The 50788-nt window shown below is 69.2% G+C and carries 51 protein-coding genes and 1 other RNA gene; 24 read left to right on the top strand and 28 right to left on the bottom strand.

Annotated elements, in window-relative coordinates:
* Positions 1–206: 206 nt before the first annotated feature.
* The 8 genes from MZTS_RS07015 to gap all read right to left on the bottom strand — a co-directional run bounded on the left by MZTS_RS07015 (position 207) and on the right by gap (position 8022).
* Positions 207–434 carry a hypothetical protein gene (locus MZTS_RS07015; protein WP_192282815.1) on the bottom strand — a complete coding sequence of 76 codons (228 nt, stop codon included), beginning with the start codon at positions 432–434 and terminating at the stop codon, positions 207–209.
* Positions 435–619: 185 nt separating this feature from the next.
* Complete coding sequence (locus MZTS_RS07010; protein ID WP_192282812.1) at positions 620–2023, bottom strand: amino acid permease; 1404 nt, start codon at positions 2021–2023, stop codon at positions 620–622.
* A gap of 76 nt (positions 2024–2099) precedes the next feature.
* Positions 2100–3146, bottom strand: a complete 1047-nt coding sequence (locus MZTS_RS07005) for a tetratricopeptide repeat protein (RefSeq protein WP_378738823.1) — start codon at positions 3144–3146, stop codon at positions 2100–2102.
* Between the two features lie 38 nt (positions 3147–3184).
* Positions 3185–3853, bottom strand: a complete 669-nt coding sequence (locus MZTS_RS07000; protein WP_192282808.1) for a thiamine phosphate synthase — start codon at positions 3851–3853, stop codon at positions 3185–3187.
* A gap of 14 nt (positions 3854–3867) precedes the next feature.
* Positions 3868–4935, bottom strand: a complete 1068-nt coding sequence (fba, locus tag MZTS_RS06995; RefSeq protein WP_192282806.1) for a class II fructose-bisphosphate aldolase — start codon at positions 4933–4935, stop codon at positions 3868–3870.
* 157 nt (positions 4936–5092) lie between these two features.
* Complete coding sequence (locus MZTS_RS06990; RefSeq protein ID WP_192282804.1) at positions 5093–6295, bottom strand: phosphoglycerate kinase; 1203 nt, start codon at positions 6293–6295, stop codon at positions 5093–5095.
* A gap of 18 nt (positions 6296–6313) precedes the next feature.
* The gene (locus MZTS_RS06985; protein ID WP_192282802.1) at positions 6314–6823 is read right to left on the bottom strand and encodes a hypothetical protein; all 510 of its coding nucleotides are present in this window, start codon (positions 6821–6823) and stop codon (positions 6314–6316) included.
* Positions 6824–7014: 191 nt separating this feature from the next.
* Positions 7015–8022 (bottom strand): type I glyceraldehyde-3-phosphate dehydrogenase, encoded by a 1008-nt coding sequence (gap, locus tag MZTS_RS06980; protein ID WP_192282800.1) that lies wholly within the window; start codon positions 8020–8022, stop codon positions 7015–7017.
* A gap of 458 nt (positions 8023–8480) precedes the next feature.
* On the opposite strand from gap, the gene MZTS_RS06975 reads away from it, so the two are divergent.
* The 5 genes from MZTS_RS06975 to MZTS_RS06955 all read left to right on the top strand — a co-directional run bounded on the left by MZTS_RS06975 (position 8481) and on the right by MZTS_RS06955 (position 10853).
* Positions 8481–8789, top strand: a complete 309-nt coding sequence (locus MZTS_RS06975; RefSeq protein WP_192282798.1) for a DUF4164 domain-containing protein — start codon at positions 8481–8483, stop codon at positions 8787–8789.
* Between the two features lie 54 nt (positions 8790–8843).
* The gene (locus MZTS_RS06970; protein WP_009862616.1) at positions 8844–9191 is read left to right on the top strand and encodes a cell division protein ZapA; all 348 of its coding nucleotides are present in this window, start codon (positions 8844–8846) and stop codon (positions 9189–9191) included.
* A 94-nt stretch (positions 9192–9285) separates the two neighbouring features.
* Positions 9286–9442: non-coding RNA, 6S RNA (ssrS, locus tag MZTS_RS06965), on the top strand.
* Positions 9432–10022, top strand: a complete 591-nt coding sequence (locus tag MZTS_RS06960; protein ID WP_192282797.1) for a 5-formyltetrahydrofolate cyclo-ligase — start codon at positions 9432–9434, stop codon at positions 10020–10022. The genes ssrS and MZTS_RS06960 overlap by 11 nt, the downstream gene beginning before the upstream one ends.
* A gap of 9 nt (positions 10023–10031) precedes the next feature.
* Positions 10032–10853, top strand: coding sequence for a TIGR00282 family metallophosphoesterase (locus MZTS_RS06955; RefSeq protein WP_192282796.1), 822 nt, complete (start codon positions 10032–10034; stop codon positions 10851–10853).
* 113 nt (positions 10854–10966) lie between these two features.
* Here the strand turns inward: MZTS_RS06955 and MZTS_RS06950 are convergent, their stop codons facing one another.
* Positions 10967–11503: a hypothetical protein gene (locus MZTS_RS06950; protein WP_192282795.1), complete on the bottom strand. Its 537-nt coding sequence runs from the start codon at positions 11501–11503 to the stop codon at positions 10967–10969.
* A 376-nt stretch (positions 11504–11879) separates the two neighbouring features.
* On the opposite strand from MZTS_RS06950, the gene MZTS_RS06945 reads away from it, so the two are divergent.
* Positions 11880–12863, top strand: coding sequence for a MotA/TolQ/ExbB proton channel family protein (locus tag MZTS_RS06945; protein WP_192282794.1), 984 nt, complete (start codon positions 11880–11882; stop codon positions 12861–12863).
* Between the two features lie 4 nt (positions 12864–12867).
* On the top strand, positions 12868–13881 hold the full coding sequence (locus MZTS_RS06940) for a peptidoglycan -binding protein (RefSeq protein ID WP_192282793.1): 1014 nt from the start codon (positions 12868–12870) through the stop codon (positions 13879–13881).
* 25 nt (positions 13882–13906) lie between these two features.
* Here MZTS_RS06940 and MZTS_RS06935 read toward each other — a convergent pair whose 3' ends face one another.
* From MZTS_RS06935 to MZTS_RS06925, 3 genes are all read right to left on the bottom strand, one after another.
* Positions 13907–14188 carry a hypothetical protein gene (locus MZTS_RS06935; RefSeq protein ID WP_192282792.1) on the bottom strand — a complete coding sequence of 94 codons (282 nt, stop codon included), beginning with the start codon at positions 14186–14188 and terminating at the stop codon, positions 13907–13909.
* 138 nt (positions 14189–14326) lie between these two features.
* A complete protein-coding gene (locus MZTS_RS06930; protein WP_192282791.1) occupies positions 14327–15343 on the bottom strand; it encodes a D-cysteine desulfhydrase family protein in 1017 nt (338 codons plus the stop codon).
* Between the two features lie 7 nt (positions 15344–15350).
* A complete protein-coding gene (locus MZTS_RS06925; RefSeq protein WP_192282819.1) occupies positions 15351–17195 on the bottom strand; it encodes an ABC transporter transmembrane domain-containing protein in 1845 nt (614 codons plus the stop codon).
* 283 nt (positions 17196–17478) lie between these two features.
* Here MZTS_RS06925 and rpmE point away from each other — a divergent pair, with 283 nt between their 5' ends.
* From rpmE to bioD, 4 genes are all read left to right on the top strand, one after another.
* On the top strand, positions 17479–17733 hold the full coding sequence (rpmE, locus tag MZTS_RS06920; protein WP_108940255.1) for a 50S ribosomal protein L31: 255 nt from the start codon (positions 17479–17481) through the stop codon (positions 17731–17733).
* Between the two features lie 159 nt (positions 17734–17892).
* On the top strand, positions 17893–18825 hold the full coding sequence (locus MZTS_RS06915; protein ID WP_192282817.1) for a ring-cleaving dioxygenase: 933 nt from the start codon (positions 17893–17895) through the stop codon (positions 18823–18825).
* Positions 18826–18994: 169 nt separating this feature from the next.
* Positions 18995–19768 (top strand): ferredoxin--NADP reductase, encoded by a 774-nt coding sequence (locus MZTS_RS06910; RefSeq protein ID WP_192282789.1) that lies wholly within the window; start codon positions 18995–18997, stop codon positions 19766–19768.
* Between the two features lie 261 nt (positions 19769–20029).
* Positions 20030–20707 carry a dethiobiotin synthase gene (gene bioD, locus MZTS_RS06905; protein ID WP_192282787.1) on the top strand — a complete coding sequence of 226 codons (678 nt, stop codon included), beginning with the start codon at positions 20030–20032 and terminating at the stop codon, positions 20705–20707.
* A gap of 6 nt (positions 20708–20713) precedes the next feature.
* Here the strand turns inward: bioD and MZTS_RS06900 are convergent, their stop codons facing one another.
* Entirely contained in the window at positions 20714–21076 is a 363-nt protein-coding gene (locus MZTS_RS06900) for a hypothetical protein (RefSeq protein WP_009864655.1), read from the bottom strand.
* A gap of 37 nt (positions 21077–21113) precedes the next feature.
* Positions 21114–21533 carry a response regulator gene (locus MZTS_RS06895; protein WP_192282785.1) on the bottom strand — a complete coding sequence of 140 codons (420 nt, stop codon included), beginning with the start codon at positions 21531–21533 and terminating at the stop codon, positions 21114–21116.
* Positions 21534–21698: 165 nt separating this feature from the next.
* Between MZTS_RS06895 and MZTS_RS06890 the strand changes: the two genes are divergently transcribed.
* From MZTS_RS06890 to MZTS_RS06870, 5 genes are all read left to right on the top strand, one after another.
* On the top strand, positions 21699–22373 hold the full coding sequence (locus MZTS_RS06890; protein ID WP_192282783.1) for a DUF1275 family protein: 675 nt from the start codon (positions 21699–21701) through the stop codon (positions 22371–22373).
* A gap of 17 nt (positions 22374–22390) precedes the next feature.
* On the top strand, positions 22391–23398 hold the full coding sequence (locus tag MZTS_RS06885) for a WD40 repeat domain-containing protein (protein WP_192282781.1): 1008 nt from the start codon (positions 22391–22393) through the stop codon (positions 23396–23398).
* Between the two features lie 15 nt (positions 23399–23413).
* Positions 23414–23674, top strand: a complete 261-nt coding sequence (locus tag MZTS_RS06880) for a hypothetical protein (protein WP_192282779.1) — start codon at positions 23414–23416, stop codon at positions 23672–23674.
* 90 nt (positions 23675–23764) lie between these two features.
* Positions 23765–24292 (top strand): DUF2937 family protein, encoded by a 528-nt coding sequence (locus tag MZTS_RS06875; protein ID WP_192282777.1) that lies wholly within the window; start codon positions 23765–23767, stop codon positions 24290–24292.
* Positions 24293–24422: 130 nt separating this feature from the next.
* A complete protein-coding gene (locus tag MZTS_RS06870) occupies positions 24423–25655 on the top strand; it encodes a peptide ABC transporter permease (protein ID WP_192282775.1) in 1233 nt (410 codons plus the stop codon).
* A gap of 35 nt (positions 25656–25690) precedes the next feature.
* On the opposite strand, the gene MZTS_RS06865 is transcribed toward MZTS_RS06870, so the two are convergent.
* The 3 genes from MZTS_RS06865 to argB form a co-directional block, all read right to left on the bottom strand.
* Entirely contained in the window at positions 25691–26116 is a 426-nt protein-coding gene (locus MZTS_RS06865; RefSeq protein WP_009865951.1) for a metallopeptidase family protein, read from the bottom strand.
* Positions 26113–26859: a pyrimidine 5'-nucleotidase gene (locus tag MZTS_RS06860; RefSeq protein WP_009865950.1), complete on the bottom strand. Its 747-nt coding sequence runs from the start codon at positions 26857–26859 to the stop codon at positions 26113–26115. Before MZTS_RS06860 ends, MZTS_RS06865 begins: the two co-directional genes overlap by 4 nt.
* Positions 26860–26946: 87 nt before the next feature.
* A complete protein-coding gene (argB, locus tag MZTS_RS06855; protein WP_192282773.1) occupies positions 26947–27843 on the bottom strand; it encodes an acetylglutamate kinase in 897 nt (298 codons plus the stop codon).
* Between the two features lie 322 nt (positions 27844–28165).
* Between argB and MZTS_RS06850 the strand changes: the two genes are divergently transcribed.
* A complete protein-coding gene (locus MZTS_RS06850; RefSeq protein ID WP_192282771.1) occupies positions 28166–28390 on the top strand; it encodes a hypothetical protein in 225 nt (74 codons plus the stop codon).
* Positions 28391–28412: 22 nt separating this feature from the next.
* Here MZTS_RS06850 and MZTS_RS06845 read toward each other — a convergent pair whose 3' ends face one another.
* On the bottom strand, positions 28413–29192 hold the full coding sequence (locus MZTS_RS06845) for an MOSC domain-containing protein (RefSeq protein ID WP_192282769.1): 780 nt from the start codon (positions 29190–29192) through the stop codon (positions 28413–28415).
* Positions 29193–29539: 347 nt separating this feature from the next.
* On the opposite strand from MZTS_RS06845, the gene clpB reads away from it, so the two are divergent.
* From clpB to MZTS_RS06825, 4 genes are all read left to right on the top strand, one after another.
* On the top strand, positions 29540–32164 hold the full coding sequence (gene clpB, locus MZTS_RS06840; protein ID WP_192282766.1) for an ATP-dependent chaperone ClpB: 2625 nt from the start codon (positions 29540–29542) through the stop codon (positions 32162–32164).
* Between the two features lie 110 nt (positions 32165–32274).
* Positions 32275–32952 carry a metallophosphoesterase family protein gene (locus MZTS_RS06835; protein WP_009865252.1) on the top strand — a complete coding sequence of 226 codons (678 nt, stop codon included), beginning with the start codon at positions 32275–32277 and terminating at the stop codon, positions 32950–32952.
* 169 nt (positions 32953–33121) lie between these two features.
* Positions 33122–33841: a glyoxalase superfamily protein gene (locus tag MZTS_RS06830; RefSeq protein WP_281397012.1), complete on the top strand. Its 720-nt coding sequence runs from the start codon at positions 33122–33124 to the stop codon at positions 33839–33841.
* Positions 33842–33936: 95 nt separating this feature from the next.
* On the top strand, positions 33937–35376 hold the full coding sequence (locus MZTS_RS06825) for a short-chain fatty acid transporter (protein WP_192282762.1): 1440 nt from the start codon (positions 33937–33939) through the stop codon (positions 35374–35376).
* Positions 35377–35550: 174 nt separating this feature from the next.
* Here MZTS_RS06825 and MZTS_RS06820 read toward each other — a convergent pair whose 3' ends face one another.
* The 5 genes from MZTS_RS06820 to rpmH form a co-directional block, all read right to left on the bottom strand.
* Positions 35551–35922: a DUF423 domain-containing protein gene (locus tag MZTS_RS06820; RefSeq protein WP_192282760.1), complete on the bottom strand. Its 372-nt coding sequence runs from the start codon at positions 35920–35922 to the stop codon at positions 35551–35553.
* A complete protein-coding gene (gene yihA, locus MZTS_RS06815; RefSeq protein ID WP_192282758.1) occupies positions 35919–36581 on the bottom strand; it encodes a ribosome biogenesis GTP-binding protein YihA/YsxC in 663 nt (220 codons plus the stop codon). Before yihA ends, MZTS_RS06820 begins: the two co-directional genes overlap by 4 nt.
* 200 nt (positions 36582–36781) lie before the next feature.
* Positions 36782–38629: a membrane protein insertase YidC gene (gene yidC / locus MZTS_RS06810; protein WP_192282756.1), complete on the bottom strand. Its 1848-nt coding sequence runs from the start codon at positions 38627–38629 to the stop codon at positions 36782–36784.
* Positions 38622–39128, bottom strand: a complete 507-nt coding sequence (rnpA, locus tag MZTS_RS06805; RefSeq protein ID WP_192282754.1) for a ribonuclease P protein component — start codon at positions 39126–39128, stop codon at positions 38622–38624. The genes yidC and rnpA overlap by 8 nt, the downstream gene beginning before the upstream one ends.
* Positions 39129–39201: 73 nt before the next feature.
* Positions 39202–39336 (bottom strand): 50S ribosomal protein L34, encoded by a 135-nt coding sequence (gene rpmH / locus MZTS_RS06800; protein WP_012253788.1) that lies wholly within the window; start codon positions 39334–39336, stop codon positions 39202–39204.
* A gap of 601 nt (positions 39337–39937) precedes the next feature.
* Here rpmH and rcdA point away from each other — a divergent pair.
* Positions 39938–40471 (top strand): protease adaptor protein RcdA, encoded by a 534-nt coding sequence (gene rcdA, locus MZTS_RS06795; protein WP_192282752.1) that lies wholly within the window; start codon positions 39938–39940, stop codon positions 40469–40471.
* 245 nt (positions 40472–40716) lie between these two features.
* Here the strand turns inward: rcdA and MZTS_RS06790 are convergent, their stop codons facing one another.
* From MZTS_RS06790 to ileS, 5 genes are all read right to left on the bottom strand, one after another.
* Positions 40717–42000, bottom strand: a complete 1284-nt coding sequence (locus tag MZTS_RS06790) for a M16 family metallopeptidase (RefSeq protein WP_192282750.1) — start codon at positions 41998–42000, stop codon at positions 40717–40719.
* Between the two features lie 73 nt (positions 42001–42073).
* Positions 42074–43456, bottom strand: coding sequence for a M16 family metallopeptidase (locus MZTS_RS06785; protein ID WP_192282748.1), 1383 nt, complete (start codon positions 43454–43456; stop codon positions 42074–42076).
* A 209-nt stretch (positions 43457–43665) separates the two neighbouring features.
* Positions 43666–44355 carry a hypothetical protein gene (locus tag MZTS_RS06780; RefSeq protein WP_192282746.1) on the bottom strand — a complete coding sequence of 230 codons (690 nt, stop codon included), beginning with the start codon at positions 44353–44355 and terminating at the stop codon, positions 43666–43668.
* A 177-nt stretch (positions 44356–44532) separates the two neighbouring features.
* A complete protein-coding gene (gene lspA, locus MZTS_RS06775) occupies positions 44533–45048 on the bottom strand; it encodes a signal peptidase II (RefSeq protein WP_192282744.1) in 516 nt (171 codons plus the stop codon).
* A gap of 193 nt (positions 45049–45241) precedes the next feature.
* Entirely contained in the window at positions 45242–48217 is a 2976-nt protein-coding gene (gene ileS / locus MZTS_RS06770) for an isoleucine--tRNA ligase (RefSeq protein ID WP_192282742.1), read from the bottom strand.
* A 491-nt stretch (positions 48218–48708) separates the two neighbouring features.
* On the opposite strand from ileS, the gene MZTS_RS06765 reads away from it, so the two are divergent.
* On the top strand, positions 48709–50094 hold the full coding sequence (locus MZTS_RS06765) for a dicarboxylate/amino acid:cation symporter (RefSeq protein ID WP_192282740.1): 1386 nt from the start codon (positions 48709–48711) through the stop codon (positions 50092–50094).
* A 13-nt stretch (positions 50095–50107) separates the two neighbouring features.
* Positions 50108–50788: ROK family protein (locus MZTS_RS06760; protein WP_192282739.1), on the top strand; the 681-nt coding region annotated here is incomplete at its 3' end.

Genomic DNA, 50788 nt, shown 5'->3' with positions numbered 1-50788 from the left:
GCGATGCCGGGCTGCGCTTCGGGCCCGGGCTGATCGCCGAGGACATCCCGGAACTGATCCCGGCGGTGCTGCGGGATCTGGAAGGCGGGACCTGATCCACCGACATCGGCCGCGCCCGATTGCCTTTCCGAGGGGCGGCCGCCGCCCTCCCTCGCATGCGCGTTCGGCTCGGTTCCGGGCCGGAAATCGGGGCAAATGCGAAAGCGCTACTTCGCCGGACGCTGGCCGGTTTCGCGCGCCCGCACCGATATCGAGTCCGTGACGATGAGGTCGCGGGTGTTCTGGACGGGCGGTGATGTGAGGAAACCCCAGGCCTTCTGCCCCTGAAGGGTCGGAGCCGGTGCCCGCGCTTGCGGCCCCGCATCGAAACCCTGTGCCAGGGCAGGGCTCGCGGCCGTTACGGCGAGGATGGCCAAGGCAATCCGTATGCTCATGGTTGAAATCTTTCGAGTAGCCGACACTCGAAAGAAGATTGTCATCGCCCTCACCGCATTCAATAGCAGAGGCTTGCAATAGAAGGGGCTTGCCTCATCGCTTCATCGCCAAGGGCTGCCGCGAAGCGCCCGCAGCGGCGCGCGATGGGCGCGACCGGACTCCGCCTCATGCCGCGGAGCGCGCTTCAAACGTCGGCGATGCCGGCGCGCCTCCGGCCATAGAGGAGGTAGAACGCCACCCCGAGGGCGTTCCAGATGACGAACCAGAACTGGGTCTGCGACGGCAGGCTGAAGAACAGGTAGCCGCAGCCCAGGATCGTGACCGGGCCGATCACCCACGGGGCCGGGGCGCGGAACGTGCGGGGGGCGTCCGGGGCGCGGGCCCGCATCACCAGCATGCAGGCCGCGACGGCGATGAAGGCGGCCAGCGTCCCCGCATTCGCCAGGGCGGCGAGCTGGCTCAAGGGAATGAACCCGGCGAGCACGACGACGATGGCCGCGGTGAACAGCGTGATCCGGACCGGCGTGCCCCGAGACGACACCCTGGCCAGCCGCTCCGGCAACATGCCGTCGCGGGCCATGGTGAAGAAGATGCGGCTCTGTCCATAGAAGAAGGCGAGGATCACCGTGGGCAGGGCGATCACGGCCGAAGCCGCGAGATAGTGCGCGACGCGCGGCCGGCCGAGTTCGCGCAGGATCAGCGCCAGGGGCTCGGGGCTGTCCGCGAACCGGGTATAGGCCACGGCGCCCACCGCGGCGACCGCCACCGCGACATAGATCAGGACGCAGGCGAGCATCGATCCGACGATGCCAATGGTCAGGTCGCGCCCGGGATTGCGCGTCTCCTCGGCGGCGGTGGCGATGGCGTCGAACCCGTAGAAGGCGAAGAAGATGATGGCCGCCGCCGCCATGATGCCGCGCTCGACCCCATCGGCCTGCACGCTCTTGGAGAAGCCGAACGGGCTGAACGGTTCGAGATGGGCCGCCTCGAAGGCCGGCAGGGCACAGGCCACGAACACGATCAGCGCCGCGATCTTCACCAGCACCAGGACGGCGTTGAGCGTGGCGCTCTCCCGCGTGCCGCGCAGCAGCAGCCCGGCCACCACGACGATGATGCCGATCGCCGGAAGGTTGACGATTCCGCCCGCCTCCGGCCCCTGCATCAGCGCCATCGGCACACCGAGCCAACGCGCCAGCAGAGGCGCCGCGTAGCCGGACCAGCCGACCGCCACCGCGCTCACCACCAGGGAATATTCGAGGATCAGGCTCCAGCCGACGATCCAGGCCGGAAGCTCGCCGAGCACGACGTAGCTGTAGGTATAGGCGCTGCCCGAAACCGGGATCGCGGTCGCCATCTCCGCATAGGCCAGCGCCGCGCAGGCGCAGATCGTGCCGGCGATGGCGAAGGACAGGATGACGGCCGGTCCGGCCTTGCCGGCTCCGACACCGATGAGCGTCAGGATGCCGGTGCCGACGATGGCGCCGACGCCCAAGGCGACGAGATGCGGCCAGCCGAGGGTCCGGGCCAGCCGCCGCTCTCCGCCGCTCTCCACGTGCAGGGGTTTGCGGCGAAGAAGGCTGGCGGTCATCCGGGCTCCTGGCACACCGTTGTACGAAAGCCTGCCGCGCGGCGACAGTCACGTCCTGGAGTGATGGGGAGGGCCGCTACTGGGATAGGCTCGCCCGCTCCGCCGCGAGGGCCTCGGCGCGCTTGCGCTCCTCCGGCTTGAGCCCGGCCGTGGCCTGATCGAGCGATTCGTCCGAGCGGCCCTGCGCCGCAGCGGCGAGATTCCAGCCCGCCGCCTCGACGAGGTTCTTGGGCACGCCCCGGCCGGCGACGTAGAGCTTGGCGATGCGGTTCTGGGCGATGGCGTTGCCGCGCTGGGCCGCGTGCAGGAAGTAGCGGGCGGCGCGGGCTTCGTCCTTGGGTACGCCGTCGCCGTTGAACAGCCGGATCGCGAACTCGACCTCGGCGCCGAGATCGCCGTTATCGGCGGCGCGGCGGAACCATTGCGCGGCCTGGGTCGTGTCCCGCGCGACGCCCTTGCCCTGGAGATAGAGCACGCCGAGCGCGTATTGCGCGGCGGGAATCTCGGCCTCCGCCCCCTTCCGGAAATTCGCGACCGCCGCCGTCAGATCCTCCGGCTTGCCGGTGGCGAGCTGCATCAGACCGAGATTGTAGCTGGCGGTCGGCTCGCCCTTGCGCGCCGCCTGTTCGAGCCAGGACCGACCGGCCTTCTCGTCCTTGGGCTGGCCGCGCCCATCCATCGCCATCAGCCCAAGGGAGGCCATGGCATGGGCATCGTTCTGCGCCGCCGCGAGCCGATACCATTCGAGGGCGCGCTTCGGATCCTGCTTGACGCCGAGGCCCTGGTTGTAGAGCTCCCCGAGCAGCGTCATCGCCGCGGCGTCCTTCGGATTCGCCTCGATGCGCTTGGTCGCCTCGCGGAAGGCGGTGACGTAACGCCCGCGCTGATAGGCCCCATAGGCCGCGTCGGCGTTCGGACCGTCGACCGCAGGCCGGCCCGCATCGGCCTTGGCCGAATAGGGCGAGGGCAGTTCGCGCGTGAGGTCGAGGCGCTCCGGCTTGGATGATGCGGGCGCGGCGGGAGCGGTGAGCGCGGGAGCCTTCGGGGCGGCGCGCAGCGACGCGGTGCTCGCGACGAGAAGGACCAGGACGCTCAACGCGCCGAGGGATGCGCGCTCCGCCAAGGAGCACGGCTTCGCCCACGCGCCACCAACAGGCGCCGTCATCGGATCGTATCGAGCTGCGCCTGGGCCGCCCGCACCCCATCGGGGCCGGAGAGCCATAGGCCGCTTTCGAGCCCGATGAATTCGGCGCCCGTCGCGGCGAGGGGCCCGACCTCGTCAGCCGATGCCGCCACGGCGATGCAGGGCGTCTCGAAGATGTCCGCCCACCACGCCGCGCGCTCGCGCACGTCTCCGGCGTCCGGCGCGGCGCCGTCGGGGAAGAGACCGCCGAACATCAGGTAATCGACGCCGGTCTCCCCCGCGACCATCGCCGCATCCCGCGAGCCGAGCACACCGCCTGCCCCGAGGATGCGCCCGTCGCGCAGGCGCCCGCGCAGATCGCGCAAGGTGGCCTCGTCCGCCCGGTCGAGATGGACTCCGTCCGCCCCGCCCCGGGCGGCGACGGAGACGAGGTCTCCGGTAAAGCCCGGTACGGAGACGAGGACCGCCGCGCCGCGCTCCTGGGCCGGAGGGGCCAGCCGCTTGACCAAGCCGACGAGGCTGCGCTCGTCGGCCGTGGCGAGCCGCAGGATCACCGCCGCCACGTCGCCCGCAGCGCAGGCCGCATCGAGCGCCTGCGCCACCGCGTCGGCCTCGTCTCCGCCGACACCGTAGGGAGAAAGAAGGGCGAGGCGGGGCCGTGGCGCCGCCGATTCTGTCTCGGCCATGGCTGCGCGTCGCCTCAGGCGTCGATCTTCGGGTCGAGCGCGCCGCTGGCATAGCGCTTGGCCATCTCCGCCACCGAGATCGGGCGGATCTTGGAACCGTTGCCGGCGGTGCCGAACTCCTCGAAGCGCTGCTTGCACAGCTTGGTCATCGCCTCCATGGCGGGCTTGAGATACTTGCGCGGGTCGAACTCGGCCGGGCTCTCGCTGAGCACCTTCCGGATCTGGCCGGTCATCGCCATGCGGTTGTCGGTGTCGATGTTGATCTTGCGCACGCCGTGCTTGATGCCGCGCTGGATCTCCTCGACCGGCACGCCCCAGGTCGGCTTCATCTGGCCGCCATACCGGTTGATGATGTCCTGAAGGTCCTGCGGCACCGAGGAGGAGCCGTGCATGACGAGGTGGGTCGTCGGCAGGCGGCGGTGGATCTCCTCGATCACGTTCATGGCGAGCACCTCGCCATCGGGCTTCTTGGTGAACTTGTAGGCGCCGTGGCTGGTGCCCATGGCCACCGCCAGCGCGTCGACCTTGGTCTCGCGCACGAACTTCACCGCCTCGTCCGGGTCGGTCAGGAGTTGGTCGTGGGAGAGGACACCCTCGGCGCCATGGCCGTCCTCGGCCTCGCCCTGGCCGCTCTCGAGCGAACCGAGCACGCCAAGCTCACCCTCCACCGAGACACCGGCCCAATGGGCCATCTTGGTGACGTTGCGGGTGATCTCGACGTTGTAGCTGTAATCGGCCGGGGTCTTGCCGTCGGCCTTCAGCGAACCGTCCATCATCACCGAGGTGAAGCCGTACTGGATCGCCGTGGCGCAGGTGGCTTCGTTGTTGCCGTGGTCGAGATGCATGCACACCGGGATATGCGGGTAGATCTCGACGAGGCCGTCGATCAGCTTGGCCAGCACCACGTCGTTGGCATAGGCGCGGGCACCGCGGCTCGCCTGGAGGATGACCGGCGAATCGGTAGCATCGGCCGCCGCCATGATGGCGAGGCCCTGCTCCATGTTGTTCAGGTTGAACGCGGGCACGCCGTAGCCGTACTCGGCGGCGTGGTCGAGGAGCTGCCGGAGGGTGATGCGTGCCATGGGTTCCTGTCCTCGTCCGATGCGGCCTGAGCCGGGCCCGTCCCGCGCTGAGGCCAATATAGGTGCCGCTGCGGCGCGAGACCGTGCCGCGGCTTGAAAAACTCAGGCGTGAGCCACGCCGTTCGCCCTCCCCCGCAGGGGAAGGGTCGATCATGCGTCAGCCCTTGGCGCGCAGCGCCTCGACGCCGGGCAGCTCCTTGCCCTCGAGCCATTCGAGGAAGGCGCCGCCGGCGGTGGAAACGTAGGAGAAGTCGTCGGCCACGCCCGCATGGTTGAGGGCCGCCACCGTGTCGCCGCCACCGGCCACGCTGACGAGCTGGCCGGCCTTGGTGCGCCGGGCCGCGTGCTGCGCCACCGCCACCGTGCCGGTGTCGAAGGGGGTCAGCTCGAAGGCGCCGAGCGGTCCGTTCCACACCAGGGTACGGGCCTCGTCGATGGCCCCGTCGATCGTCGCGATCGAGGCGGCGCCGACATCGAGGATCATGGCGTCGGAGGGCACCGCCTCGACGGTCACGGTCTCGTTCTCGGCATTCGCCTTGAACTCGCGGGCGACCAGGGCATCGACCGGCAGGATGATGGTGCAGTTCTTCTCCTTGGCCGCGGCCAGGATCCGGGTCGCGGTCTCGGCCAGATCCTTCTCGCACAGCGACTTGCCGACATCCTTGCCTTGCGCGTGCAGGAAGGTGTTGGCCATGCCGCCGCCGATCACCAGCATGTCGACCTTGGCGACGAGGTTTTCGAGGAGGTCGATCTTGGTCGAGACCTTGGCGCCGCCGACGATGGCGATCACCGGCCGGGCCGGGTTCTCGAGCCCCTTGGTCAGGGCATCGAGTTCCGCCTGCATCAGGCGTCCGGCAAAGGCCGGCAGCAGGCGGGCGAGGCCCTCGGTCGAGGCGTGCGCCCGGTGGGCGGCGGAGAAGGCTTCGTTGACGTAGAGGTCGCCGTTGGCGGCGAGCGCTTGCGCGAACTCGGAAGAATTCTTCTCCTCGCCCGCGTGGTAGCGGGTGTTTTCGAGGAGCAGCACCTCGCCGTCCTTCAGCGCCGCGACGGCGGAGGCGGCGGCCTCGCCGACGCAATCCTCACCGAAGGCGACGGGCCGCCCCAGCTTCTCCGACAGCGTCGGCAGGATCGGCTTCAGCGAATCCTTCGGGTCGGGCTTGCCCTTCGGCCGGCCGAAATGCGCCAGCAGGATCACCCGGCCGCCCTGATCGGCGATCTCGCGGATCGTCGGCACCACGCGCTCGATGCGGGTCGCATCGGTGACACGCCCCCCCTCCATCGGCACGTTGAGATCGACGCGCAGCAATACGCGCTTGCCCGCGAGCGGGCCGGCATCGTCGAGGGTGCGGAAATCCGTCATGGGCGCTTCTGGTTCTTCTTAGGGGTTGGAGGCCGGAGGCGTCGAAGGCGTGGTCTGGGTCTGGCCGCCGACGCTGTGCGGCAGCATCCGGTCGAGGTTCAGCCGCTGCACCGCGACCATCAGGGCGACCGTGAGCACGGCGGTGATCAGGGCGGTGAGCACCAGGGCTCCCGTGCCGGGCAGGCGGCTGACCCGGTCGGACAGGCCGCGCACCTCGCTGCGCAGGGAGGAGAGATCGGCTTGGCGGGCGGCCTCGTTCATGCGGGTGGAGGCGGCCTCGACCTTCTCCTCGACCCGCGAGAGCAGGGCCTCGGAGCGGGCGTATTTGTCCTCGATGCGCGCCGTCTTGTCCTCGATGCGGGCGAGCTGGTCGGCGTGGTTCACCGGACCGGAGGGCGGCAACTCGGCACGGCCGACGCTCGGCTGCGGCGGGGCGACGGCCGGCTTCGCGGCGGAAGGCGGCGTGGGAGCCGGAGTGGCGGGAATGAACTCGGTCCCGGAAGGCTTGGTCGGCGAGGCTTCGGTCATCGCGTATCGCACCTTGGCTTCGGCGAGGAGGCCTCGCCTGGGATCTCGAAGGCTTTTCGGAGACTGTCACGAAATGCCCGCCGCACGGTCGCCGCCAGGGAAAAGGCGGTCGGGCGCCGGGAGTTTTGCGAGGCACCTCGCAAGGCGGCCGGCCTGTCGCCGGCCGCCTCTTGGAGGCGGAAGCTAGGGCGTCAGATCAGCTTGGCCATGGCCACGGCGGTGTCCGCCATGCGGTTCGAGAAGCCCCACTCGTTGTCGTACCAGGACAGGATGCGCACGAAGGTGCCGTCCATGACCTTGGTCTGGTCGAGGTGGAAGGTGGACGAGTGCGGATCGTGGTTGAAGTCGATCGACACGTTCGGCTGGTCGGTCACGCCGAGCACGCCCTTGAGCGGGCCGGCGGCGGCGGCCTTGATCGCCTCGTTGATCTCCTGCACCGAGGTCTCGCGCTTGGCGGTGAAGACGAGGTCGACGGCCGAGACGTTCGGGGTCGGCACGCGGATCGAGGTGCCGTCGAGCTTGCCCTTCAACTCCGGCAGCACGAGGCCCACCGCCTTGGCGGCGCCGGTCGAGGTCGGGATCATCGACATCGCCGCGGCGCGGGCGCGGTAGAGATCCTTGTGCATCTGGTCCAGCGAGGGCTGGTCGTTGGTGTAGGAATGGATCGTGGTCATGAAGCCACGCTCGATCCCGACCGCCTCGTTCAGCACCTTCGCCACCGGGGCGAGGCAATTCGTGGTGCAGGAGGCGTTGGAGACGACGAGGTGCTCGGACGAGAGCAGCTGGTGGTTCACGCCGTAGACCACGGTGAGGTCGGCGCCGTCGGCCGGGGCCGAGACGAGGACGCGCTTGGCGCCGGCCTCGAGATGAGCCTTCGCCTTGTCCTTCGAGGTGAAGATGCCGGTGCATTCCAGGGCGATGTCGACGCCGAGGTCGCGGTGCGGCAGCTCGGCCGGGTTGCGCACGGCGGTGACCTTGATGCGCTTGCCGTTGATGACGATGAAATCGCCGTCCACAGCGACGTCGGCCGGGAAGCGGCCATGCACCGAATCGAACCGCAGCAGGTGAGCGTTGGTCTCGACCGGGCCGAGATCGTTGATGGCGACGACCTCGATATCGGTGCGGCCGGCCTCGACGATGGCGCGCAGCACGTTGCGGCCGATGCGCCCGAACCCGTTGATGGCAACCTTGACGGTCACGGCGTGACTCCTTCGTGATAGGGCGCGCCCGCGCGCCGATGAAAAACAGGCCGGGCCGGCAGGCGGCGCTGGCGCGCGCCGCGCGACGACGATGGGACCGCTCCAAGCGGGGCGGCACTGAACCTGGGATGAACCGTGAGGCGGCCCGCACCCGTCCGGTCGGCGGACGGTCTGAGCGGGGAGCCGGAAAGGGTCACGGTCTGGAGAATCCGTTGGGCGGCCCCGCGCCGGGGGATCGGAGCCGGGCGCGGGCTCTCTAACATGGCGTCGGGGGCTGTCAAAGATCGTGGGCAGCCCTGTGAATTGGCTGGAATTTCGAATGCTCTTGGCTGAAACTTTTCGGGATGCGGGCGCGGAGTACTGCGAAAGATCTCGCGCCACCGGCCGTTCGCGTTCTGGCCGCGGCGGGGCGGGGCGCGTTTCGTGGACCGCGATGAAACGGTGACTGACGAGCGGATATGGCAAAGGCAAAGCAGGCGACGTCCCCGGACGGCCCGACCCTGGAGGAGGCCCTGAACCGGCTCGACACCGCTCTGGCGCTGCTCGAATCGGCGGTGGCGCGCAAGCTGGAGCTGGAGCGCAGCCGCGGCGACCGGGAAACGGAGTTCGCCCTGCTGGAGGAGGATCGGGTGCGGCTCGCCGCCGAACTCGACGCAGCGGGGGCGCGGCTCGCCCGGATGACGGCGACGACCGGAGAGGTGAACCGCCGCCTCGATCGCGCCATCGAAACGGTGGAAGACGTGCTGTCCGGCCCCGCCGGCCACTGAGGGCTCGGCGGGGCCGGTACGAGAAGAAACGAGTTCGGGTCGAGTGGGTCGCGGATGCCGCACGTCAACGTCACCATCGCCGGCAAGAGCTACCGGATGGCCTGCGGCGCGGGCGAAGAGGATCATCTCGCCGCCCTCGCCCGGGATCTCGACGAGCGGGTCGCCGAGATGCGCAGCACCTTCGGCGAGATCGGCGACATGCGCCTGCAGGTGATGGCGGCCCTCACCCTGGCCGACGAGCTGCACGAAGCCCGCCGCCGCATCGCCGGCCTGGAGCGGGATGCGGCGGAAGGCGCGGCCGAGCAGGCGCGACTCGCCGGCAGCGTCGGCCTCGCCGCCGAACGCATCGACCGCCTCGCCCGGGCTCTTTCGGGCCAGCCCACGGGGCAGAGCGGAAGCTGACCCGCCACACGAACCCTCACGCCGGCGTCGAAAAGTGAGCCTGCGACGCGGAGGGCCCCTGGCGCCGGGCCCCTGAGCCGTCTATCTCTGGCGGGCGGGGCTGCAGAGTTCGTCAGGAGAACTTTCCCCGGGGCCTTATCGACTCCCTCGGGAGCTGTCACTGGCCTCGTCCGTGGACTTGGCCAACACGGCGCCCACCTACTCTGTAGGTTTCCCGGGATCGACACTCCAACGGCTCACGTGGCTCCGCACTCTTCCCCCGAACGCTCGCTCAAGGCGAAGCTCCGCGCCGAGGCCCTGGCGCGCCGCGATGCGCTCCCGCCCGAGGCCCGCGCCGACGGCGCGCTGCGTGCCGCCGAGGCCATCCTGGCCATCCCGGAACTCGGGGACGCGCCGCTCGTCGGCGTGTTCTGGCCGATCCGCAGCGAGATCGACCCGCGTCCGCTGATGCAGCGCCTGTTCGCCCGCGGCCAGCGGGTGGCGTTGCCCAAGGTGACGAAGCAGGGCCTCGTCTTCCGCGAATGGCGGGCGGGCGAGGAACTGGTGAGGGGCGGCTTCGGCCTCAGCGAACCCCGCGACGACCTTCCCCCCCTCGATCCGACCGCCCTGATCGTGCCGCTGGCCGCCTTCGACCGCGCCGGCCAGCGCATCGGCTACGGGGCGGGCTATTACGATCAGGCGATCGAGCGCCTGTCGAAGAACGGCCCGGTTCTGACGATCGGCATCGCCTTCTCCGTGCAGGAAATCGACCGCGTCCCGGCCGAGCCGCATGATCGCCCCCTCGACCATCTCGTGACCGAGACCGGGCCCGTCCCCCTCCGTCAGGGTTAGGCGACTACGATGCGCATCCTCTTCCTCGGCGACATCGTCGGACGTCCCGGCCGCTATGCCGTCACCGAGCGGCTCCCCACCTTGCGCGAGCGCTGGCGCCTCGACTGCGTGGTGATCAACGGCGAGAACGCGGCGGGCGGCTTCGGCATCACCGAATCGATCTGCGACGAGATCCTCCAGGCCGGCGCCGACGCGGTGACGCTCGGCAACCACTCCTTCGATCAGCGTGAGGCGCTGGTCTTCATCGCCCGTCAGCCCCGGCTGATCCGGCCGGCGAATTACCCGCCGGGCACGCCGGGACGCGGCGCGACGGTGATCGAGACGGCCCGCGGCGCCCGCGTCCTCGTCGTCAACGTGATGGGGCGCATCTTCCTCGATCCCCTCGACGATCCCTTCGCCGCGGCGGACCGGGAGCTCGATGCCTGCCCCCTCGGCGCGGCGGCGGATGCGGTGATCGTCGATGTCCATGCCGAGGCGACCAGCGAGAAGCAGGCCTTCGGCCACTTCCTCGACGGCCGGGCGAGCCTCGTCGTCGGCACCCACACCCACGCGCCGACCGCCGACCACCGCATCCTGCCCGGCGGCACCGCCTATCTGTCGGATGCCGGCATGTGCGGCGATTACGATTCCGTGCTCGGGATGCAGAAGGACGAGCCGGTGCGCCGCTTCCTGCAGAAGACGCCGGGCTCGCGCCTCGAAGCGGCCACCGGCCCCGGCACCCTGTGCGGCGTCGCGGTCGAGACCGACGACGCCACCGGCTTGGCCAAGCGCGTCTGGGCGGTGCGGCTCGGGCCGCATCTGGAGGAAACCTGGCCGCGGGAATGGGATTGAGTTTGCTGCAGCCGTCTGCCCAGAGGGCTGCTCATCGAGGCTTGTTGGACACTGGACTTTGAAACCAGGCCTGTCATCTCAAAGGTATCCAGAGAGAGCGTGCAAAAATTACTCTACGGATGCTCATGAATGGGCTGCACGCAAAAATGCTCGACTTGGAATTTTTTTCGGTATTTTGTATACCCAGCTCCAAGCAACGCTATACATTCAGGTTTCGACTCAGCAGGAATAAAGCCGTCCCCGACTGCAACTCCTAGATATTTCCAATTTTCGTCGTTCGTCCGATACTGTTCATCGCCGATCACAGATCTTGGGCCCGACGTATCCATAACGTCGACGATGACAGTATCACCTCCTCCGCCTATACCGACGAGCCAATTTTCAGGCGTCTGATACAAATTGATATCGCTTGCCGGTCCCCAATCAGCCCACAGCTTTTTTGATATCGTTCCGTGCGGAGTATCTACACGCAAAACAAAGGGTAATGTTCCCCAACCGCCACCCCAAGTCTGGAAGCGAGCGATAGCATCACCCATCGGAAGGCGCACAACAGCCTCCCCAACAGGCCAGATAGACGTGTAGATTTGAGAGACCAGCCATAGAGAAGCGCCCGTAATCAGGATGACTGAAAAGCAACCCAGCTTCTTCATATTAATTTCGTTTGCCCCCACGTAGCTTAGGCTTCTATCCCGCGACTCTGGCTTGCTCGCAAGCGGAGTTTTGCAAGTGAACGCCCCGTCCGCATCGATGCAGCACACGGAGGTTCCGATTAAAGTGACCTCTCGACCGACGTGAAAGTGATAGCGCACGGGCCTGCTTCGGATGATCGGGCGGGCAGATTCCTGACAGACCAGACGGCACCTGGGGCAGCTTGCTGCGACCTACGATGCGAACGAGGCTGGCGACGACGCGATTACCCGACCTGCCGTGACTTGATCGCGTTGGACCGAGCCGCCACAGTGCCGCCGGTTTTGTCACAGCGGTGCCGCCGATCCCGGCGTCAGGCCCAACACGAGTATGGACCCGATGGCGGCCCGTTCCGCGTCCTCCGACACGCCCCCGATCGCCAAGCCCGGCATGACGCTGGTGCGGATGCTGGTGTTCCTGGCGCTGGCGGGCTTTCTCGCCTTCGTTCTTTACAAGCAGATCACCCCGGCCTTCCTCGCCAATCCGGGCCTGAACGGCCTGATCCTCGGCGTCCTGCTGATCGCGGTGCTGCTGGCCTTCGGGCAGGTCGTGCGCCTGTTCCGGGAGGTGCGCTACGTCAACGCGGTGGCGGCCGGCGAGCGCCCGAAGGAGCGGCCGGTGCTGCTCGGCCCGCTGGTGCCGGCCATTGAGGCGCGGCGCGACGGTCTCACCCTGTCGGGCACCCGCGCCCATCTCGACACCACCGCCGTGCGGCTCGACGAGGGCCGCGAGATCCTGCGCTACATCGCCGGCATCCTGATCCTGCTCGGCCTGCTCGGCACTTTCTGGGGCCTGATCGAGACGCTCTCGGCGGTGGGCTCGGTGATCGGCGGAATGCGCGGCGGCGGCGATGCGGCGGTGATGTTCGACGAGTTGAAGAGCGGCCTCGCCGTGCCGCTCTCCGGCATCGGCCTCGCCTTCTCCGCCTCGCTGTTCGGCCTCGCCTCGTCCCTGATCGTCGGCTTCCTCGACCTTCAGGCCGGGCAGGCCCATTCGCGCTTCCACAACGAATTGGAGGATTGGCTGGTCTCCGGCGAGGAGCAGGCGGCGCTGGCCGCCGCCCGGCCCGCGCCGGAGCACGACCCCGCCCTCGCCCGCGAGCTGCAGGCCGCCATCGAGCGGCTGAGCGGGGTGATCGCGGAAGGGGCCGGGGGCCGGGGCGCGACCCAGGCGATGACCAATCTGGCGGAGGGCATCCAGGGCCTCGTGCAGCACATGCGCGCCGAGCAGCAGATGATCCGCGACTGGGTCGAGGCCCAGGCCGCCCGCGAGCGCGACCTGAAGCAGGTGCTCGACCGCCTCGCCCGCGAGAAGGTCGAGTAGAGGCATGGCCTCCGTCCGCGCGCGCTCGAAGCGCAGCCTCAACGTCTGGCCCGGCTATGTCGACGCCCTGGCGACCCTGCTGCTCGCGGTGGTCTTCCTGCTCACGGTGTTCGTGGTCGGGCAGTTCTTCCTGTCGCAGGAGCTGACCGGGCGGGACGCGGTGCTCACCCGCCTCAACCGCCAGATCGCCGACCTCACCGACCTGCTCGCCCTGGAGCGCTCCAGCCGCCGCGCCCAGGAGGAGGCGGCGGCTTCCTTGCGCAACACATTGACCGCGACGGAAGCCGAGCGCGACCGCCTCCAGGCCCTGACCGCCGCCAACGAGGCGGCGCAGGGCAAGAGCGCCGACGTCGATGCCCAGCTCGCCGCCGAGCGGGGCGCGACCCAGCGGGCCCAGAACCAAGTCGAGTTGCTCAACGAGCAGATCCGGGCGCTACGCCGCCAACTCGCCGCCCTGGAAGATGCCCTCGCCGCCTCCGAATCCCGCGACCGGGAAAGTCAGGCCCGCATCGCCGAACTCGGCAGCCGCCTCAACGTCGCCCTGGCCCAGAGAGTGCAGGAACTGGCGCGCTACCGCTCCGACTTCTTCGGCCGGCTGCGCCAGATCATCGGCAGCCGTTCCGATGTCCGCATCGTCGGCGACCGCTTCGTGTTGCAATCCGAAGTGCTGTTCGCGGCGGGCTCCGCCGCACTGAAGCCCGAGGCCGGCCCGGAGCTCGACCGGATCGCCGGGGCGATCCTCGACATCGCCAAGGAAATCCCCGCCGACATTCCCTGGATCTTGCGGGTCGACGGCCACACCGATGCCCGGCCGATCCAATCGGCGCAGTTCCCGTCGAACTGGGCACTCTCGGCGGCGCGCGCCATCGCCGTGGTGCAGTATCTGCGGAGTAAGGGGCTTCCGCCGCAGCGTCTCCTCGCCGGCGCCTTCGGCGAGTTCCAGCCGCTCGATTCCGGCACCAGCGAGGAGGCCTATGCCCGCAACCGCCGGATCGAGATGAAGCTGACGGAGCGATAGCGCATCGCTCCGAAAGGCCGCGCCCTCAGTACCGATCGCCCCAGATGGTCGGGATCGTGGTCACGATCTCGCCCCGATGCGCCTGATGCCATTCCTCTGGCGTCGCGTAGCGCTTGGGCGGCTCGGTGAACGCCTTCTTGAAGACGCGCCCGATCTCCTGAAAGAACCCGCCGCCCGCGGCGTCGAGGGCGTCATCCGCGAGGCGGATATCCGTCCCTTCGGGCCGCGCGCCAGCGGCAGGGCTGAAAAGGGCGGCCGCTTCGGCGCCGCCCACGTGATGCTCCGGGTGCTTGTAGATCGCGGTCATGACCTTCTCTCCCATCCGACGCGCCCCGTGAGAACGGAGCCGTCCGCGAGACGCCAGGATGGCGAAGCACCCCGTCATCCTCCCCTCCACCGCGCGAACACGATGGAGACCGCAGGAGACGGATCGCTCTCGATCCGGTCAGACCTCCGCGAAGTCTTGGCGATACGCGAACAGGCCCGGCACCCCACCGGTCATGACAAACAGCACCGTCTCGCCCCAGGCGTAGGTGCCCGTCCGCACGTCGTGGAGCAGCCCCGCGAAGGCCTTGCCGCTATAGACCGGATCGAGCAGCAGCCCCTCGGTCCGGGCCATCAGCCGGACCGCCTCGCGCATCCCCTCCGTCGGGACGCCGTAGCCCGGCCCGCGATGGGCACCGTCGACGCGGATGGAATCGTCGGCCAGTGTCAGGCCGCCACCGATTAGCGCGAGGGTGTCGCGGGCCTTGGCGAGGGTCGTCGCCCTGGCCTCGGCCTCGGGGGCGAGGACCGTGTAGGATTGGGCGAGAACCGGGTCGCGCCCGGCAGCGGCGAGGCCGGCGGCAAGGCCGGCATGGGTGCCGGAGCTGCCGTTCGGCACGACGATGCGGGCGAAGGACAGGCCGAGATTGCCTGCCTGTTCCAGGATCTCCAGGGCGCATGCGGCGTAGCCGAGGCAGCCGAGCGGGCTCGACCCGCCGGAGGGGAAGACGCAGACGCGCCGCCCCTGGCTCCGCAGCATGTCCGCCCGCGCCTCCGCCTCGGCCAGGGAATCGGCCTCGCCCGGCAGGAGGTGGATGCGGGCTCCGAACAGGTCCTGCAGCAGCCGGTTGCCGTTGCCGGTATAGTCGGCATCGTCGCGCGGAACGCTGCGGGTGAGGAACAGCTCGCAGGCGAGCCCCATCCGCGCCGCGGCGGCGGCGGTGAGCCGGGCATGGTTCGATTGCAGCGCGCCGACGGTGATGACCGTATCCGCCCGGTCCGCCAGCGCTTGGCCGAGCAGGAATTCGAGCTTGCGCAGCTTGTTGCCGCCCAACCCCACGGGGCCGACATCGTCGCGCTTCACGAACAGGCGCACGCCGTTCAGTTCCGCCCCGAGATGGGTCGAAAGGCGGTCGAGGGAGCGGATCGGCGTCGGACCTTCGGTCAGCGGCGCACGGGGAAAGCGGGTCAGGACCATCCCGGCGCTACTCCGCCGCGTGCTTCGGGCGCGGATCCCGCGCCCGGGCGCTCTCGTCGAAGCTGTCGGCGAATTGCAGGCTGGCGAGCTGCGCGTAGAGGGCGCCGCGGGCCAGCAGGCTCTCGTGCGTCCCCTCCTCCACGATCCGGCCTCCGTCGAAGACGAGGATGCGGTCGGCGGCGCGAATCGTCGCGAGGCGGTGGGCGATGACCAGGGTGGTGCGGCCCTGCATCAACCGGTCGAGGGCATTCTGCACCGCGCGCTCACTCTCGGCATCGAGGGCCGAGGTCGCCTCGTCGAGCAGCAGGATCGGCGCATCCTTGAGGATGGCGCGGGCGATGGCCACGCGCTGGCGCTGACCGCCGGAGAGCGTGGTGCCGCGCTCGCCGAGCAGGGTCGCGTATCCCTGCGGCAGGGCGCGGATGAACCCGTCCGCATTGGCGAGCCGGGCGGCCTCCTCGACCTCCGCCTCGCTGGCGCCGGGGCGGCCGTAACGGATGTTTTCGAGCACCGTGCCGGAGAACACCACCGGATCCTGCGGCACCAGCGAAAGCCGCGCCCGCAAGCCGTCGAGATCGGCTTGGCGCAGGGACACCCCGTCGATGCGCACATCGCCCTCGTCCGGGTCGTAGAAGCGCAGGAGGAGCTGCAGCACCGTGGTCTTGCCGGCGCCCGACGGCCCGACCAGGGCCACCCGCTCGCCCGGCGCCACCGTGAAGGAGATGCCGTCGAGGGCGGCATGCTCGGGGCGGGTCGGGTAGCGGAAGCGCACCGATTGGAAAGCCACCTCGCCACGGGCCGGGCTCGGCAGGGCGGTCGGATTTGTCGGCGTGCGGATCGCCGGCTCCGTGGCCAGGATCTCGCCGAGCCGCTCGGCGGCGCCCGCCGCCTGGGCGAGTTCGCCGTAGACCTCGGAGAGCTGGCCGAGGGCGCTCGCGCCGAACACCGCGTAGAGCACGAATTGCGAGAGCTGGCCGGCGCTGGTGGTGCCCGCGAGCACCCCCTTGGCGCCGTACCACATCACCCCGACCACCGAGGCCGAGATCAGGAAGATCGCCACGCCGGTGAGCAGGGCCCGCGCCGTGATCGAGGCCCGCGCCGCCCGGTAGGCGTTCTCGGAGGCCCGCGCGAACAGATCGGCGGTGGTGCGGCCCATGCCGAAGGCCTGCATGGTGCGCACGGCGCCGACCGCTTCCGCCGCATAGGCCGAGGCGTCGGCGAGACGGTCCTGGGCGGCGCGGGAGCGGCGGCGCACGCCGCGCCCCGACAGGATCAGCGGAAACACGATCAGCGGGATCGCCGCGAGCACGAGGATCGAGAGGCCCGGGCTCGTCCAGACCATCATCACCACAGCGCCGACGAACAGGAACAGGTTGCGCAGCAGGATCGAGATCGAGACGCCGAACACCGCCTTGACCTGCGTGGCATCCGCCGTCAGCCGCGAGACGATCTCGCCGGATTGCGCCTTGTCGAAGAAGGTGGGGTCGAGAATCGTCAGCCGCGCGAACACCGCCGAGCGCAGATCCGCCACGACGCGCTCGCCCAACGTCACCACCGAGTAGTACCGGCCGGCGCTCGACACCGCGAGCACCGCCACCACGCCGAGCAGCGCCACGAAGTAGGAGTTGATGAGCGCCTGCCCCTCCGGCGAGAAGCCGTGGTCGATCACCCGGCGAATCGCGATCGGCACCACCAGGGTCGCGCCGGAAGCCGCGATCAGCGAGATCAGCGCCGCGAGGATGCGGCCCCGGTAGCGGCTGGCGAAGGGAATCAGGGGCTTTAGCGCCCCCAGCGGTGCCCGGCCCCGGGTTGCCGCCCCTGCGTCGGTCGACGCATCACGCGCGCGGGCCATCATTCCTCGACATCGTTTCGTCCCGTTCCTTGCCGTTTTCGGCTATCGTCTTCGTCTCGCAGAGACGCATAAGCAGCCGCAGGCCCGATTTCCAGTTCGGTCCGCGCGCAGCCCCCCGGACCATGGCCAGCCTGCTCGGCCGAACCGATCTGCCGGCTCTCTCTTGTCCGCGCTCCGTGGCTGAGGTATAGGCGCGCCTTCATCGGAATGCGCGCGATGTTTTGCCCCTGGCCCCCTGCCCTGGGCGGCGAGGCCGGTCGGCGTGCTACCTCAGGATTTCGTCATGGCAAAGAACGAGGCCGCCAAGGCCAAGGGGACCGAGCACCCCGACTACCACTTCATCAAGGTCGTGATGACCGATGGCACCGAGTACAAGACCCGGTCGACCTACGGCAAGGAAGGCGACGTCCTGAACCTGGACATCGACCCGACGACCCACCCGGCCTGGACCGGCGGCGAGCAGAAGATGCTCGATCGCGGCGGTCGCGTCTCGCGCTTCAACAGCCGCTTCGGTGGTCTGGGCTTCGGCAAGAAGTAAGCTTTCTCGGGCCGGACCCGCTTCAGACGGCGCCGCTCGCGGCGCCGTTTTCGTTTGTGGATGACCGTCACGACTGCAACCCGGGGCGCGGGCAGGCTTTGGGTCGAGCGCCAGAGCGCCTATCTGGAGGCCGAACCCGCTTTTCGCCCGAGGCCCGCGATGCAGCTCACCGGACTCCACCATGTCACCGCGATCACGGCGCGGGCGGCCGACAACCTCGCCTTCTACACCCGCGTGCTGGGGCTGAGGCTGGTCAAGAAGACCGTCAATCAGGACGACGTGTCGGCCTACCATCTTTTCTACGCCGACGGACGCGCCTCGCCGGGCACCGACCTCACCTTCTTCGACTGGCCGGCGCCGGCCGAGCGACGGGGCACCGACAGCATCTCGCGCACGGCGTTCCGCGTCGCCGGAGCGGAGGCGTTCGATTGGTGGCGCGAGCATTTCGCCCGGCAGGGGGTGACGCATCACCCGGCGATCGAGCGCGACGGACGGCTGACCCTCGATTTCGAGGATGGTGAGGGCCAGCGCCTCAGCCTCGTGGACGATGGCGGAGCGGGCGAGGCCCATCCGTGGGACGCCAGCCCGGTGCCGGCGGCGCACCAGATCCGGGGGCTCGGCCCGATCCGTCTCACCGTCGCCCAGCCGGAGCGCACCGAGGCGGTGCTGACGCAGATCCTCGGCTTCCGCCGCGCCCGCAGCTTCGAACTGCCCGAGGGCGAGGTAACGGTGTTCGAGACCGGAGCGGGCGGCCCGGCGGCAGAGGTGCAGCTTCTCACGGGGACGGGGGCGCAGGCCCGCCAGGGCGCGGGCGGCGTCCACCACGTCGCCTTTCGCGTCCCGGATGCCGATTACGAGGCCTGGGCCGACCGGCTGAAGCAGCGCCGGGTGCCGTCGAGCGGCCCGGTGGACCGCTACTACTTCCGCAGCCTGTATTTCCGCGAGCCGAACGGCATCCTGTTCGAGATCGCCACCGACGGGCCGGGCTTCGCCACCGACGAGCCGATGGACCGGCTCGGCGAGCGGCTCGCCCTGCCGCCCTTCCTGGAACCGCGCCGGGCCGAGATCGAGGCGGGGCTGAAGCCGCTGTAACGGCACCGTTCGATGCGTTCCGCCTGGGTCAGGCATGCGCGGAAATCAAGAAGAGTTCCAGACAAAGCCACATTCGAATGGCTGTGGCAGCTCTGCGTCTTGACGGGGATGCTGCGATTGCGAGAAGACCCCGCGTTCGACGCTGAATGAATCGGGAAGCCTGCGGCCGATGAGCAAGTACAACGAGGAGCGCGTCCTCTCCGTCCACCACTGGACCGACACGCTCTTCTCCTTCCGGACCACCCGCGATCCCTCGTTCCGCTTCCGCAACGGCGAGTTCACGATGATCGGCATCGAGGTCGAGGGCCGGCCGCTGCTGCGCGCCTACTCGGTCGTCTCGGCCAATTACGAGGAGGAGCTGGAATTCTTCTCGATCAAGGTGCCGAACGGCCCGCTCACGAGCAAGCTCCAGCACCTCAAGGTCGGCGACCCGATCATGGTCGGCAAGAAGCCGACCGGCACGCTGGTGCTCGACAACCTCCTGCCCGGCAAGAACCTCTACCTGCTCGGCACCGGCACGGGGCTCGCCCCGTTCCTGTCGATCATCAAGGATCCGGAGACCTACGACCGCTTCGAGAAGGTCGTGCTCGTCCATGGCTGCCGTCAGGTGCAGGAACTCGCCTATGGCGAGACCATCACCGAGACCCTGCCGAAGCACGAGTTCCTCGGCGAGACGATCTCGAGCCAGCTGATCTACTATCCGACGGTCACCCGCGAGCCGTTCCGCAACCGCGGCCGGATCACCGACCTGATGACCTCAGGCAAGCTGTTCGAGGATATCGGCCTGCCGAACATGTCGATCGAGAACGACCGCTTCATGCTGTGCGGCAGCCCTGAGATGATCAAGGACACCCGCGAGCTGCTCACCGGCCTCGGCTACGAGGAGGGCAATCACGGCGAGGCCGGCCACTACGTGATCGAGAAGGCCTTCGTCGAGAAGTGAAGGATCGGCGGTCGCCGCGCGGCCGCCCCTCCCCTCCACCGGCCTCGTCCCGAGTGCCTGTTCGATTGTTAAGAACAGCATCCCGGATCTCTTTTCTCTCCGATTCAGGCCCTGATCCTGAGCTGCGCCCGAAGCCAGCCTCGAAAGAGGGCGCCAGGGAGGGCGGAGAGATCTGGGGCCTCCTTCGAGACCGCTCTCGCGGCACTTCAGGACGAGGGCGCGTATCGGGCAAGACCGCCCCTCCCTTGTGAACCGTGCGCCATGTCCCTGCCCGCCCTGTTCATCGTCGGCGCCGGCACCGAGATCGGCAAGACCTACGCCACCGCCGCCCTGACCCGCCGGCTTCGGGACAGGGGCCGGCGGGTCCGCGCCCTGAAGCCGCTGGCGAGCGGGGTTCCGCCCCTCGACCATCCTGATTTCGCCGTGAGCGACACCGCCCGGCTGCTCGCCGCGCAGGGGCTCGCCGTCACGCCGGAGACGGTGGAGGCCTGCTCGCCCTGGCGCTTCGCCGCGCCGCTCGCGCCCGACCTCGCCGCCGCCCGCGAGGGACGCAGCCTCAGCCTCGCCGACCTCGTCGGCTGGTGCCGGGCGCGCCTATCCGAGGCGCGTGAGGGTGACACGGTGCTGATCGAGGGAGTGGGCGGCCTGATGAGCCCCATCACCGAGGCGGAAACCGGCCTCGACTGGCTCAAGGCCCAGGGCCTTCCGGCGCTGCTCGTCTCCGGCAGCTATCTCGGCGCGATCAGCCACGCCCTGACGGCGGTGGAGACCCTGCGGGCCCACGGCATCGCGCTCGCGGGCCTCGTCATCAGCGAGAGCGAGGGGGCGCCGACGCCCCTCGACACGGTGGCCGGGCAGATCGCGCGGCACGCCGGCGTTCCGGTCGGCCGCCTCAGCCGGGGCGGCGCTTTCCCGGGAAACCTGGTCGAGCTTGTCTGATCGGTGTCAGCGGCCTGAACCGCGCGGCTCCTTCGGCGCCAGCTTCGGCTCGCGGGATTCCTGGACCTCCTCGGCCTTCTCCTCGTCGGTATCGCCGCTGCGCTTGATCGTGTCGTCGGGCTTGGCGGCCAGCCCCTTCACGAGGGCGACCAGCCGCTTGCACTCCTCCGGGTAGCCGTAGGAATCGAGCACGATGGCGGCGTCCCGCAGGGTGCGCAGATCGCGCACCACCTGGGCGTTCTTGGGCTCCTGAAATTCCTTCTGCGCCGCGATGGCCGGTTCGAGTCCGGCATCCTCGACATTGCACTCGGCATGGGCCGCCGTCATCGCGGCGAATGTCAGGAAGGTGCAGGCGATCAGGCGGCGCATCGTCCGTCTCGTAGGATGGGTGAAGGGGCTTCGGGACTCAGCCGCGATGCCGCAGCAGGTCGTTGGTCACCGCCACGAGCTGCGCGGCGCGGTAGGGCTTGGGCACGAACACCGATTCCGCCACCGCCTCGGCGGCGGACAGGCCGTCACGGCCGCCGGAGGTGTAAACGACGGGCAGGCGCGGCAGGTTGCGCCGGGCGCTATGGGCGAGCGCGATGCCGTTCGTGTTGCGGGCAAGGTCGATATCGGTGAAGAGCAGGTCCACCCGCTCGCTCGACAGGATCGCCTCGGCCTCGTTCGCGTCGGCGGCGGTCAGCACCCGGTAGCCCTCGTCGAGCAGGGCCTCGGCAGCCAGCTCGCAGACGAACGACTCGTCCTCGACCACGAGGATCGTGCCGGCGTTCGGCGCGACGGGGAAGGCGGGAAGGGCGACGGGGGCGCAAGCGAAGGGGATCATGGCAGAACTCCAACTCACCCGTGCTCGGACAACCGCCGAGCTTGCGGATCGCCGGACCAACGGGACCGTGGAGGGCCGCGTTCACCGTGATTGCTTCGATTTGCGCGTATTTGGTAACCGATCCGTTAACCTTGACGGCAGGGTCGTAAGGAGCGTGACCGCATCGTGACGCGATCCTGGCAGATCGGCTTCGGCGTCGTGCTGACGGCGCTGGCCGGCTTCGTCGACGCCCTGGGCTTCATCCGGCTCGGCGGCCTCTACACCTCCCTCATGAGCGGGAACACGACGCAGCTCGCGGTCTCCCTCGGCCATGGCGAGCCGTTGGGCGCGGTGCTGCCGGCCCTGCTGATCGGCGCCTTCCTGATCGGGGCGGTGTCCGGGGGTGCGATCTCGGCGCTGAGTCCGCCCCGCTGGGTGACCCCGGCGGTGCTCGGCTTCGAGGCCGTCGCCCTCGCCGCGGCGGTGGCCATGGCGGCGGAGCACACCCATGTCGGCGTCGCCTCGCTGTTCCTGGCGCTCGCCATGGGCGGGCAGAACGCGGTGCTCGCCCATGTTCAGGGCTTTCGCGCCGGCACCACCTTCGTGACGGGGGCGCTGTTCTCCTTCGGGCAGAAGGCGGCCCTGGCGCTGGCCGGCCGGGGTCCGCGCCTCGGCTGGACCGGCGACGGCGCGGTGTGGCTCTCCCTGCTGCTCGGGGCGGTTGCGGGCACGGTCGCCCATACGCATCTCGGGATCGCCGCATTGGCGATTCCCGCAGGCGTCGCCGGCGGGCTATGCCTCGCCGCGAGCCTGGTCACCCTGCTTTGCCGGCCCTCGCCGGTGCCGACGATCAAGATCTGAAGGAAGGCCCACCCGGCATGAGCGTCTCCGCTCCCTCCCTCACCGCGCACGTCGTCCCGTTCGCGGCCGGCGCCCACGTCACCGCCGCCCGCTGGCTCAAAGGAACGCTGGCCCTGGCGCTGGCGGACGGCACCGTGCTCCTCGCCCACGACGGCGCGACCGAGAGCGTCGCGGCCCATCCGGAAGCCGGTCTTCTCTCGGCCGAGGGAGACGGGGCCCGGTTGGTGAGCGGGGGCGACGACGGACGGGTGGTGACGACGGAGGCCAACGGCAGCGTCAGCGAACTGGCCCGGGCCAAGGGCGGCGGCTGGATCGATGCCCTGGCCCTGCATCCCGACGGCTCGGTCGCCTTCTCCTCGGGCCGGAACGTCGTCGCCCGCGACGCCAAGGGCCGTGAGAAGACCTTCGCCGCCCCTTCCACCGCCCGCGGCCTCGCCTTCGCCCCGAAGGGCTACCGGCTCGCGGTCGCCCATTATAACGGCGTCAGCCTGTGGTACCCCAATCTCGAGACGCCGCCCGAATTCATCGAGTGGAAGGGCTCGCATCTCGACGTGACGTGGTCGCCCGATGGCCGCTTCGTCGTCTCGACCATGCAGGAGAACGCCCTGCACGGCTGGCGCCTCCAGCCCGACCGCGGCCACATGCGGATGTCCGGCTATCCCGCCAAGGTGCGCTCCCTGTCCTGGTCGGCGGACGGCAAGTGGCTCGCCACCAGCGGCGCCGAGGCCGCCATCGTCTGGCCGTTCGACTCGAAGGAAGGCCCCACCGGCAAGGCGCCCCGCGAATGCGGCGTGCGCCCGGCGCGGGTCTCGCAGGTCTGCTTCCACCCCAAGGCGCCGGTCCTGGCCATGGGCTACGAGGATGGCTGCGTGCTGCTGGTGCGCTTCACCGATGCCTCGGAACTGCTGGTGCGCCCGGCGGTGAAGGGCAGCGCGATCTCGGCGCTGGCCTGGGATGCCGCCGGGGCGCGCCTCGCCTATGGCTGCGCCGACGGTCAGGCCGGCCTGCTGACCCTGCCGGCCTGAGGCCGGGCTGGCATCGTGGGCCTGTTCGGACGCGCACCGAAATCCGACGCCACCGCCCGGCGGCGGGTGGAGGCATGGCTGCGGGACGCGGGCGGCTACGGGCCGGACACGGCGATGACGGTCAGCGAGATCGTCTGCGCCGATCCGGCCTGTCCCGGCACCGAGACGGTGATCCTGATCTTCGCTCCCGGCGAGACGACGCGGGCGGTGAAGATCCTGGGAGCTTTGGACACCTTGAGCGCGGCGGAGGTCGCGGCCGCGCTCAGGACGCCATGACATCGGCCCGGACGACGACCGCCAGCCCTCCCCGGATCGGCAGACCGCCCTAGAACCCGAAGGGTCCGCTCGCAGGAGGCTCGCCCTTACGTGTTCCGCGTCGTCCGCACGCTCGGCCTCGCCTTCGGCCTGCTCGCCGCCATCGTCGCCGCGCAGGCGCCGGAATTCGCCCAGCAATACACCCAGCGCCTCGGCGGCGCCCTCGACGAATTGCGCCGCGCCATCGCTTCCCTCGATGCCGACGCGCAGGCGAGCGGCCGCAACCGCGAGGAAGCGCTGGCGCTGCTGCGCACCAATCCCGACGCCTTCATCGCCCGGCGCGGCGAGTCGGCCCGGGCCGATATCGAGCGGCTGAAGCGCCTGGAGGCGCAGAAACAGGCGCTCGATTCCGCGACCGGCCCGCTCGGGCGCCTCGCCGTCATCGCCCGCGACCCCGACATGGCCATCGCCCGCGCGGCCTACCGCGACTACCAGCCGGCGGTGCCGACGACCACGGACGGGCTCGTCGCCGGCCTGCTCGGTTTTCTCGCTGCCTGGGGCGGATGGCGAGTCACCAGCGATTTCGGCCGCCACATGGCCCGCCGCAGCCGGCGACGCCCGGAAACCACACCGGTTTGATGAAAATCCCGTGCGGTCGCACGCCTCAAGGTGTTGCACCGCCTCTACAGCCGGGTTCTTCCGCCTGCACTAGGTGTAAGCAGGGCGCCTGCACTCCGCTCAAGGCGCCGGATCCGGTTCCCCCACGGTCATGGCGCGTCCCCCGAATACGATGGTCGATCCCGCCCTCGATGCGGCGGCGTTGCTGCGTCGCCTCGGCTTCTTCGGGCTGTTCGTGGTGCTGCCGGTGGCCGCTCAGGTCTCCCGCCGCGCGACGGTGGTGCTCGCCCCCATCGCCGTGGTGATGCTCATTACCGCCAGCGCCATCGACCGGCGCCAGCGCGCCGTCGGCCCGACCCTGCGGCGCCTCCTCACCGCCCCCTCCTTCCTGGCAGGCATGCTGGTGGTCTTCTGGTCGGGGCTGTCCCTGATCTGGACGCCGTTTCCCGGCCCGGCGAGCGAGCGGCTCGCCAACCTCGTCGCCACCATCGTGATGGTGCTGCTCGCCTATCTCGCCCTGCCCGAGCGCATGCGCTCGGCCAATCTCTACCTGTTGCCCCTCGGCGTCGGCGCGGCCTCCATCGTCGCGATCCTGATCACTCTCGTCGGCGACGCGATGCTGAAGGACAACCCGGACGGCGACAGCGCCCTGGAGCGCGGCGCGGTGCTGCTGGCTCTGCTCGCTTGGCCCGCCGTGGCCTGGCTGCGCTCGCGCCGCCGTGACACCGAATCCATCGTCGTGGTGCTGCTGGTGGCCGGCGCCCTGCTGCTCGCCCCGGGGACGACAGCCCTGTTCGCCATGGCCATCGGCGCCCTGGCCTTCGCCCTGACCTATTGGCGCCCGTCGTTGGGCGTGCGGCTCACGGCGCTCGCCGCCGCAGGCCTGCTCGCGGTGGCGCCGCTGCTGCCGTTCCTCGCCCGCCCCATCGGCGCGGCCCTGTTCGGCCCGGTATCGCCGGGGGTGCTGGCGCTCAAGGCGTGGCAGAAGGTGGTGACCCTGGAGCCGGTGCGGCTGGTCACCGGCCACGGACTCGAGACGGCCCTGCGCGGGCGGATCTTCGGGATCCTGCCGATCAATGCGCCCACCACGATGCTGTTCGAGTTCTGGTACGAACTCGGCATCGTCGGCGCCTTCGCCGCCGCCTTCGCCCTCTACGGCGCGATCCACCGGGCCGGCCGCGGCGCCACGGTTCTGGCCCCCTGCGCCATGGCGGCCTTCGCCACCGCCTTCGCCATCGGCTGCGTCGGCGTCGGGCTCACCACGATCTGGTGGCTGACGACCCTGGCGCTGGCGATCCTGATCTTCGTGGCGATCGAGCGCGGGCAGTTCCGCTCCAGCCGGCCCAAGGTCGGGCGGATTCCCCGCCTGCCGGCGCGGGACTAGGACGTTTACCAGTCGGTCGGACCCGAAGCAGGCACTCAGGCCTCCGGCGTCTCGATTGCCTCGGCGGCCGCCTCGATGGCGGCCATGTCGTCGTCGGACAGGCCCATATGGTGGCCGATCTCGTGGACGAGGACATGGGTGACGAGGTGGCCCAGCGTCTCGTCGTGCTCGGCCCAGTAATCGAGGAGCGGCCGGCGATAGAGCCAGACCGCATTCGGCATCTGCCCCGTCGCGACCTCGCCGGACTGCGCCAGCCCGACGCCGCGGAACAGGCCGAGCAGGTCGAACTCGGTCTCGCAGCCCATCTCGGTCAGGGTCTCGTCGTCGGGGAAGTCGTCGACATGGATGCGCAGGCCGGCGCAGAGCCGCCGGAACTCATCCGGCAGCGCGGCGAAGGCGGCATCGGCCAGGGCCTCGATCTCGGCGAGGCTCGGCGCCTTGGCATCGGCCCATCCGCTCACGGCGCGGCGGGCTCGCGCGGGGCGACCGGCAGCACGCAGCCCTTCAGGAAGGCGGCGAGGTCGCTGGTGATGTGGTCGATATGCGGCTCCTTCACCGCCTCCTGCTCGAAGGCCTCGCGGAACGGGTCGGGCGTCTGCGGCACCACCAGAACCGTCGCCATGCCGAGATCGTGCGGCACCACGAGGTTGCGGGCGATGTCCTCGAACAGCGCCGAGCGGTGCGGATCGACGCCGTGGCGCAGGAGGAAGCGCTCGTAGGTGCCGCGGTCGGGCTTCGGCACGAAATCGGCGGCGGCAATGTCGAACACGTCCTCGAAATGGTTGAGGATGCCGAGCTTGTCCGCCACCCGCTCCGCGTGGCGGCGGGAGCCGTTGGTGAGGATCAGCTTGCGACCCGGCAAGTGCTCGATGGCGGTGCCGAGGGATTCGTCGAGCTTGATCGTCGAGTGGTCGATGTCGTGGGCGAAGTCGAGAAAGTCGTGCGGATCGACCCCCTCCTCCACCATCAGCGCCTTCAGGGTGGTACCGTAGCGGTGGTAGAAATGCTTCTGCAGGGCGCGGGCCGAGATCGCATCGAGCCCGTAGAGACGCATGACGTAGAGCGTGATCCGCTCGTCCACCTGCGGCCAGACCCGCGCGTCGCTCGGATAGAGCGTGTTGTCGAGGTCGAACACCCAGGTGTCGACATGGCCGAAGCCGCGGGAATCGGGGGAAGTGAAGTGGCTTTCGCCGGGAAGGAACAAGTGAAAATCGCTTGAGAAGTGAAGCGGGGCGGAATGTCCCGCCCCGCTTATGTAGGTGATCGCGGCCTCGAGGAAAACGCCGCCGGATCAGGTCCGCCGGATCAGGGTGCCGGCACCGAAATCGGTGAACAGCTCCAGCAGCGCGGCATGGGCGACCTTGCCGTTGAGGATGACCACGGCCTCCACACCCTGTTCGAGGGCGTAGATGCAGGTCTCGACCTTCGGGATCATGCCGGCGGTGATGGTGCCGTCGGCGATCAGGCGCCGGCAATCGTCCACCGAGAGTTCCGGGATCGGCTTCTTGTCCTTGTCGAGCACGCCCGGCACGTCGGTGAGCAGCAGCAGGCGCTTGGCCCGCAACGCACCGGCAATGGCGCCGGCGAAGGTGTCGGCATTGACGTTGTAGGTCTTGCCGTCCTCGCCATAGGCCACCGGCGCGAGCACCGGGATCAGCTCGGCCTTCAGCACCGCATCGAGCACGCCGCGCTCGACATGCTCCGGCTCGCCGACGAGGCCGAGATCGACCGCCTGTTCGGTGTTGCTCTCGGGATCCTTGACCGTGCGCAGGGCCCGCTTGGCGCGGACCATGTTGCCGTCCTTGCCGCACAGGCCGATGGCCCGCCCGCCCTCGGCGGCGATCCAGCCGACGATCTGCTTGTTGATCGAACCGGCCAGGACCATTTCGACCACCTCGACGGTGGCCTCGTCGGTGACGCGCAGGCCGCCGCGGAACTCGGACTCGATGCCGAGCCGGTTCAGCATCTTACCGATCTGTGGCCCGCCGCCATGCACGACGATCGGCTTCACGCCGGACTGCTCGAGCAGCACGATGTCCTCGGCGAAGTCCTCCGCCGCGGCCGGATCGCCCATGGCGTGGCCGCCATATTTGATGACGACGATCTGTTGATCGTAGCGCTGCATATGAGGCAGCGCCTGGGTCAGGATTTCGGCGCGCACATGCACGTTCGGCAACGGATCGGTCATCACGGTCGTCCTGGCTCGTTCGAGTCGGGGGCGGATTCGGCAGGCTTCTAGCGCAGCCTCGCCGCGGCGCGAAGCGGGCCGAGGCCCTCGAAGGCGAGACGGCTTACAGCCCGGATATGTCAGACCGTCGACGGGCGGGCGCCGGATCACCCGCGCGGCAGGGCGGCGCTTCGGCCTCCTCCCCGGTGTGATGCCAAGAGTCAGCCATGTCTTTCGGCTCCCCCCGGTGGTCGAACACTCCATTCGGCAGAGCCGAGACCTCGAATTAAGGGAGCATTAACCATCCTCAACAATGATCGTCCATCGAACCTGGGGGCCGACCATGCTGAATGCCGATCTGCTGAAGCCACGCCCGAGCCTGACGCATCCCGGTCTGATCGCCCGCGCGGTCGAAGCCCTCGGCCAGAGCGCCGGCTCCTCGGCGGAGATCTGGCGGCGGCTCACCGAAAGTTACGCCGTCGATCTCGACGCGGTGGCCACGCTTCTGCCCTGCGCCGAACCCGAGCCGCTCTGGCTCACAACCCGGGAACCGTCCCGCCGGCGCTGAGACGGCCGCAAGGCCGCGCGGATCAACCGATCACCCGCAGGCCGCCGCCCGCCCGGAGCGGGCCACCCGCCAGCACCTCGGCATAGACGCCGCAATCGGCATGGCCGAGATGGTCGCTGAGGGCTTTCGGAATGGCGAGATCGCGCAGGCCGGTCTGCGGATCGACATTGGTCGCCGCGCAGCGCACCGTCCGGCTGGTGATCTTCAGCCGCACCCCGTCGCCCGCCTCCAGCACCCGGCCGACCATGTCGAGTTCCTCCCACGGGGAAAGTCCGTCGAGATAGAGGTTGCCGCGAAAGCGCAGGGGATCGACCGGAGCCCCGACGAAATCCTCGATCGCCGCCACGCTCGCCCGGTTGATGAGCGAGACATAGCCGGTGCGCGAATCGGTGAAGCGGTAGCCCGGCGGCGCGGACAACACCCGCGGCGCGCCGCGCAGCTCCTGCGGCAGAAACCCGGTCATGAAGGCGGCGAGCGCCGCGCGGCCCTCTTCCGTGCCCAGATCCGCCTCCACGGCGAGCGCGCCGTTCTCCTCGACGGTGAGGCGGTGGGTGGCATCGTCGAAGCGGGTGCGCAGCCGGGCCAGCGCCTCGTTTCGCATCAGCATCAGGTAGGCGACCTTGGGCAGATGGCGCGGCACCCCCTCGTTGAAGCCGGACGGGCCGTTCTCGATGGCGTAGAGCCGGTCTCCGGGGAAGTAGCCGCTGGTCTCCAGCTCCGCCGACTCGACCGCTTCGGGCGAGAGGCCCTTCACCGGATAACGATAGAGGGCGGCGATGCGGATGGCGGGATTCGGGCTCATGCCCACTCGCTAAGACCTGCCGCGGGCGGTTTGCAACCATGCGCGCCTCGAACGGCCCGTGCCCTGGGCAGAAGTCCGCATGGCCGAGGCGCGGCGGCTCTGACGCTGGCATGGGATGCGGGTCTCGCCTTCGACCGTGCATTCGCCCTGGCGCTCGGCGCGAGGGCGCGCATCGCAGCGGGCCAGACCCCCTTGTGTTACGAAAACGCAACACCAGATCAGCTCTGCCGGCGGCTTTGAAGAAGCGCCGGTGTCCCGGCGGGGCCGACCCCGCGGGGCAACGCATCGACCACGCCGTGCCGCGTCAGCGGGCGGACAACGGTTCGATCCGGGGGAAGGACAAACGCATGAATTTCGAAAAGTACACCGAACGCGCCCGCGGCTTCGTTCAGGCCGCGCAGAATCTCGCCGTCCGCGAAGGCAACCCGCAGCTCGCGCCCGGCCACCTCCTCAAGGTTCTGCTCGACGATCCCGAAGGCCTCTGCGCCGGTCTCATCGACCGGGCCGGCGGACAGTCGCGGGTGGCCCATGCGCAGATCGAGCAGTGGCTCGCCAAGCAGCCGAAGGTGTCCGGCAATTCCGCGCAGCCGCAGGCGACCCGCGAGCTCGTGCGCCTGTTCGACACCGCCGAGCAGGCGGCCGAGAAGGCGGGCGATTCCTACGTCACCGTCGAGCGCCTGCTGCTCGCCTTCGCCGTGGAGAAGGAGTCCGAGGCCGGCCGCATCCTGACCGCGGCGGGCGTCACCGCGGCCTCCCTCAACGGCGCGATCAACGCGCTGCGCAAGGGCCGCACCGCCGACAACGCCTCGGCCGAGAACGCCTACGACGCCCTGAAGAAATATGCCCGCGACCTCACCGAGGCGGCCCGCGAGGGCAAGCTCGATCCGGTGATCGGCCGCGACGAGGAGATCCGCCGCACGATCCAGGTCCTCTCTCGGCGCACCAAGAACAACCCCGTGCTGATCGGCGAGCCCGGCGTCGGCAAGACCGCCATCGTCGAGGGGCTGGCGCTGCGCATCGTCAACGGCGACGTACCGGAATCCCTGAAGGAGAAGAGCCTGCTCGCCCTCGACATGGGCGCCCTGATCGCCGGCGCGAAGTATCGCGGCGAGTTCGAGGAGCGGCTGAAGGGCGTGCTCTCCGAGGTCACCGCCGCCGAGGGCCGCATCGTCCTGTTCATCGACGAGATGCACACCCTGGTCGGCGCCGGCAAGGCGGACGGGGCGATGGATGCCTCGAACCTGCTCAAACCCGCGCTCGCCCGCGGTGAGCTGCACTGCGTCGGCGCGACCACGCTCGACGAGTACCGCAAGCATGTCGAGAAGGACGCGGCGCTCGCCCGGCGCTTCCAGCCGGTCTTCGTCTCCGAGCCGACCGTGGAGGACACGGTCTCGATCCTGCGCGGCATCAAGGAGAAGTACGAGCAGCATCACGGCGTGCGCATCCAGGATTCGGCCCTGGTCGCGGCGGCGACGCTGTCGAACCGCTACATCACCGACCGCTTCCTGCCCGACAAGGCCATCGACCTCGTCGACGAGGCCGGCTCGCGCCTGCGCATGCAGGTCGATTCGAAGCCCGAGGAGCTCGACAATGTCGACCGCGAGATCGTGCGGCTGAAGATCGAGGGCGAGGCGCTGAAGAAGGAGACGGATTCCGCCTCCCGCGACCGGCTCGTGCGGCTGGAGAAGGAACTGGCCGATCTGGAGGAGCAATCCGCCGCGATCACCGCCCGCTGGAAGGCCGAGAAGGACAAGCTCGGCGCCGCCGCCGAGCTGAAGAAGAAGCTCGACGAGGCTCGCAACGAGCTCGCCGCCGCCCAGCGCCAGGGCCAGTACCAGCGCGCAGGCGAACTCGCCTACGGCGTGATCCCGGGGCTGGAGAAGCAGCTCGCCGAGATCGAGGCCGCGGCGGAGAACGCGGTCGCCCGCGACGGCATGGTCGAGGAGGCGGTGACGCCGGCCCATATCGCCGGTGTCGTCTCCCGCTGGACCGGCGTGCCGGTGGACAAGATGCTGGAGGGTGAGCGCGAGAAGCTGCTCGCGATGGAGGAGGCGCTCGCGAAGCGCGTCGTCGGCCAGCGCGAGGCGGTGGAGGCGGTCTCGACCGCGGTGCGCCGGGCGCGGGCGGGCCTGCAGGATCCGAACCGGCCGATCGGCTCGTTCATGTTCCTCGGCCCGACCGGCGTCGGCAAGACCGAGCTGACCAAGGCGCTCGCCGGATTCCTGTTCGACGACGACACCGCCTTGGTGCGCATCGACATGTCCGAGTACATGGAGAAGCACGCGGTCGCCCGCCTGATCGGCGCGCCTCCGGGCTATGTCGGCTACGAGGAAGGCGGCGCGCTGACCGAGGCGGTGCGGCGCCGGCCCTATCAGGTCGTGCTGTTCGACGAGATCGAGAAGGCGCATCCGGACGTGTTCAACGTCCTGCTGCAGGTGCTCGACGACGGGCGCCTGACGGACGGACAGGGGCGCACGGTCGACTTCCGCAACACGCTCCTGATCATGACCTCGAACCTGGGGGCCGAGTATCTGGTCAACCAGCCACCGGGCCAGGATACGGAAGCGGTGCGCGACGAGGTGATGGGCGTCGTCCGGAGCCATTTCCGGCCGGAATTCCTGAACCGGATCGACGAGATCATCCTGTTCCACCGCCTCGCGCGCTCGGAGATGGGGGCCATCGTCGATATCCAGCTCGGCCGTCTCGCCAAGCTCCTGGAGGATCGCAAGATCACCCTCGACCTGGACGAGGAGGCCCGCATCTGGCTCGCCGACAAGGGCTACGACCCGGCCTACGGGGCGCGGCCGCTGAAGCGGGTGATCCAGAAGAACGTGCAGGATCCCCTCGCCGAAGCGATCCTGTCGGGCACGATCCACGACGGCGAACAGGTGCCGGTGCGGGTCGGCCCGGCCGGGCTGATGATCGGCGACGTCGCCGCCGAGCGCCGGCCGGCGGGGGTGCTGCTGAACTGATCTCTCGATCACCCGCAATCGAAGGCCCCGGCGCCACACCGGGCCGGGGCCTCACTCATCGCCGAATCAACGAGCCTTGCGCCGCAGAATAATCCCGCCGACAAAAGGGGATGACCGCCGAGACGCTCACCTACGCCATCGGCGACATCCATGGCTGCGCCGACCTGCTCGACCGGCTGCTGGAGCGCATCGACAGCCACGCGGCCGGCCGTGCGAAAAAACTCGTCTTCCTCGGCGACTACATCGACCGGGGGCCCGACAGCGCCAAGGTGATCGAGACGCTGCGGCGCCTGCAATGGCGCGCGCCGGACGACGTGGTCTGCCTGATGGGCAACCATGAGGAGATGCTGCTGAAGAGCCTGCGCGAGCCCGGCGCCCTGGAGCACTGGGTCTGCAACGGCGGGACCGCGACGCTTGCCTCCTTCGCCGTCTCGGGACCGGAGGAATTGCCCGGCGAAATGCTCGATTGGATCGAAGCCTTGCCGACCCTGCACGGGGACGCGCAACGCTGGTATGTCCATGCCGGGTTCAAGCCCGAGACCGCGGCGCCGGATTCCGACACGCAGACCCGGCTCTGGATTCGCGAACCGTTCCTCTCCAACGACCACGATTTCGGCCGTCACGTCGTCCACGGCCACACCCCGCAGATGCGCGGCGGCCCGGATTGCCGGCGCTTCCGCACCAATCTCGATACGGGAGCGGTCTACGGCCACGCCTTGACCGCAGGCGTGTTCTCGGACGCGCAAGGGCCGGCGCTGGAATTCCTGCAGGTTCCGGCCCAGGCTTGACCGCTTGAGCCGACTCGGCCTTCTTTTGCTTCGGGCCCCGTGCAGCCCGCCGCTCGCGCCCCTCGGGGAACGGTGAATGCACGGTCCGGGTCGCGGATCGATCCTTGACTGGGCCGCCTGTCGGCAACGCGAGCACCGAGGTTCAGAGCGCCCCGGCAAAGGCTCGACCATGGTCGATATCTCGAACGCGAAAGCGATGGCGAGGACGCTGCGGACCTCCCTGTCTCAGCGCAGCATCGAACTCCCCCACAGCGCCTGCCTCGAACTCGTCGCCCGGCAATTCGGCTTTGCCGATTGGAACGTCCTTTCGGCCCGGCTTGAACCACCGCGACGGCCGCTGAGCCTTCCCAAGGATTGGTTCGCCCTGGGCTCCATCAGCGACACCACGCACCGGCTCGGGCTCGACCCTGAGCGGCCCGGCACGGCGCTGATCGAGAGCCTCGTCGCGCGGGGCCGGGGAAAGGATCTGACCGGCCTGATCGCCGTGCTGATGCAGAGCATCAAGGCGGATACCTTCCGGGGGCAGCGCCTCCGGCTGAGCGCGGATCTCAGGACGCAGGAGGCCGATCTCGCGACGATCTGGATGCGTGTCGATGGGGATGAGCGCCGCGGCCTCGCCTTCGACAACATGCTGGACCGGGAAACCGAAGGCCCGCTCACGGGCACGACGGACTGGACGCGGCGGAGCATCGTGCTCGACGTCGCGCCGGAGGCCGGCAGCCTTCATTACGGCGTCTTCCTCAGAGGGTATGGGCGAGTCTGGGCGCGGCATGTCCGCATCGAGCCGGTCGGCCCCGAAACCCCGGTCACGATCGTCCGCCGCCGCGAGACCTGCGACGCGGCGAACCTCCCCGGCGTCCCGGCCAATCTCGATTTCTGTGAGCGCTGAGGTTTCGTGAAGCGATCTGCTTGAACCCGGCGTCGGCTCCCTCTCTAAAAGATCCAACCGCAGCTCTGCGCGCTGCGGAGGAGGAGCCGACGCCGATGGATGCGCCCGCAGAGTCCCGCAATCGGACAGAGGAGCGGGCGATGGCCCGCCTCGCCCTGCGCTTCACCGATTGGGCGGAGAAGTGGTTTCCGGATGCCTTCGTGTTCGTGGCCATCGCCGTGGTGATCGTGGCGGCGGCGGCGCTGTTCAACGGCGCCCCGGTTCAGGCGGTGACGAAGAGCTTCGGCGACGGCTTCTGGAGCCTGATCCCCTTCACCATGCAGATGGTGTTCGTCACCATCGGCGGCTACGTCGTGGCGACCTCCGGCCCGGTCCAGGCGCTGATCGACCGGATGGCCCTGGTGCCGAAGACCGGGCGCGGCGCCATCGGCTTCGTCGCCATCGCCACCATGCTGTCCTCGCTGCTGAGCTGGGGCCTGAGCCTGATCTTCGGCGGCCTGCTCGCCCGGGCGCTGGCCCGGCGGACCGAATTGCGCATGGATTACCGCGCGGCCGGTGCCGCCGCCTATCTCGGGCTCGGCGCCACCTGGGCCATGGGCCTGTCCTCGTCCGCCGCGCAGCTCCAGGCCAATCCGAAGAGCCTGCCGCCGGGCCTGTTGCCGATTACCGGCGTGATCCCCTTCAGCGAGACGATCTTCCTCTGGCAGTCGATCCTGATCGCCGCGATCCTCGTGGTGATGTCGGCGCTGATCGCGCTGGCCTCGGCGCCGGGCCGCGAAACGGCGGTGACGGCCCAGGATCTCGGCGTCGACGTGTCGAAGGCCGATGACAGCGTCGCGCCCCCGAAACAGCCCGGCGAATGGCTGGAGCACGCCCCCGTGCTCACCGTGCTGATCGGCCTGCTCGCCGCCGGCTGGCTGATTCAGGAATTCGCGCGCCAGGATTGGATGATCGCGATCTCCAACCTCAACACCTACAACTTCCTGTTCCTGATGGCGGGCTTCGTGCTGCATTGGCGGCCGAAGCGCTTCCTCGCCTCGCTTGCCAAGGCCGTTCCGGCCACGGCCGGCATCCTGATCCAGTTCCCGTTCTACGCCGCCATCGCCGCGATCCTCACCGGCGCCAAGAACGCCGCCGGCCACAGCCTGTCGGACGTCATCGCCCACGCCTTCGTCGCGCTGAACACGCAGGGGTCGTTTCCCCTGGCCATGGGCGTCTACTCGGCGCTGCTCGGCTTCTTCATTCCGTCCGGCGGCGGCAAGTGGCTGCTGGAGGCGCCCTACGTGATGCAGGCGGCCAACGAGCTGAAGGTGCATCTCGGCTGGGCGGTGCAGGTCTACAATGCGGCCGAAGCCCTGCCGAACCTGATCAACCCGTTCTTCATGCTGCCGCTGCTCGGCATCCTCGGGCTGAAGGCCCGCGACATCGTCGGCTTCAGCTTCCTCCAGCTCATCGTCCACCTGCCGGTGGTGCTGTTCCTGCTCTGGGCCCTGGCCTTCACCCTGCAATACCACCCGCCGGTGCTGCCGGGCTGACACCACGCGGCACCGGCCCACCCTCGCTGTGCGGGCCGGTGCCGCGATACGCGGGCTCCAGCCGTTCGATCCGGTTCAGGAGCCGGGTCCGTTCAAAGCCTTGCGCGGCTGCCGGCGTGCTGCGACCGGATCACCGTCGACCGGGGGCCGCCTGACGGCTTGAACCGGACGGGTTCAGCGCCGCGACGGAACCAGGGCCGCGACGGCGGCGAGAGCCCAGCCCGCCATCAGAATCACGCCGCCGCTCGGCGCCGCCATCGGAAATAGCGGCGTGCCGGTCAGGGCTCGCATCGCCAGATCCCCCGAGAACAGGACGAGGCCGAGGAGGAGAGCTGCCGACGCCGCCCGAGCGAGACCGCTACGGACGAGGCCGGCGGCGGCGAATCCGGTCAGGGCCAGCACGGCGGGGGCATGGAAGAGAAGGAACTGCGCGGCGGTCTTCAATGTCTCGCCGCCGCTGGTATGCGCGGCGGCGGCGCTCGCCGCCACGCCGAGCAGGCTGGCCAGGGCCGCCGACGCGGCGAGGAGGCGGTCGAGGCCGGTCACGCGCCGCGCTCCTGCAGCAGGCGGGCGATGCTGGCGCGGAGCTCCGCCACGCCGCGATCGTCGCGGCTCGAAGTCAGCAGCACTTCGGGATAGGCCGCCGGCCGCTTGGCGAGGGCCGCCTGGATGCCCTGGATGCGCCGGTCGATCTCGGACTTCTTCAGTTCGTCGCCCTTGGTCAGCACGACCTGATAGGAGACCGCCGCCTTGTCGAGCCCGTCGAGCAGATCGGTGTCGATCGATTTCAGGCCGTGGCGGGAATCGATCAGGACATAGACGCGGGCGAGGTTCGAGCGGCCCTTCAGGTAGGCGTGGATCAGCTTGGTCCAGGCCTCGACCTTGGCCTTCTCGACCGCCGCGTAGCCGTAGCCCGGCATGTCGACGAGCATCAGGCGCTCGCCGATCCGGAAGAAATTGAGCTGCTGGGTCCGCCCCGGCGTGTGCGAGGTCCGCGCCAAGGTGTTGCGCCCGGTCAGCGCATTGATGAGGCTCGACTTGCCAACATTCGAGCGGCCGGCAAAGGCGATCTCGACGCCTTCCATCGGCGGCAAGGCCCCGAGGGCCGGTGCCGCGGAGGTGAAATCCGCGCTGCCGGCGAACAGCAGGCGGCCGGCCTCCAGAAGTTCGGGGGTGGGCGGGTCCAGAGTCACCGAGTTCGTCACCGAAAGATCCGTCTGTTCCTCACCCCCGCGGGCAGCGGCGGGGGCGGCGGATGAAGCCCGACGGCACATCCGCAGGCCGGTCCATTTCGTACCACGGGGATCGGACACGCCGACCCCAAAACGAAAATGCAGACCCCGGGGCAGGCCCGGGATCTGCGAAACAAGTCAGGCCCGCGCCCTGAGGCGCGTGGCCCCTGGCCTCAGCTCTTGGCGGCGGCGCTCTTGTCGCCGCGCCGGAACGTCGTCTTCAGGTTGTCCCACAACTCCACCTTCACGCCGTTGCGGCGCATGATGATGTATTGCTGGATCACCGAGAGGGTGTTGTTCCAGGCCCAGTAGATCACCAGACCGGCCGGGAACGAGCCGAGCATGAAGGTGAACACGATCGGCATGAAGGTGAAGACCTGCGCCTGGACCGGGTCCGGCGGGGCGGGGTTCATCTTCATCTGGACGAACATCGTGATGCCCATGATGATCGGCCACACGCCCAGATGGATGAAGTCGGGGGCGGCGAAGGGCAGCAGGCCGAACAGGTTCAGGATGTTGGTCGGATCGGGCGCGGCGAGGTCCTGGATCCAGCCGAAGAACGGCGCGTGCCGCATCTCGATGGTGATGAACAGAACCTTGTAGAGCGCGAAGAAGACCGGAATCTGGATCAGGACCGGCCAGCAGCCGGCGACCGGATTGATCTTCTCCTTCTTATACAGCTCCATCGTCGCCTGTTGCATCTTCATCCGGTCGTCCTTGTACCGCTCCCGGATCGCGGCCTGTTCAGGCTGCACGGCCTTCATCTTGGCCATCGAGACGTAGGAGCGGTTGGCGATCGGCAGGAAGAACAGCTTCAGGATCAGCGTCACGAGCAGGATCGCGACGCCGAAATTGCCGGCGAGATGGAAGAAAAGGTCGAGCGCCCGGAACATCGGCTTGGTCAGGAACCAGAACCAGCCCCAATCGATCATCAGGTCGAACTGCTTGATGCCGAGATCGCGTTCGTAGGCATTGATCTGATTGACCTCCTTGGCACCGGCGAACAGGCGCTGCGTCGCGGCGGAGGAGGCATTGGGCGCCACGGTGACGGCGTCGCCGCGCACGCTGGTCTGGTAGACCTTGGTGGCACCGTCGGTACGCTCGGTGAAGGCGCCGGTATAGGGCTTGTCCTGCTCCGGGATCGCGGCTGCGGCCCAGTACTTGTCGGTGATGCCGACCCAGCCACCGGTCACGTTCGACCACGCCTTGCCCTGTGTGCCGGCTCCGCCATAGGCGGGCTCCTTGGCGACCTTGTCGTAGGTGAATTCCTGCAGCCCATCCTGGCCGAGCACGCCGATCAGGCCTTCGTGCAGGACATAGTTGCCCTGGGTCTGCGGCTTACCCCAGCGCGAGACGAGGCTGTAGGGATAGAGCGTCACCGCGTTGGCCGAGGTGTTCTCGACCTCGTCGCGGACGGTGAACATGAACTTGTCGTCCACGGCGATGAGGCGCTTGAAGACGAGGCCCTGGCCGTTGTCCCAGGTCAGGGTCAGCGGCCGGCCCGGAGCGAGCAGGTCGCCATCGGCCTTCCAGACCGTCTCGCTGCCGGGCAAGGGGCCGGCATTGGCGCCGACCCAGCCGAACTCGGCGTAATAGGGGTTCGGGCTGCCGGTGGGCGAGAGCAGCACGATGCGCGGGCTCTCGTCACTGACCGTCTCGCGGTAGTTCTTGAAGCTCACGTCGTCGATGCGGGCGCCCTTGAGCGCGACCGAGCCGGTGAGCGCCGGGGTATCGATCCGCACGCGGGCGGAGCGCGCCAGTGCCTCCTCACGGGAGACGGGGCCCTGGGCGGCGGCGCCCGGCACGGTACCGGGGACGGGCGCGTTGGGGCTGCCCTCCCGCGGGCTCGGGGCTGGAACCCCGTCAGCGGAGGGCGGCGAGCCCGGCTGGGTCGCCTGGCTCTGCGCCGCCGCCTGCCGCTGCCGCTCGTTGGCCGGCCCGGTGACGAAGTAATGCCAGCCGAGCAGGACCGCCAGCGACAAGGCGATGGCGACGAACATGTTCGTCTTGTCGTTACCCATCGGTTGATCCGTCAGGCGCCTTGATAGGGGAAGAGAATGTGGGGGTGCCACGGGCGGCCGCGCCCCGCCCGGAGCGGGAGCCGCCGCGTTGCGGATTGGACGACTTCGCGCCGAATGTCGAATCGGAGTTTCGCGGAGCGGCCGGACGCGTCACCGCTTTCAGCGCACGACGCAGATCCTCGACGAGGCTCTCGAACGGGGCATCGAGGGCGGGCCGCCGGGCGATCAGCACGATATCCGCTCCGACGCACGGCGCATCCGCTGCTACGGCCTCGACCGCACTGCGCAGGCGGCGGCGAATCCGATTGCGCTCGGTCGCATGTCCCACACGCTTGGTGATGGTGAAGCCGAGAAAGAGGCCCTCGGCAGCTTCGCCGTCACGCATCTCACCGGATTGACGCAGGCGCCCCTGGGCGCTCATCCGCTCCGTGTGAAAGCGCCGGCCCTGGGCAGCTGCCAGGAAGTCCGGTCGCCGCCGGAGACGTCGGATCGTCGACACGGTCGCTCCGATCCCGATCCGCGGGCTTGCGATGCATGGATGCGGCGCCGGATTCCCGACGCCGCATGAGGTCTTAGGCCGAGAGGCGCTTGCGGCCGTGGGCGCGACGGGCGGCGATGACCTTGCGGCCGCCGGCGGTCGCCATGCGGGCGCGGAAGCCGTGACGGCGCTTCCGGACGAGCTTGCTGGGCTGATAGGTTCTTTTCATGATCGGTCTCCGGCGGTCGAGGTATCGACCCGGCGGCGCATGCGAGCAGCGCGCTGACCGTGGCGTGAGCCTCGAAATGGGATCTGCAAACGCGAAGGGCGCCCGGAACGGGGCGCCGCTTCGCAATGGCGCGGCTTATGGCGGAGGGGACGCCGCAAGTCAATGACGGTGCCCGCATCGATGGAGCGATCGATCGCCGCTCCCCCGTCCCGGCCCCGGACGCGACGATTGCCATGGGCGCGATTCGGCAATGGCGGCACGACCCGGCCGCTGTGCTTAACCGGCCATTAACCTTTCCGGTCCACGAATAGGGATATCCAGATTGTCTGGATCCTGAGTGGGAACTCTTGTCCACTCTGTTTGATGCCTCCCTGTAGACTCGTGACAAGCCGCTCTCTGGAGCGGCTTCTTTTTTCGCGGCTTCGGCCCGGCGCCCTGCTCCCCGGCCGCCCCCCCTTCACCCTCTCGAGCCATTAACGTTAAAAGAACGTGAACCCTCTTTCGGGCTGGGTTCGGCGCTACACTTGCGCCACTGACCGCATTCACACCGAGATCGTCCCGCTCCGGGACAGATGGTGTTGCAAGCGGCACAGGAGGCAGGATGACCGAGTTCGACATCACGTTCCGGGACGAGCGCGATTGGGTGAGCTTCGGCGAGTCCTTCGTGGCGTCGGAGGGTTTCAAGACCCTGTTCCGAGAGGGCATGCTGCTGGTCGAGGAGACGGCAGCCTATCTCGACGGAGAGGGCCGCGCCGAATCGCGCCTGATCTCCCGCGACGCCACCCTCGCCTATGCCAGCGAGAGCATGCGGCTCACGACGCGGCTGATGCAGATCGCCTCCTGGCTCCTGGTGCAGCGCGCGGTCTCCGAGGGGGAGATCAGCCTGAGCGAGGCGCAGGAGGAGAAGACCAAGGTCAAGCTCAACGCCGCGGAACGCGCGGTGATCGAGACCGCCGACGCCTTCGCCTCGCTGCCGCTCCGGCTCCAAGATCTCGTGCAGCGCTCCCGTCGCCTGCATGCGCGCATCCTCCACCTCGATGCGCTGATCAGCGAGGACCGTCCGATGCCGGTGCCACGGGAGAGCCCGGTGACGGCGCAGTTCGGGCGCCTTCAGGCAGCTTTCGGCGGCAAATGAGCCGCCCATGACTCGCGCATGAGGAAGAAGCTCCTCGTCCGATCCCGCCGCGTTTCTCAGGGATGATACGACTTCCGCTTGATGCGAGCGGAAACCGTATCACTCAGCCCGCGCGGCGCCCGAGCGAAGCCCAAATCCGCCCTCCCAAAGGAATCGACCGGATTGGGTATGAGGCAGAAAAGACAGGCCGGCGCCGCGTCTCCAGGGGCCGGCCTTCTTGTTTCAAAATGGCACAGCGCCCCCGCTCACAACCCCGTCGGCCGGCCGGCGGCGACCACCAGCATCCGGCCGTCGCCGAGAGTCCGCGCCCCGGCCCGGCGGATATCGTCCTGCGTCACGCTCGCCACGAGATCGTTGCGGCGGGCGATGTAATCCATGCCGAGGCCTTCGAAGGCGATCTGGACGAGCTGGCCGGCGATCTTGGTCGAGGTGTCGAAGCCGAGGGCGTAGGAGCCGGTCAGGTAGTCCTTAGCCTTCTGCAGCTCCTCGTCGGAGGGCCCATCGGTGATCAGGCGGTGTATCTCCTCGCCGATGACGTCGAGGGCCTCGACCACCCGCTCGTTCTTGGTGGCGGTGTAGCCCCAGGTCATGGCGACCGCCCGATGCGAGGTCAGCGAGGTCCCGACCGAATAGGCGAGCCCGCGCTTCTCGCGCACCTCTTGGAACAGGCGAGAGGTGAAGGCGCCGCCCCCGAGGATGTGGTTGAGGACATAGGCCGGGATGAAGTCGGGGTCGCGCCAGGCCACGCCCGGCAGGCCGAAGCGAATCACCGATTGCGGCACGTCGAGATCGACGACGATGCGCCGGCCGAGCTCGTTGATGGAGGTCGGCGGCACCGGCTTGAGGGTGCCGGCCTCGGGCAACCCGCCGAAGGCACGGGCGACCATCGCGGCGATCCCCTCCTCCTCGAAGGCGCCGACGGCGGCGACCTTCAGGCCGCCACGCCCGATCAGGGTGCGGTGCATGGCCACGAGGTCGTCGCGGGTGATGGCCGAGAGCGTCTCGATGGTGCCCGCCGAGGGCCGGCCATAGGCATGGCCCGGGAAGGCCTCGCGGAAATAACGGCGCGAGGCCAGAACGCCGGGGTCGTTCTGCTGGTAGCGCAGGCTCGCGATCATCTGTGCGCGCACGCGCTCGATGGCGGCCTGATCGAAGCGCGGCTCGGCCAAGGCCAAGGCGAGCAGGCGGATCGCCTCGTCCGCGTGCTTCGTCAGCGTCTTCAGGGAGCCGCCGATGGAATCGGGGCCGGTGTGGAAGCTCAGCTCGATGGCGCGGGCGGCGAGCGCCTCCTGGAAGCCATCGGAATCGAGATTGCCCGCGCCCTCGTCGAGCAGGCGCGCCATCATCTGCACCGTGCCCGCCTTGCCCTCCGCGTCCTGCGCCGCACCGCCTTCGAAGGTGAAGGAGAGCGCGATCATCGGGACCACCGGCGAGGCAACGTACCAAGCCTCGATGCCGGGGGCGGCCGCCAGCGGCAGCGCCTGGGTCGGCGAGGTCGCCGTGCGGGTGCCGGTCTCGGCGAGATTCATCGGAAGTTCCTCAAAGCGTCATGTCGCAAACGGCGCCGCCGACCCTGCGGCGGCGCGAAGAATGAGCGGAGCCTCAGGCCTCGGAGATCCCGGTGTCGCGGGCCTTGGTGAGGTAGCCGGTCACCGAGCGGGCGGGCACGAGGTAGCGGGCGGCAACGGCCACGAGCCGGTCGCGGGTGACCGCCTCGATCTCCTCCGGCCAGCGACGCACCTCCTCGACGCTCTCGCCGATGGCGAGCGCCGAGCCGAAGATGCGGGCGAGGGAGGATTGGGAGTCGGAGGAGTAGACCGTCTCGGCCACCAGCCGGATCTTGGCCCGCTCGATCGCCTGGGGGTCGAGCGCCTCGGGGGCCCGGCGAAGGACGCGGTCGACATGCTCCTCCAGCGCTTCCAGGGTCACGCCCTCGGCCGGCACGGCGTAGACGGCGAAGCGGGTGTCGTCGATGGCCGAGCCCATGTACCAAGCGCCGGCATTCACCGCGACGCCCATCTCCAGAACCAGCTTGCGGTAGAGGAACGAGGTCGCGCCGCCACCGATCACCTCGGCGAGCAGCTCCAGGGCGTGGCCCTCGCCGTCGCGGGCGGTCATGCAGGAGGGGGTGAGATAGAGGCGCTGGAAGGTCGGCTGCTCGACCTTGGGATCCGCCACCGAGATGCGCCGCATCGCCCGCGGCTCCGGCTCGCGCGGGCGTACCCGCAGGGGCCGCGCGCCCTGCGGCGCCACCTTGCCGTAGGTGTCCTCGGCCAGACGCCGCACTTCGTCGGGCGTCACGTCGCCGGCCACCACGAGGATCGCGTTCTCGGGGGTGTAGAAGCGCTTGTAGTAATCGATGGCGTGGGTGCGGTTCAGCTCCTCGATCTCGTGCATCCAGCCGATGATCGGGATGCCGTAGGGATGGTGCACGAACAGCGAGGCGGCCATCGCCTCGGAGAGCTGGGCGGACGGGTCGGTCTCGACCCGCATGCGGCGCTCTTCGAGCACCACGTCGCGCTCGGGCGCCACCACGGCGTCGTCGAGGACGAGACCGCCCATACGGTCGGCCTCGAAGGCCATCATCGTGGAGAGGTGATCGCGGGCGACGCGCTGGAAATAGGCGGTGTAATCGTAGCTGGTGAAAGCGTTCTCCTGGCCGCCGAGGGACGAGACCGCCTTCGAGAAAGCTCCCGCCGGATGCTTCTCGGTGCCCTTGAACATCAGGTGCTCGAGGAAGTGGGCGATGCCCGACTGGCCGATCGGATCGTCGGCCGAGCCGTTGCGGTACCAGATCATGTGGGTGGCGACGGGGGCCCGGTGATCGGGCACCACCACCACGTCGAGCCCGTTGTCGAGCGCGAAGGCGGAGACCTCCGGGCCGCCGGCCTCGGAGCGCCCGAACGGGGCGGCGTCCACGCGGCCGGCGTGATTGAGGCCTCGCTGCGGTCCGACGGGAGCGATGGCCTTCCGGTAGAGGTGCATCCTGCTGTCCTTATGCGGTGGCCCTTCCGCCCGTCCGCGCTTTCCGTCTCAAAAGTCCCGGCATTGTCCCGAGAAATCACGCCGGGCGCAAATCCCGTACCGCGCGACGTGTCCGCACGGTCACGGCCCGTCCGAATGCTTCACGACTTCGCCGGTCCTGTCGAGACCAATGTCAGGAACAACCTGGCCGGCGCACCGGAGATGTGCACTCAACGCGCGGACTGTGCCCTCATATAGGCACGCGGATCGGCTTCTTCCCTGTCGCTGATCGGGCCGCCGACCGGACCGCCCTGCGGCTTGGCCACCTTGACCGGGGCCCTGCGGTAACCGGTGGGCGGATCGGTCAGGGTGTCCCGGTCGGGCTCGGCCAGGGTCGGCTCGGTCTTGTCCGGGGTGCCCTTCAGCAGCTCGAACGGGTTGAGCCAAGTCGAGTCGCGTGTATCGCCGTCGCCGGGGCGCCCCGCCGGGCCGTTGAGGGCACCGGCTCCGGCCCGGCGGCCGGCGTCCATCTCGTAGACCGACAGCGTCTCGTTGTTGTCGTTCATGCGGCCCTGAGCGCCGCGCACGATCGGCTTCTTGGCCTCGACGGCGGCCCGCTCGCGCTGGATCACCTCCGGATCCTTCGGCCAAGCCGGATCGGCCTGACGGGCGCGGGGAACCGGCAGGCCGGCGGTCAGATCCTCCTTGCCGCCGAGCTTGGGCGGCATGGCGAGGGGCGCGCGCTCGCGATAGGTGATGCTCGGACGCTCGGGCTCGATCAGCCCGAGATTGCTCAGGGTGTCGCGCATGAATTCGCCCTCGGCGCGGGCCGCGCCGGCGAGGCAGGGCAGCAACGCGGCGCCCAATGCCAGACGGTGGATCGATCCAAGCGTCCGAAAGAAGCTGCGCCGCCCGCTCATGCCGTGATCCCCTGGGCTTATGCCTGTTTCAGGCTTCGGGCTGGCTCCGCCTCCGAGGGATCGGAGGCGGCCGGATGACGATCCCTTCTGAATCGTACTCCGGACCCTTTGGAACCGAGGTGAGCCGGGTTTCGGGCGAAGGTATGGCGCCTTGACGCAGGCCGGACCGGTTCGCCCTCAAGCCTGGGGACGCCCCTCACCCGCCGACGCCGCATCCGCCCGTGTGCGCCCGGCCGGACGCAGGCTGTCGAGGATGAGGCCGACGACGCCGGCGACGATGGCCGCATCGGCCACGTTGAACACGTACCAGGACCACGTCCCCGCATGCAGGTGGACGAAGTCGAACACCGCGCCGTAGGCGGCCCGGTCGATGGCGTTGCCGAGCGCCCCGCCGACGATGAGGCCGAGCGAGACCGCAAGCAGCCGCGACCCGGCCCGGCGCATCCAGGCCGACAGGCCGAGGGCGGCGGCGAGCGAGAGACCGACCAGCAGCCAGCGCCCGAGCCCCCCCTCCTGCTGGAACAGGCCGTAGGACACGCCGCGATTCCAGACCACGACGAAGTCGGCGAAGGGCGCCAGCCGCCAGGGCTGGCTCATCACCAAGTCGGTGCCGAGATAGAGCCAGAGCTTGGAAGCCTGATCGAGGATCAGGGTGGCGAGGGCGGCGATCAGGCCGGCGCGGAAGGGGGTCATGACGAAGCGCGGCCTTCGATGCGAATCCCCTTCCCGCTCCGCGGGAGAGGGAAGCCCGGCTTCAGGCAAAGGCGGAGCGTCGGATGACGGGCGCGACCTTCGCCACCGTCGCTCCCCTCTCCCGCCTCGTATCCGCGAGGCACCCTCCCCCGCAGAGGGGGGAGGATTTCGCGCATGGATCGGCCGTTCGTGTTCACGCCGCCCCCGGATGCGCCGCATCCCATTCCCGCAGGGCGCGGGCGTCGCGGGGGGTCACGTCGGGATAGTCGGGATCGCTGCCGACCTCGGGCGAGACCCGCCAGGACCGGGCGCATTTGGTCCCCGCCGCGCGCTCCGGCACCACGGCCACGCCCTTCACCTCGTCGAGGCGGAAGGCCTCCGCCGGGCCCTCGCCGGACCGGACGGTGATGGCGGAGGTGATGCAGAGATCGGCGAAGTCCAAGCCGTCGAGAGCGCCGAGCAGGTCGGGATCCGACACGTACACGACGGGCGCCGCCTCCAGGCTGGCACCGATGCGCTTGGCCGCCCGCTCGATCTCCAGGGCGCCGGTCACGACGCGGCGGACCCGGCGCACCTTGTGCCAGCGCGCGGCCAGGGCCTCGTCCCGCCATTCCGCAGGCGTGTCCGGCAGGGTCTGGAGATGCACCGAGCCGTCCTCGGACGGGTAGCGGTCGAGCCACGCCTCCTCGGCCGTGAAGGCGAGGACGGGCGCGAGCCAGATGGTGACCCGGCGGAAGGCTTCGTCGATGACCTGCAGCGCGGCCCGGCGCGTGACCGACGAGATCGGATCGCAGTAGAGCGTGTCCTTGCGCACGTCGAAATAGAAGGCCGAGAGGTCGCCGGTCATGAAGCCGTTGAGCAAGGCCACGATCCGCTTGGTGTCGAAGGCCGCGTAGGCCTCGCGGATCTCGCCGTCGAGCTGCGCCAGACGATGCAGGATGAAGCGCTCCAGCTCCGGCATCTCGGCCAGCGCCACGTCGTCCCCCGGCACCCGGTGGGCGAGCGAGCCGAGCATCCAGCGCAACGAATTCCGCAGCTTGCGATAGGTCTCGGCGAAGGTTTTGACGATCTCGGGCCCGATCCGCAGATCGTCGGAATAGTCGGCCGCCGCGACCCAGAGGCGGAGGATGTCGGCGCCCGATTCCTTGATGACGTTCTGCGGCGCGACGACGTTGCCGCGCGACTTCGACATCTTCTCGCCCTTGGCATCGAGAACGAAGCCGTGGGTGAGCACCACGTCGTAGGGGGCGTAGCCCTTCGTGCCGCAGGATTCGAGCAGCGAGGACTGGAACCAGCCGCGATGCTGGTCGGAGCCCTCCAGATACATCACCCTGTCAGGCCCGCCATCGACGGCGCGGCGGATCCCGGCGAGGCCGGGGAAGGCCTGTGGGTCATCGAGCACGAAGGCGTGGGTCGAGCCGGAATCGAACCAGACGTCGAGGACGTCGGTCACCTTCTCGTAGTTGGCCGGATCGTAGTCGGGCGCCAGGAAGCGCTCGGCCGCGCCGTCGGCGAACCAAGCATCCGCGCCCTCCTGCGCGAAGGCCTCGGCGATGCGGGCATTGACCCTCTCGTCGCGCAGGACCGCCCCGGTCTCCTTCTCCACGAACACCGAGATCGGCACGCCCCAGGCCCGCTGGCGCGACACCACCCAATCGGGCCGCCCGGCCACCATGCCGTTGATCCGGTTCTTGCCCTGCGGCGGAACCCACTGCGTCGCCTCGATGGCATGGAGCGCGGTCTCGCGCAGGGTCCGGTTGCCGAGCCCCTGCACCGGCCGGTCCATGGCGATGAACCATTGCGGCGTGTTGCGGAACAGAACCGGCTTCTTGGAGCGCCAGGAATGCGGATACTGGTGGCGCAGGACGCCACGGGCGACCAGCGCCCCGGCCTCCGTCAGCGCGGCGATCAGCGCCTTGTTGGCATCGCCCTTCTCGCCCTTGGCGGTGAAGACGAACCGGCCAGTGAAGCCCGGCGCCTCCTTGGTCAGCATGCCGTCGGCATCGACGGTGTAGGGGATGCGGGTGTCGATGCCGGCCTCGGTCAGGCGGCGGCCATTGGCCATCCAGACCTCGAAATCCTCGCGGCCATGGCTCGGCGCCGTATGGACGAAGCCGGTGCCGGCCTCGTCGGTGACGTGCTCGCCGTCGAGCATCGGCACGGGAAAGCCGTAGCCGGGATCGAAGCCGTGCAGCGGATGCGACAGGGTCAGCCCGGCCAAACTCGCCGCCGGCACGTCGGCCACGCGCTCGTAGGTCTCGACCCGGGCGGCCTTGAACACGCCCTCGGCGAGGGCATCGGCCAGCAGGTAGGTGTCACCCGCCTTGGCCCAATTGTCGTCGGCCGCCCCGGTGACGCGGTAGAGCCCGTAGGCCACCCGCTTCGAATAGGCGACGGCGCGGTTGGCCGGCAGCGTCCAGGGGGTCGTCGTCCAGATCACGACGCGGGCGCCGCTCAGTTCGGCCGGCGCCCCGTCCCGGATCGGGAAGGCGACGAACACCGTGTCGCTGACATGCTCCTCGTACTCGACCTCGGCCTCGGCCAGCGCGGTCTTCTCCACCACCGACCACATCACCGGCTTCGAGCCGCGATAGAGCTGGCCGCTCAGCGCGAACTTCATCAGCTCGGAGGCGATGCGCGCCTCCGCCGGATAGGCCATGGTCGAGTAGGGGTGGTCCCAATCGCCGGTGACGCCGAGGCGCTTGAACTCGTCGCGCTGAATGTTCAGCCAATCGGCGGCGAAGGCCCGGCATTGCTGGCGGAATTCCAGCACCGGCACCTCGTCCTTGTTCTTGCCCTTGGCGCGGTACTGCTCCTCGATCTTCCACTCGATCGGCAGGCCGTGGCAGTCCCAGCCCGGCACGTAGTTCGCGTCACGGCCGAGGGCGCCCTGCGAGCGCACGACCACGTCCTTCAGGATCTTGTTGAGGGCGTGGCCGATATGGATGTTGCCGTTGGCGTAGGGCGGCCCATCGTGCAGCACGAAGCGCGGGCGCCCCTTCGCGGCGGCGCGGATCTTCTCGTAGAGATCGATCTTCGCCCAGCGCTCCAAGAGGAGCGGTTCGCGGGTCGGGAGCCCCGCGCGCATGGGGAATTCCGTCTTCGGCAGGAAGAGGGTTCGCGAATAATCGCGGGCAGCCGCGGAGGCGGCGTTGGTCTGGTCGCTCATGGCGGGGTCGGCAAAGCTCTCGTCGCGAGGGGACGGTCGATAGGGAACGGGCGGAAGGGCTTCACCCGGCCTCCGGCGCGGCCGCTGACGCGGCGCCTACACGGAGGCCGGGCCCGTAATTCGCGACAGGGAAGAGAGCGGGCCGAACATGGAGCGCTTCTAGAGCGCTCTCCGGCCAAGGGGAAGCCGCTTCGTTGCGAGCCTGGGCGGCAAACCGGATCGCCTGTTTGCAGCGAATAAACGGCGCGGAGCTGCGACATCGGATCGCCGGAGACTTGCACGGGCGGCCCAACCTTGTCATCAGCCCGGCCCGGACATTGCTTTGACCGGCAATGCCGCTGCTCCCCGCCGCCATCACTCCCTTGTTACAAAGGCCGCCCCGGCTCGCGGGGCGCGCGTCGGGCGTGATTGAGGACTGGGATTAAACGGAATAGCGTCCGCGTTAACGCCGCCCGGGCGAAGGCCGCGCGATATGGTATCGGTGAGGAAACATGGCCCATTCCGCGACGTCTGATGCGGGCATGCCCACGGCGCACGTGCCCTGGTACCGGGTGCTCTACATCCAGGTCCTGATCGCCATCGTCCTCGGCGTCCTGCTCGGCTGGTACAGCCCGGAATGGGGCAAGTCCCTCAAGTGGCTCGGTGACGGCTTCATCGCGCTGATCAAGATGATGATCGCGCCGATCATCTTCTGCACCATCGTCCACGGCATCGCCTCGATCGGCGACTTGAAGAAGGTCGGTCGCGTCGGCCTGAAGGCGCTGATCTATTTCGAGGTGGTCTCCTCTGTCGCGCTGCTGATCGGCATCCTGGTGGGCGAGGTGATCCAGCCGGGCGCCGGCTTCGGCGCCGACGTGACCAAGCTCGATGCCAAGGCTGTGGAGGGCTATGCCAGCAAGGCGGCGGCGGATTCCACCGTCGCCCACATCCTCGGCATCATCCCGAAAAGCTTCTTCGACGCCTTCGCCACCGGCGACCTGCTCCAAGTGCTGCTGATCGCGGTGCTGACCGGCGTGGTCCTCACCGGCATGGGCGAGAAGGGCGCCGGCATCACCCACGCCATCGACGCGGCGGGGCAGGTCTTCTTCCGCATCATCGGCCTGATCGTGAAGCTCGCCCCCGTCGGCGCCTTCGGCGCCATGGCCTTCACCGTCGGGCAGTACGGCATCGGCAAGGTCGTGGATCTCGCTTGGCTGGTCGGCACCTTCTACACCACCTCGCTGCTGTTCATCTTCATCGTGCTCGGCGGCATCGCCGCCTTCTCCGGCTTCTCGATCCTGAAGTTCCTCGCCTACATCAAGGACGAGCTCCTGATCGTGCTCGGTACCTCCTCCTCGGAGACCGTGCTGCCGCACATGATGACCAAGATGAAGCGCCTCGGCGCCTCGGATTCGGTCGTCGGCCTCGTCATTCCCACGGGTTACTCGTTCAACCTCGACGGCACCAACATCTACATGACGCTCACCACCCTGTTCCTGGCACAGGCGGTGGGGGCCGATCTCTCGGTCGGGCAGTACGCGACGATCTTCCTCGTCGCCATGCTGACCTCGAAGGGCGCCTCGGGCGTGACCGGCGCGGGCTTCATCACCCTCGCCGCGACGCTCGCCGCCATCCCCGGCGCCCCGGTGCCGGTGGCGGCGATGACGCTGGTGCTCGGCGTCGACAAGTTCATGTCGGAATGCCGCGCGCTGACCAACCTGATCGGCAACGGCGTCGCCACCATCGTCGTCTCCCGCTGGGAGGGCGAGCTCGACAAGACCAAGCTCGCCGAGGTGATGTCGCATCCCGTCGCCATCGGCACCGAGATCTCCGACGAGGCCCCGGTGGGCCCCGGCGAGGACGACCATCCCGCGCCGAAGGCCGTGGCGGCGCAGTAGCGCGGAACCGCTCTTGGCCTCCGCCCGGTTGCGGATCGGCATCGATCTCGGCGGCACCAAGATCGCCGGGATCGTCCTCGACCCCGAGGGCGCGACGCGGGCGCAGATCCGCGTGCCGACCCCGCGCGGCGACTATTCCGGCACGCTGGCGGCCATCGCCGATCTGGTCGCGGCCCTTGAGCGGGAGGCCGGAACCGACGGTGCGAGCGTCGGCGTCGGCATGCCCGGCGCGATCTCCCGCGCCTCGGGCCTGATCAAGAACGCCAACTCCACCTGGCTCAACGGCCGGCCGTTCGCACAGGATCTCGCGGCCCGCCTCGGCCGCCCGGTGCGGGTCGAGAACGACGCCAATTGCCTCGCGGTCTCGGAGGCCGTCGATGGGGCCGGCGCGGGCCAGAGCCTCGTCTGGGCGGTGATCCTCGGCACGGGGGTCGGCTCCGGCATCGCCTTGAACGGCCGGGCGCTGACCGGGCGCAACGCCATCGCCGGGGAATGGGGCCACAACCCCCTCCCCTGGCCGCGCGACGACGAGCGCCCCGGCCCGGCCTGCTATTGCGGGCGCCACGGCTGCATCGAGACCTGGCTCTCCGGCCCCGGCCTCGCCGCCGATTATGCTCGTGCTTCCGGCAAATCCCTGACCGGCGAGCGGATCGTCGCCGCCGCCGAGTCCGGCGAGGCGGCGGCCCAGGCGGCG

Source organism: Methylorubrum zatmanii, from assembly GCF_014845115.1.
GTDB lineage: Bacteria > Pseudomonadota > Alphaproteobacteria > Rhizobiales > Beijerinckiaceae > Methylobacterium > Methylobacterium zatmanii.
Note: the sequence above shows the minus strand (reverse complement) of the source record. Positions and strands in the feature narration are given on the sequence as shown.

Coding starts and splice junctions, on each gene's coding strand:
- MZTS_RS06975 (WP_192282798.1), top strand. CDS start 8,481: ATGGCAAAGGCAAAGCAGGCGACGTCCCCGGACGGCCCGACCCTGGAG.
- MZTS_RS06785 (WP_192282748.1), bottom strand. CDS start 43,456: ATGCACCTCTACCGGAAGGCCATCGCTCCCGTCGGACCGCAGCGAGGC.
- MZTS_RS06845 (WP_192282769.1), bottom strand. CDS start 29,192: ATGAGCCCGAATCCCGCCATCCGCATCGCCGCCCTCTATCGTTATCCG.
- MZTS_RS06825 (WP_192282762.1), top strand. CDS start 33,937: ATGGATGCGCCCGCAGAGTCCCGCAATCGGACAGAGGAGCGGGCGATG.
- ileS (WP_192282742.1), bottom strand. CDS start 48,217: ATGAGCGACCAGACCAACGCCGCCTCCGCGGCTGCCCGCGATTATTCG.
- MZTS_RS06970 (WP_009862616.1), top strand. CDS start 8,844: ATGCCGCACGTCAACGTCACCATCGCCGGCAAGAGCTACCGGATGGCC.
- argB (WP_192282773.1), bottom strand. CDS start 27,843: ATGACCGATCCGTTGCCGAACGTGCATGTGCGCGCCGAAATCCTGACC.
- MZTS_RS06835 (WP_009865252.1), top strand. CDS start 32,275: ATGACCGCCGAGACGCTCACCTACGCCATCGGCGACATCCATGGCTGC.
- MZTS_RS07010 (WP_192282812.1), bottom strand. CDS start 2,023: ATGACCGCCAGCCTTCTTCGCCGCAAACCCCTGCACGTGGAGAGCGGC.
- rpmH (WP_012253788.1), bottom strand. CDS start 39,336: ATGAAAAGAACCTATCAGCCCAGCAAGCTCGTCCGGAAGCGCCGTCAC.
- MZTS_RS06930 (WP_192282791.1), bottom strand. CDS start 15,343: ATGGTCCTGACCCGCTTTCCCCGTGCGCCGCTGACCGAAGGTCCGACG.
- MZTS_RS06885 (WP_192282781.1), top strand. CDS start 22,391: ATGAGCGTCTCCGCTCCCTCCCTCACCGCGCACGTCGTCCCGTTCGCG.
- yidC (WP_192282756.1), bottom strand. CDS start 38,629: ATGGGTAACGACAAGACGAACATGTTCGTCGCCATCGCCTTGTCGCTG.
- MZTS_RS06955 (WP_192282796.1), top strand. CDS start 10,032: ATGCGCATCCTCTTCCTCGGCGACATCGTCGGACGTCCCGGCCGCTAT.
- MZTS_RS06895 (WP_192282785.1), bottom strand. CDS start 21,533: ATGATCCCCTTCGCTTGCGCCCCCGTCGCCCTTCCCGCCTTCCCCGTC.
- clpB (WP_192282766.1), top strand. CDS start 29,540: ATGAATTTCGAAAAGTACACCGAACGCGCCCGCGGCTTCGTTCAGGCC.
- rcdA (WP_192282752.1), top strand. CDS start 39,938: ATGACCGAGTTCGACATCACGTTCCGGGACGAGCGCGATTGGGTGAGC.
- MZTS_RS06915 (WP_192282817.1), top strand. CDS start 17,893: ATGCAGCTCACCGGACTCCACCATGTCACCGCGATCACGGCGCGGGCG.
- rpmE (WP_108940255.1), top strand. CDS start 17,479: ATGGCAAAGAACGAGGCCGCCAAGGCCAAGGGGACCGAGCACCCCGAC.
- MZTS_RS06985 (WP_192282802.1), bottom strand. CDS start 6,823: ATGACCGAAGCCTCGCCGACCAAGCCTTCCGGGACCGAGTTCATTCCC.
- MZTS_RS06945 (WP_192282794.1), top strand. CDS start 11,880: ATGGCGGCCCGTTCCGCGTCCTCCGACACGCCCCCGATCGCCAAGCCC.
- MZTS_RS06765 (WP_192282740.1), top strand. CDS start 48,709: ATGGCCCATTCCGCGACGTCTGATGCGGGCATGCCCACGGCGCACGTG.
- MZTS_RS06910 (WP_192282789.1), top strand. CDS start 18,995: ATGAGCAAGTACAACGAGGAGCGCGTCCTCTCCGTCCACCACTGGACC.
- MZTS_RS06790 (WP_192282750.1), bottom strand. CDS start 42,000: ATGAATCTCGCCGAGACCGGCACCCGCACGGCGACCTCGCCGACCCAG.
- MZTS_RS06900 (WP_009864655.1), bottom strand. CDS start 21,076: ATGCGCCGCCTGATCGCCTGCACCTTCCTGACATTCGCCGCGATGACG.
- MZTS_RS06990 (WP_192282804.1), bottom strand. CDS start 6,295: ATGACGGATTTCCGCACCCTCGACGATGCCGGCCCGCTCGCGGGCAAG.
- lspA (WP_192282744.1), bottom strand. CDS start 45,048: ATGACCCCCTTCCGCGCCGGCCTGATCGCCGCCCTCGCCACCCTGATC.
- MZTS_RS06850 (WP_192282771.1), top strand. CDS start 28,166: ATGCTGAATGCCGATCTGCTGAAGCCACGCCCGAGCCTGACGCATCCC.
- MZTS_RS06780 (WP_192282746.1), bottom strand. CDS start 44,355: ATGAGCGGGCGGCGCAGCTTCTTTCGGACGCTTGGATCGATCCACCGT.
- bioD (WP_192282787.1), top strand. CDS start 20,030: ATGTCCCTGCCCGCCCTGTTCATCGTCGGCGCCGGCACCGAGATCGGC.
- MZTS_RS06830 (WP_281397012.1), top strand. CDS start 33,122: ATGGTCGATATCTCGAACGCGAAAGCGATGGCGAGGACGCTGCGGACC.
- MZTS_RS06935 (WP_192282792.1), bottom strand. CDS start 14,188: ATGACCGCGATCTACAAGCACCCGGAGCATCACGTGGGCGGCGCCGAA.
- MZTS_RS07015 (WP_192282815.1), bottom strand. CDS start 434: ATGAGCATACGGATTGCCTTGGCCATCCTCGCCGTAACGGCCGCGAGC.
- MZTS_RS07000 (WP_192282808.1), bottom strand. CDS start 3,853: ATGGCCGAGACAGAATCGGCGGCGCCACGGCCCCGCCTCGCCCTTCTT.
- MZTS_RS06940 (WP_192282793.1), top strand. CDS start 12,868: ATGGCCTCCGTCCGCGCGCGCTCGAAGCGCAGCCTCAACGTCTGGCCC.
- MZTS_RS06870 (WP_192282775.1), top strand. CDS start 24,423: ATGGCGCGTCCCCCGAATACGATGGTCGATCCCGCCCTCGATGCGGCG.
- MZTS_RS06950 (WP_192282795.1), bottom strand. CDS start 11,503: ATGAAGAAGCTGGGTTGCTTTTCAGTCATCCTGATTACGGGCGCTTCT.
- fba (WP_192282806.1), bottom strand. CDS start 4,935: ATGGCACGCATCACCCTCCGGCAGCTCCTCGACCACGCCGCCGAGTAC.
- MZTS_RS06925 (WP_192282819.1), bottom strand. CDS start 17,195: ATGGCCCGCGCGCGTGATGCGTCGACCGACGCAGGGGCGGCAACCCGG.